This is a genomic window from Kinneretia sp. DJ1R-11, assembly GCF_025717595.1.
GTDB lineage: Bacteria > Pseudomonadota > Gammaproteobacteria > Burkholderiales > Burkholderiaceae_C > Paucibacter_A.
This window is the reverse complement of the sequence record NZ_JAJIRR010000004.1, coordinates 284,897-341,803: the sequence shown is the minus strand read 5'-3', so window position 1 is coordinate 341,803 and position 56,907 is coordinate 284,897. Positions and strand designations below refer to the sequence as shown.

48 protein-coding genes and 1 tRNA gene (2 of these 49 only partly in view) are annotated in these 56,907 nt (G+C 64.2%); 19 read left to right on the top strand and 30 right to left on the bottom strand.

The window, feature by feature from the left end:
• The 10 genes from LNV23_RS10300 to LNV23_RS10255 form a co-directional block, all read right to left on the bottom strand.
• Positions 1–193 carry the 5' end (the start) of a hypothetical protein gene (locus tag LNV23_RS10300; protein ID WP_263562892.1) on the bottom strand. 626 nt of this gene lie to the left of the window's left edge, so 193 of the gene's 819 nt are visible here — the first part of the coding sequence; the start codon lies at positions 191–193; its stop codon lies beyond the left edge, outside the window.
• 34 nt (positions 194–227) lie between these two features.
• Positions 228–908 (bottom strand): hypothetical protein, encoded by a 681-nt coding sequence (locus tag LNV23_RS10295; protein WP_263562891.1) that lies wholly within the window; start codon positions 906–908, stop codon positions 228–230.
• A complete protein-coding gene (locus tag LNV23_RS10290; RefSeq protein ID WP_263562890.1) occupies positions 905–1,141 on the bottom strand; it encodes a helix-turn-helix domain-containing protein in 237 nt (78 codons plus the stop codon). Before LNV23_RS10290 ends, LNV23_RS10295 begins: the two co-directional genes overlap by 4 nt.
• On the bottom strand, positions 1,141–1,740 hold the full coding sequence (locus LNV23_RS10285) for a DUF2975 domain-containing protein (RefSeq protein ID WP_263562889.1): 600 nt from the start codon (positions 1,738–1,740) through the stop codon (positions 1,141–1,143). The genes LNV23_RS10290 and LNV23_RS10285 overlap by 1 nt, the downstream gene beginning before the upstream one ends.
• 213 nt (positions 1,741–1,953) lie before the next feature.
• Positions 1,954–2,745: a histidine kinase gene (locus LNV23_RS10280; RefSeq protein WP_263562888.1), complete on the bottom strand. Its 792-nt coding sequence runs from the start codon at positions 2,743–2,745 to the stop codon at positions 1,954–1,956.
• 20 nt (positions 2,746–2,765) lie between these two features.
• The gene (locus LNV23_RS10275; protein WP_263562887.1) at positions 2,766–3,017 is read right to left on the bottom strand and encodes a hypothetical protein; all 252 of its coding nucleotides are present in this window, start codon (positions 3,015–3,017) and stop codon (positions 2,766–2,768) included.
• A 49-nt stretch (positions 3,018–3,066) separates the two neighbouring features.
• Positions 3,067–3,924 (bottom strand): M13-type metalloendopeptidase, encoded by an 858-nt coding sequence (locus LNV23_RS10270; RefSeq protein WP_263562886.1) that lies wholly within the window; start codon positions 3,922–3,924, stop codon positions 3,067–3,069.
• 9 nt (positions 3,925–3,933) lie between these two features.
• The gene (locus LNV23_RS10265; protein ID WP_263562885.1) at positions 3,934–5,103 is read right to left on the bottom strand and encodes a M13 family metallopeptidase; all 1,170 of its coding nucleotides are present in this window, start codon (positions 5,101–5,103) and stop codon (positions 3,934–3,936) included.
• 184 nt (positions 5,104–5,287) lie between these two features.
• A complete protein-coding gene (locus LNV23_RS10260; protein WP_263562884.1) occupies positions 5,288–5,884 on the bottom strand; it encodes a GNAT family N-acetyltransferase in 597 nt (198 codons plus the stop codon).
• Complete coding sequence (locus LNV23_RS10255) at positions 5,881–6,765, bottom strand: dienelactone hydrolase family protein (protein WP_263562883.1); 885 nt, start codon at positions 6,763–6,765, stop codon at positions 5,881–5,883. Before LNV23_RS10255 ends, LNV23_RS10260 begins: the two co-directional genes overlap by 4 nt.
• A gap of 227 nt (positions 6,766–6,992) precedes the next feature.
• Here LNV23_RS10255 and LNV23_RS10250 point away from each other — a divergent pair, with 227 nt between their 5' ends.
• The 4 genes from LNV23_RS10250 (at position 6,993) to LNV23_RS10235 (ending at position 10,437) form a co-directional block, all read left to right on the top strand.
• On the top strand, positions 6,993–7,574 hold the full coding sequence (locus tag LNV23_RS10250; RefSeq protein ID WP_263562882.1) for a GbsR/MarR family transcriptional regulator: 582 nt from the start codon (positions 6,993–6,995) through the stop codon (positions 7,572–7,574).
• Between the two features lie 4 nt (positions 7,575–7,578).
• Complete coding sequence (locus tag LNV23_RS10245; RefSeq protein WP_263562881.1) at positions 7,579–8,952, top strand: cytochrome ubiquinol oxidase subunit I; 1,374 nt, start codon at positions 7,579–7,581, stop codon at positions 8,950–8,952.
• Positions 8,952–9,983, top strand: a complete 1,032-nt coding sequence (locus LNV23_RS10240; RefSeq protein ID WP_411910563.1) for a cytochrome d ubiquinol oxidase subunit II — start codon at positions 8,952–8,954, stop codon at positions 9,981–9,983. The genes LNV23_RS10245 and LNV23_RS10240 overlap by 1 nt, the downstream gene beginning before the upstream one ends.
• A gap of 172 nt (positions 9,984–10,155) precedes the next feature.
• Positions 10,156–10,437, top strand: coding sequence for a hypothetical protein (locus LNV23_RS10235; protein WP_263519457.1), 282 nt, complete (start codon positions 10,156–10,158; stop codon positions 10,435–10,437).
• A gap of 95 nt (positions 10,438–10,532) precedes the next feature.
• On the opposite strand, the gene LNV23_RS10230 is transcribed toward LNV23_RS10235, so the two are convergent.
• Both LNV23_RS10230 and LNV23_RS10225 read right to left on the bottom strand, forming a co-directional pair.
• The gene (locus LNV23_RS10230; protein WP_263562880.1) at positions 10,533–11,057 is read right to left on the bottom strand and encodes a GNAT family N-acetyltransferase; all 525 of its coding nucleotides are present in this window, start codon (positions 11,055–11,057) and stop codon (positions 10,533–10,535) included.
• A 93-nt stretch (positions 11,058–11,150) separates the two neighbouring features.
• Positions 11,151–11,306 (bottom strand): hypothetical protein, encoded by a 156-nt coding sequence (locus LNV23_RS10225; protein ID WP_263562879.1) that lies wholly within the window; start codon positions 11,304–11,306, stop codon positions 11,151–11,153.
• 93 nt (positions 11,307–11,399) lie between these two features.
• Between LNV23_RS10225 and LNV23_RS10220 the strand changes: the two genes are divergently transcribed.
• Complete coding sequence (locus LNV23_RS10220; RefSeq protein ID WP_263562878.1) at positions 11,400–11,891, top strand: SET domain-containing protein; 492 nt, start codon at positions 11,400–11,402, stop codon at positions 11,889–11,891.
• A 55-nt stretch (positions 11,892–11,946) separates the two neighbouring features.
• On the opposite strand, the gene LNV23_RS10215 is transcribed toward LNV23_RS10220, so the two are convergent.
• Together LNV23_RS10215 and alaS are read right to left on the bottom strand one after the other, a co-directional pair.
• Positions 11,947–12,666 carry a UPF0149 family protein gene (locus LNV23_RS10215; RefSeq protein WP_263562877.1) on the bottom strand — a complete coding sequence of 240 codons (720 nt, stop codon included), beginning with the start codon at positions 12,664–12,666 and terminating at the stop codon, positions 11,947–11,949.
• Positions 12,667–12,748: 82 nt separating this feature from the next.
• Positions 12,749–15,391, bottom strand: a complete 2,643-nt coding sequence (gene alaS, locus LNV23_RS10210) for an alanine--tRNA ligase (RefSeq protein WP_263562876.1) — start codon at positions 15,389–15,391, stop codon at positions 12,749–12,751.
• Between the two features lie 172 nt (positions 15,392–15,563).
• On the opposite strand from alaS, the gene LNV23_RS10205 reads away from it, so the two are divergent.
• Positions 15,564–17,054, top strand: coding sequence for an NAD-dependent succinate-semialdehyde dehydrogenase (locus LNV23_RS10205; RefSeq protein WP_263562875.1), 1,491 nt, complete (start codon positions 15,564–15,566; stop codon positions 17,052–17,054).
• 96 nt (positions 17,055–17,150) lie between these two features.
• On the opposite strand, the gene LNV23_RS10200 is transcribed toward LNV23_RS10205, so the two are convergent.
• Positions 17,151–20,522, bottom strand: a complete 3,372-nt coding sequence (locus tag LNV23_RS10200) for a TonB-dependent receptor (protein ID WP_263562874.1) — start codon at positions 20,520–20,522, stop codon at positions 17,151–17,153.
• A 609-nt stretch (positions 20,523–21,131) separates the two neighbouring features.
• On the opposite strand from LNV23_RS10200, the gene LNV23_RS10195 reads away from it, so the two are divergent.
• Positions 21,132–22,892, top strand: a complete 1,761-nt coding sequence (locus LNV23_RS10195; protein WP_263562873.1) for a bifunctional metallophosphatase/5'-nucleotidase — start codon at positions 21,132–21,134, stop codon at positions 22,890–22,892.
• A 35-nt stretch (positions 22,893–22,927) separates the two neighbouring features.
• Here the strand turns inward: LNV23_RS10195 and LNV23_RS10190 are convergent, their stop codons facing one another.
• The 3 genes from LNV23_RS10190 to LNV23_RS10180 form a co-directional block, all read right to left on the bottom strand.
• Positions 22,928–23,140, bottom strand: coding sequence for a hypothetical protein (locus tag LNV23_RS10190; protein ID WP_263562872.1), 213 nt, complete (start codon positions 23,138–23,140; stop codon positions 22,928–22,930).
• 144 nt (positions 23,141–23,284) lie between these two features.
• Positions 23,285–23,358, bottom strand: a tRNA-Gly gene (locus LNV23_RS10185).
• A 37-nt stretch (positions 23,359–23,395) separates the two neighbouring features.
• Positions 23,396–24,259, bottom strand: coding sequence for a DODA-type extradiol aromatic ring-opening family dioxygenase (locus LNV23_RS10180; RefSeq protein WP_263562871.1), 864 nt, complete (start codon positions 24,257–24,259; stop codon positions 23,396–23,398).
• Between the two features lie 153 nt (positions 24,260–24,412).
• On the opposite strand from LNV23_RS10180, the gene LNV23_RS10175 reads away from it, so the two are divergent.
• Positions 24,413–27,037, top strand: coding sequence for an ABC transporter permease (locus LNV23_RS10175; RefSeq protein WP_263562870.1), 2,625 nt, complete (start codon positions 24,413–24,415; stop codon positions 27,035–27,037).
• A gap of 97 nt (positions 27,038–27,134) precedes the next feature.
• On the opposite strand, the gene LNV23_RS23970 is transcribed toward LNV23_RS10175, so the two are convergent.
• From LNV23_RS23970 to LNV23_RS10135, 7 genes are all read right to left on the bottom strand, one after another.
• The gene (locus tag LNV23_RS23970) at positions 27,135–29,168 is read right to left on the bottom strand and encodes a methyl-accepting chemotaxis protein (protein ID WP_318023227.1); all 2,034 of its coding nucleotides are present in this window, start codon (positions 29,166–29,168) and stop codon (positions 27,135–27,137) included.
• Positions 29,169–29,231: 63 nt separating this feature from the next.
• Entirely contained in the window at positions 29,232–31,403 is a 2,172-nt protein-coding gene (locus LNV23_RS10160) for a methyl-accepting chemotaxis protein (protein ID WP_263562869.1), read from the bottom strand.
• A 95-nt stretch (positions 31,404–31,498) separates the two neighbouring features.
• Positions 31,499–32,029: a chemotaxis protein CheW gene (locus tag LNV23_RS10155; protein WP_263519478.1), complete on the bottom strand. Its 531-nt coding sequence runs from the start codon at positions 32,027–32,029 to the stop codon at positions 31,499–31,501.
• Between the two features lie 65 nt (positions 32,030–32,094).
• The gene (locus LNV23_RS10150) at positions 32,095–33,906 is read right to left on the bottom strand and encodes a methyl-accepting chemotaxis protein (RefSeq protein ID WP_263562868.1); all 1,812 of its coding nucleotides are present in this window, start codon (positions 33,904–33,906) and stop codon (positions 32,095–32,097) included.
• A gap of 45 nt (positions 33,907–33,951) precedes the next feature.
• Positions 33,952–36,072, bottom strand: a complete 2,121-nt coding sequence (locus LNV23_RS10145; RefSeq protein ID WP_263562867.1) for a chemotaxis protein CheA — start codon at positions 36,070–36,072, stop codon at positions 33,952–33,954.
• Between the two features lie 25 nt (positions 36,073–36,097).
• Positions 36,098–36,460: a response regulator gene (locus tag LNV23_RS10140; protein ID WP_102767284.1), complete on the bottom strand. Its 363-nt coding sequence runs from the start codon at positions 36,458–36,460 to the stop codon at positions 36,098–36,100.
• 49 nt (positions 36,461–36,509) lie between these two features.
• Positions 36,510–36,965 (bottom strand): hypothetical protein, encoded by a 456-nt coding sequence (locus LNV23_RS10135; RefSeq protein WP_318023226.1) that lies wholly within the window; start codon positions 36,963–36,965, stop codon positions 36,510–36,512.
• 292 nt (positions 36,966–37,257) lie between these two features.
• Between LNV23_RS10135 and LNV23_RS10130 the strand changes: the two genes are divergently transcribed.
• From LNV23_RS10130 to LNV23_RS10110, 5 genes are all read left to right on the top strand, one after another.
• Positions 37,258–38,403, top strand: coding sequence for a hybrid sensor histidine kinase/response regulator (locus tag LNV23_RS10130; RefSeq protein WP_263562865.1), 1,146 nt, complete (start codon positions 37,258–37,260; stop codon positions 38,401–38,403).
• Positions 38,400–39,047 (top strand): response regulator, encoded by a 648-nt coding sequence (locus tag LNV23_RS10125; protein ID WP_263519486.1) that lies wholly within the window; start codon positions 38,400–38,402, stop codon positions 39,045–39,047. The genes LNV23_RS10130 and LNV23_RS10125 overlap by 4 nt, the downstream gene beginning before the upstream one ends.
• A gap of 313 nt (positions 39,048–39,360) precedes the next feature.
• Entirely contained in the window at positions 39,361–40,611 is a 1,251-nt protein-coding gene (locus LNV23_RS10120) for a sensor domain-containing diguanylate cyclase (RefSeq protein WP_263562913.1), read from the top strand.
• 139 nt (positions 40,612–40,750) lie between these two features.
• The gene (locus tag LNV23_RS10115) at positions 40,751–42,658 is read left to right on the top strand and encodes a TonB-dependent receptor plug domain-containing protein (protein WP_263562864.1); all 1,908 of its coding nucleotides are present in this window, start codon (positions 40,751–40,753) and stop codon (positions 42,656–42,658) included.
• Positions 42,655–43,188: a YfiR family protein gene (locus LNV23_RS10110; protein WP_263562863.1), complete on the top strand. Its 534-nt coding sequence runs from the start codon at positions 42,655–42,657 to the stop codon at positions 43,186–43,188. The genes LNV23_RS10115 and LNV23_RS10110 overlap by 4 nt, the downstream gene beginning before the upstream one ends.
• A 46-nt stretch (positions 43,189–43,234) precedes the next feature.
• Here the strand turns inward: LNV23_RS10110 and murI are convergent, their stop codons facing one another.
• Positions 43,235–44,080: a glutamate racemase gene (murI, locus tag LNV23_RS10105; protein WP_263562862.1), complete on the bottom strand. Its 846-nt coding sequence runs from the start codon at positions 44,078–44,080 to the stop codon at positions 43,235–43,237.
• Positions 44,081–44,257: 177 nt separating this feature from the next.
• Here murI and LNV23_RS10100 point away from each other — a divergent pair, with 177 nt between their 5' ends.
• The 4 genes from LNV23_RS10100 (at position 44,258) to LNV23_RS10085 (ending at position 48,840) form a co-directional block, all read left to right on the top strand.
• Complete coding sequence (locus tag LNV23_RS10100; protein WP_263519495.1) at positions 44,258–45,010, top strand: electron transfer flavoprotein subunit beta/FixA family protein; 753 nt, start codon at positions 44,258–44,260, stop codon at positions 45,008–45,010.
• Positions 45,011–45,041: 31 nt separating this feature from the next.
• Positions 45,042–45,974, top strand: coding sequence for an electron transfer flavoprotein subunit alpha/FixB family protein (locus LNV23_RS10095; protein WP_263562861.1), 933 nt, complete (start codon positions 45,042–45,044; stop codon positions 45,972–45,974).
• 101 nt (positions 45,975–46,075) lie between these two features.
• Positions 46,076–47,869, top strand: a complete 1,794-nt coding sequence (locus LNV23_RS10090; protein WP_263562860.1) for an acyl-CoA dehydrogenase — start codon at positions 46,076–46,078, stop codon at positions 47,867–47,869.
• 14 nt (positions 47,870–47,883) lie between these two features.
• On the top strand, positions 47,884–48,840 hold the full coding sequence (locus tag LNV23_RS10085) for an NAD(P)H-dependent flavin oxidoreductase (RefSeq protein ID WP_263562859.1): 957 nt from the start codon (positions 47,884–47,886) through the stop codon (positions 48,838–48,840).
• Positions 48,841–48,934: 94 nt separating this feature from the next.
• Here LNV23_RS10085 and LNV23_RS10080 read toward each other — a convergent pair whose 3' ends face one another.
• The 4 genes from LNV23_RS10080 to LNV23_RS10065 all read right to left on the bottom strand — a co-directional run bounded on the left by LNV23_RS10080 (position 48,935) and on the right by LNV23_RS10065 (position 53,364).
• The gene (locus LNV23_RS10080) at positions 48,935–50,260 is read right to left on the bottom strand and encodes a dicarboxylate/amino acid:cation symporter (RefSeq protein ID WP_411910562.1); all 1,326 of its coding nucleotides are present in this window, start codon (positions 50,258–50,260) and stop codon (positions 48,935–48,937) included.
• 152 nt (positions 50,261–50,412) lie between these two features.
• Complete coding sequence (locus LNV23_RS10075) at positions 50,413–51,945, bottom strand: ABC transporter substrate-binding protein (protein WP_263562911.1); 1,533 nt, start codon at positions 51,943–51,945, stop codon at positions 50,413–50,415.
• A gap of 161 nt (positions 51,946–52,106) precedes the next feature.
• Positions 52,107–52,496, bottom strand: a complete 390-nt coding sequence (locus LNV23_RS10070) for a hypothetical protein (RefSeq protein WP_263562858.1) — start codon at positions 52,494–52,496, stop codon at positions 52,107–52,109.
• Between the two features lie 25 nt (positions 52,497–52,521).
• Positions 52,522–53,364, bottom strand: coding sequence for a 2OG-Fe(II) oxygenase family protein (locus LNV23_RS10065; RefSeq protein ID WP_263562857.1), 843 nt, complete (start codon positions 53,362–53,364; stop codon positions 52,522–52,524).
• Positions 53,365–53,820: 456 nt separating this feature from the next.
• On the opposite strand from LNV23_RS10065, the gene LNV23_RS10060 reads away from it, so the two are divergent.
• Together LNV23_RS10060 and odhB are read left to right on the top strand one after the other, a co-directional pair.
• Positions 53,821–56,676, top strand: a complete 2,856-nt coding sequence (locus LNV23_RS10060; RefSeq protein ID WP_263562856.1) for a 2-oxoglutarate dehydrogenase E1 component — start codon at positions 53,821–53,823, stop codon at positions 56,674–56,676.
• A 119-nt stretch (positions 56,677–56,795) separates the two neighbouring features.
• Positions 56,796–56,907, top strand: the 5' end (the start) of a protein-coding gene (odhB, locus tag LNV23_RS10055; protein WP_263562855.1) for a 2-oxoglutarate dehydrogenase complex dihydrolipoyllysine-residue succinyltransferase. Its footprint extends 1,148 nt past the window's final position; 112 of the gene's 1,260 nt are visible here — the first part of the coding sequence; its start codon is at positions 56,796–56,798; the stop codon falls past the right edge of the window.

The window sequence follows — 56,907 nt, the reverse complement described above, 5'->3', positions numbered from 1 at the left end:
TGAGCGAGCCGTCGCGCTGCAGCGTCATGGATACCGTCTCCAATTGCACCGGGCTGTCTGTGCCTGCACTGGCGGCTGCGGCGGCGGGCGTGGGCTGAGCTTGCGCGCTGTGGCCGAGTGCCGCCGCTGCCAGCAGCAGCAAGGACAAGGACCGCGAGTAGCGCAGATTCTGGCGAGGTGTGGTGTTGGGCATGGTGTCAGAGGGCTTGGATGGTGGCGTTCAAGGGCTACTTCTTGCAGGCAGACACCAGCTTGGGTGCGCCGCGCGCGACCGCATCGAAGGCGAAGAGCTCGCTGACGCGGGCCTCCTGCACATCGATACAGCTGCTGCCCTGGCGGAAACGGGTGTGGCCGGGTTTGATGGACTCTTCGCTTATCTCGGCATTGCCGAGGGCCGATGCAATGCGCGCTTCCACGGTGAGCCGCTGGGTGTTGGCCCGGGGATCGCGACGCACCATCTCGGCCAGTCCGGGCAGAGCGCCCGAGGCCGCGCGGCCCGGCAGGCCCAGCTGCAGGGGCGCAGGCGAGGCCAGGGTGCTGGGATTGGGCGGAGCGGGCGCGGCCGGCGGCGCCACCCAGGTGATGGCATTCGGGCCAGGCTCGGCCGACACGGTCCTAGGGCTGTGCGGTGTCGTGGTCATGCCTTGCTCCGCCCGTGGGCGTGCCGCGCCAGGCAGCCCGGCTTGGCGCGCCTTCTCGGTCTTGGCCTGGGTGGGCAGCAGCGAGGGGCGGCTGAGCAAACGCATACTCACCCATTGGCCCTGTGCGGGAGGCTTGGGCACACCGACCAGGCTGGATTGGCGCGCGTGGAAGAACATGGCCAGCAGGACGATGTGCAAGAGCAGCACGATCGCCCAGCCCCCGAGGTTGTTGTGGCGCGGGGCGAAGAAGGCAGCGGGGGCGCTCATGGGGATGCCTCGGGTTCGGCTGGCTCGGGGCCGGGTTCATAACGCAGCAAATCACCGGGCTGGCATTCCAGGATGGCGCAGATGCGGCTCAGGGTGTCGAAGCGCACGCCGCGCACCTTGCCCGATTTCAGCAGCGAGAGGTTGGCCTCGGTGATGCCCACCCGCTCGGCCAGCTCGCGCGAGCGCATCTTGCGCCGCGCCAGCATCACATCCAGGGTCAGAACGATGGGCATCAGATGAACTCCGCGTTCTCCGCTGCCACTGCCTGCGCTTCCTGCATGACCTGGGCAATGCCCCAAATCACCAGGCCGACGAAGAAACTGAGGAAATGGTCAAAACCCAGGCCCAGCACCAGCTGGCGCTGGCCGACCGGATTGTTGAAGGTCAGTGCGAGGATGGACAAGGTGTGCCCCAGCGGCTGGGCCAGGGCGTGAACCATCAGGCTCAGCGCCAGGCGACGCAGGCGCAGCACCGGCTCGCGGGTGAAGACCTGACCGCGCCGGTAGGCGCCAAACAAGCACCAGACCTGCCAGAGCGCGAACAGCAAGACGGCGCTGGGCAGGCAGCTGGCTGCCCAGCCCCAGGCCCGCGAGGCAGCGTCCAGCTGCAGGGGAATGTCGGCGTCGGTGACCCAGTAGTTGCGGGTGACTTTTTCCAGCCATTCGGCCCGGCTCCAGAGTTGCGCGGGGACGATCAGGACGATGGCGGCGCCGGCGATGCACAGCAGCTGCACCCAGCGCGCGAGGCGGCGGACGCGGTCCAGGGCGGCTGAGGGGTGGCCAGTCGCGGCGCTGGGCGGGCGCGTGTCGGGCGAGTCGGAATGGGAGCGCATGGGCGCCATTCTCGCGAAGAAATTTCTGTAAAACAATAATTTATAGAAATAAATCAATATTTCGAAGGGCATCGAATGGCGATCCCTGGAGGGGCGTCGAACGCCCCGCAGCCGGGGCAGACAAGAGCTGTTTGACCGTCGCGCAGCGCGCGAAGGCTTTGTCCGCTGCCAAGGTTCGCAGGGCTCGGCTCTGCCGGCTGGCCTCCGGTCGCCTCAAAGACTCAGCAGATCTTTCAGCTCGGCCGCAGGGCGGCGCGAGATCTCCAGTCGCTTGCCGTCGCTCATGGTGATCTCGAAGCCCTCGCGTATCGAGGCGGCAATGCTGGTGATTGCCTGCAGATTGACCAGATGCTGTCGGCTGGCCGTGGCGGCCTTCATGGGGCGTTCATTGCCGACGATCAAACGCAGGCGAGCACCCTCATCGCGCGCCTCGACACGGAGCAGGCCGCCTTGGGGCAAGTGATCGAGGCCATGCTTGACGGCGTTCTCGACCAGGAGCTGCAGGACCAAGGGCGGCAGCAGGCAGTTCCTCAGCTCGGGTGCAACGTTGAGCTGGAAATCCAAGCGCGCTTCCATTTGCGTGCGCATGATGGACAGGAATGCTTCGGTGATGGCGAGTTCCTGGCTCAGGCGGGTCTTGCTTTTCTGGCTGCTTTCCAGCGAGTAGCGCAGCAGCTCGGACAAGGCCACGATCATGGCGTCTGCACGCTCAGGGTCTTCATGGATCATGAAGCGGACATTGTTCAGCGCGTTGAACAGGAAATGCGGCTTGAGTTGATCGGTCAAACTGCTCAACTGAGCGGCCTTCAAGCTCATCTGCAGGCGCAGGTTCTGAAGCTCGCCCTCGCGGGCCCTTTGTGCCGCAGCAGCGCTGATGTAGACGAAGGCCCAGGCGCAAATGAAGAGCTGGGCCTGCAAGCCATTGCTGAGAATATTGCGGACCAGAAAACTCAGGGCATGGAAGTCCTTTTGCCCGGCGCTGATCTGGACCCAGAAAGAAGGCATCACCAGGGCGGCCACGCTGCTCAGCCTGCCGTAGCCGAGACGATGGGAATCAGCTGCCCCATGGCCAGCCGGTCCCAGCCGCGCCGCACATACAGCCAGCGAAAGCCCAGCACCACCAAGGTGTAGGGCGGCATCCAGGCCAGGGTGGACGCCAGGTTCTGGGCGTCCAAACGGCAGAACAAGAGGATGCTGAGCAGGGTCACCGCCGCGATGAAGCCCATGGCGGCGCCGTGATAGAGCCAGAACCGACGCTCTGCGGGGATGAACTTCATGGCAGCGACGCGGGTCGGCTGGGTGCTTGTTGCCTGCAGTATGTCGCGTTCACCACAGGCGCACACGCTCATGGACGGGTTTGAACATGGCGTCGCCGGCTTGGGTACCGAAGGCGTTGTGGAATCCGTCGACATTGCGCGCCGCCCCGTTGGCACGGAACTCGTGCGGCGAATGGGGGTCGGAGCTCAGCAGCTGCAGCGTGCGTTCATCGCGGCGCTTGACGCGCCAGCTTTGTGCGAAGTTCAAGAAGAATCGCTGCGCGCCGCTGTAGCCGTCGATCACCGGCGCCGCTTGTCCGCCCAGGCTGCGCTGGTAGGCCATATAGGCAATTTGCAAGCCCACCAGGTCGGCGATGTTCTCCGGCAGCGTCAGGGTGCCATCGATCGACCTGCCCGGCAGCGCCTCCATCGCATTGAACTGCGCCACCAACTGGGCGCTGAGCGCTTCAAAGGCCTTGCGGTCGGCCTCGCTCCACCAGGGGCGCATCTTCCCGTCGCCGTCGAACTGGGTGCCCATATTGTCGAAGCCGTGGCTGATCTCATGGCCGATGGTGGCGCCGATGCCGCCGTAGTTGGCTGCATCATCGGCCTGCATATCGAACAGCGGGGCTTGCAAGATGCCGGCCATCAGATGGATCTCGTTGCCCATGGGGTCGTAGAAGGCGTTCACTTCCAGCGGTGACATGGGCCAGGCCTTGCGATCCATGGGCTTGCCGGCCGCGGCGGCCTTGTGCTCCCAGGCGAAGCGCCTGGCGCGCTGGTGGTTGCCGAAAGCATCTCCGGCACGCACCTCAAGTGCGGTGTAGTCGAGCCAGCTGTCCGGGTGGCCGATCTTGGCCCGGTACTTGGCCAGCTTTTCCAATGCGGCCGCCTTGGTGCTGGGTTCCATCCAGCGGTTCTCTGCCATCAGCGCTTGCTAAGCCGCCAGCGCGTTCTGATAGATGGTCACCACCCTTTGCTTGTGCGAGGCTGGAAAGTGGCGTGCCACATAGTGCTGAGCCAGGGCTTCGTTCAAGGCTTGCTTGACCTGGTCCAGCGCAAGGTCCTGGCGCGGCTGCTCGAACTTCGCTCCCGTGCTCGCCTTGCCGTGGAAGGCAAAGTGGGCCGCCCGAAAGCCTTGGGGCAGGACTTGCGCGGCAGCATCCAGGCTGCGCAGCGCAAAGTAGGCCAGCCAATCAGCCAGGGGCAATTCGCTGAAGAGCCGGGCCGTGGCGACGGCCGTGTCCCATTGCGTGACAGTGACCTTGTCCTCGGCGGAGATCTTGGCGGCGGCCAAGAAGGCCTGCCAGTCAAACCCAGGGGCTGTGGCCATCAACTCGCTCGCAGTCTTGGGCGTGTACATCTTGGCGGGGTTTCGCGCCTCGCTCAAAGGCGTGTGGGCTTGCGCGAGGCGCGTCTCCAGCGCCAGCACGCGTGCGGCCAGTTCGGCTGGTTTGGGCAGGCCGGCGAGGCGGACCAGCTGGCCCAGATAGCTCAAGTAGGCGGCGCGCGTTTGAGCGAACTGGGCGTCTTCAAGCTTGAGGTAGTCGTCGCGGTCGGGCAGGCCCAGGCCGCCTTGCCAGGCCATCACGCGGTTCAGCTCAGGGTTCATGAAGTCGGCAAAGCCGCCCCAGAGCCAGATCGGGGTTTCGATCTGCCCTTGGGCGCGGCCGGCCCAGGCCGCGAGCTGCTGCGGCGTCTTGATCGCGGCAATCTCGGCCAGCCGCGCTTGGATCGGCGCCAGTCCGGCTTTGTCGATGGCGGTGGTGTCGAGAAAGGCCGTGTAGAAGTCGCCGATCTTTCTCGCGTTGGAGCCCTTGGGCTGGGGGCGCGAGGACAGCTCTTGCAGGATGCTGCGGAGGCGCTGGTCCACCACGGCCGGCATGTCGGCGCCGCTGACCTCGGCCTTGTCCTCAGGAATGCGGGTCGTCCGCAGCCAGCCGCCGTTGCTGTGACGGTAGAGATCGTCTTGAGCGCGCACGGCGGTGTCGAAGCCGGGCAGGTCCAGTCCGGAACTTGGCGGTGCAGCCGAGGTCGGGCTGACGCAGGCGGCCAGTTGAATCAGCAGGGCGAGGCTGCGGCCTTGGAGCAAGCGAATCGTAGTCATGGGGAGCGGGCTTTCATGGCGAGTGCCGCGGCGCTGTCCATGGTTGTGAACATTGACCCGGCGCTGCCAGTGTCTCGACCCGCGACTCACCTTGGGAGAAAAGGTGCCGAGCGGCGATAGACGGGGATGAGCGGGGATGAGCGGTGTCGCGCCTGCGCTCCAAGAGCTCCGCGTGCCGTCTGCCTCAGGGCGGAAGACCGTCGGGCCAGCCCGGGTTGATCAGGTCGAAGAGCTCGTGGTCGCGCCAGGCGCCGTTGATGAAGAGGTAGCGTCGGCTCAGGCCGATGGGGCTGAAGCCCAGGCGCTGCAGCACAGCACGGCTGCGCTGGTTCTCGGGCCGCACGGCGGCTTGCAGACGATGCAGGTGCACGCGCGGGCCGAACAGCTCGGCGATGACGGCTTGCAGGGCTTCGTGCATCAAGCCCTGGCTCTGGGCCTGCTCATCCAGGCTGTAGCCCAGGCTGGCGTTCTGGAAGGGGCCGCGCGCCAATTGCGAGACACCGACCTGGCCGATCAACAGGGCAGGCTCCTCCCGGCGTGCGAACCAGTAGCGCAGCGCCGTGCCGGCAGCGAATTCATCGGCGCCTTGCTGCAGGCGAGCGCGCACGAACTCGGGCTCGAGAAAGTCGGCGGGCTGCGGCGGGTCCCAGGGCGCCAGATGTTCGCGGTTGCGCGCCTGAAAGGCGATCACGGCCTCCAGCAAGGCGGGTGAGGGCGCACGCAGCAGCAAGCGCTGGCTGTGCAGTTCGGGGAGTGCCGCTGCCGTGGTTTTGCCGCTCATTTCAGTTGCTCCCGCAAAAAACCCAGCAGGGCTTCGCGCGAGGCTGCCCAGGCCTGGGCATTGCCGCCCACATGGACGCCCGCGCCCGGGTTCACGCCGTTGGGCACCTCGCGGCGCAGGCGCATGGGCGCGGCGGAATCGAAGCCGTGGTAGGCGCCGGCATAACTCTGAAATTGAATGGCGGCACTGCCGAGCTGCTTCGGCACGGCCGCGGCCAGCTGTTCGCAGGGCTTGGCGGGTGTCCAGTCGTCGGCCGCGCCCAGCAGCATCAGCAAGGGTGCTTGCGCCCGATAGCCGCGCTTGAGCTCGGCCTCGCAGCCGGGGTAGAAGGCGACGGCCGCGCGGGGTTTGGCCGGGTTGGCTTGCACCTCCTCATGGTCGGCCGCCGTGCTGGCCAGCACGGTGCTGCCGCCATTGGACCAGCCCAGCAAGGCCAGCCGGGCCGGATCCACCTCGGCGCGGGCGGCCAGCCATTGCAGGGCGCCCAAGGTGTCGCGCCGGCGCTCGCGCATGGTGACCTGGCGGCTGCCGATGCGTTGGGTGCAGAGCTCGCGCTCGCCGCGCGGGCTCAGGGAATCGAGCACCAGCACATGCCAGCCTTCCTGGTTCAGCAGCGTGCGGTAGCTGTGCATGCGCTCGGACAGCTGGTCCGCCTGTCGACCCAGGGCTCCGCCGCAGCCGTGCAGCAGCAGCACGGCCGGTCGCGCCTTGGCCTCGGCGCCGTTTGCGGCCGGAAACCAGTAGCCGCTCAGGGCCAGGGGCTTGCCGTCTTGCTGGGGCAGGCTGGCGATTTGGACGCGGTGGGCGGCATCGCTGGCAAGTGCGCCGGCGCTCAGGGCCAGCAGCCAGCTCATCAGAAGAAGTCGGGGGCGGGTCAGCATGGAGGGAAGAGCTAAGAAAGGGCGGGCTTCGCGGCGCCGCGGTGTTGGAGGGGCGCGCCATTATTGGCCGGCGCTTGGCGCAGCAACCTCGCTGCTCGCACGGTCTTGGACTTGTGGACTTGCTGAATTTTCAGGAATTCTTGAAAATTCAGCAAAATCTTGAAGCAGATCAAATTCCTCCACCCTCAGAAGTCGCCGGCTTTGCGCTGGCGCAAGGACAAACCGCCATGCAAGCCATGAGTCCCCTGGTTCGTAGTTTTGTGGCCCATTTCGGTGAAATGGGCAGCCGCTGGGGCATCAATCGCACCGTCGGGCAGATTTATGCCTTGATTTTTGTCTCGCCCCAGGCCATCAACGCCGACGACATCGCCGAGAACCTGGAGTTCAGCCGTTCCAATGTCTCCATGGGCCTGAAGGAGCTGCAGGCCTGGCGCCTGGTGCGCCTGCGCCATCTGCCGGGCGACCGGCGCGAGTATTTCGAGGCGCCGTCTGATGCCTGGGAGATCTTTCGCACCCTGGCCGAAGAGCGCCGCCGCCGCGAGATCGAACCGACCTTGTCCATGCTGCGCAATGCCTTGCTGGAGGCGCCGACCTGCGAAGAGGACCGCGTGGCGCAGGAGCGCATGCGCGGCATGCACGACCTGATCGAACTGATGACGACCTGGTTCGACGATGTGCAGAAGATGGACTCGCAGACCCTGGGTCAGCTGATGAAGATGGGCTCCAAGGTGCAGAAGATGCTGGAGTTGCCCGGCCGCATCGGCCGCGCCGTCAGCGGTGTTGCGGCTAAGCCGGCTTCGGAGGTGTGAAGCCATGGATGCCCTTCATGCCCTCGATCCCGTGGTGCTGGCCCGCATGCAGTTCGCCGCCAACATCACCTTCCACATCCTCTTTCCCACCATCAACATCGCCCTGGCCTGGGTGCTGCTGTTCTTCCGCTGGCGCTGGTTGAGCACCCACCAGGAGGCCTGGCTCCATGCCTACCGTTTCTGGACCAAGGTCTTCGCGCTGAGTTTTGCGTTGGGCGTGGTCAGCGGCATCACCATGAGCTTCCAGTTCGGCACCAACTGGCCCGGCTTCATGGAGCGGGCCGGCAATATCGCCGGGCCGCTGCTGGGCTACGAGGTGCTGACGGCTTTCTTCTTGGAGGCGAGTTTCCTCGGCGTGATGCTGTTCGGTCATGGCCGGGTCAGCGAGCGGGTGCATCTGGCCGCCACCTTCCTGGTGGCCTTTGGCACCAGCTTGAGCGCCTTCTGGATCTTGAGCCTGAACTCCTGGATGCAGACGCCCCAGGGCTTCGAGATCATCAAGGGCGAGTTCCATGTGCTGAGCTGGGCCGAGGTGATCTTCAACCCCAGCTTCCCCTACCGCCTGACCCACAAGCTGCTGGCTTCGGGCCTGACCGTGGCCTTTCTGCTGGCCGGCCTGAGCGCTTGGCAGCTGCTCAAGCGCAAGAGCCAGCCCAGCACCGCCCGCGTGCTGCGGGTGGGCCTGACGCTGGGCGCGGTGCTGATCCCGCTGCAAATCCTGGTGGGCGATATGCACGGGCTCAATACCCTCAAGCACCAACCGGCCAAGGTGGCGGCGATGGAAGGCGTCTGGCAGACCGAGCGCGGCGCGCCCTTGCTGTTGTTCGCCTGGCCGAACGAGAAGACTCGCAGCAATGATTTCGCGCTGGGCATCCCGAAGCTGGCCAGCCTGATCCTGACCCATGAAGCCGAGGGTGAGATCCGCGGCCTGGACGAGTTCAAGGGCGCGCATCCGCCGGTGGCACCGCTGTTCTTCGGTTTTCGCATCATGGTCGGCACGGGGCTCTTGATGCTGGCCTTCAGCTGGGCGGGCCTGTGGCTGTACCGCCGCCGTGCCTGGGTGGCCGAGCAGCTGCCGCGGCCGCTGCTCTGGGGCCTGACCGGCATGGCGTTCTCGGGCTGGCTGGCCACCGTGTCCGGCTGGTATGTCACCGAGATCGGCCGTCAACCCTTCATCGTCTATGGCCTGCTGCGCACCAGCGAGGTGGCCTCGACCACACCGGCGCCCTATATCGCCCTGACTTTGGCGGGCTATGTGACGCTGTACCTGTTCCTGATCGTGGCCTATATCGGCGCGCTCAAGTACATGGCGGAGAAGCCACTTGAACATGGCCCGAGCACGTCCGTGCGCCTGACCCAGAGTCGGAGTTTTGCCTGATGGACGCATTGATGAACCTCTCGAACCCCGACCTGAGCACCCCCGCCGGCTGGATGCCCTTGGTGTTCCTGGGCCTGATGGGCCTGTCGCTGCTGATCTATGTGGTCCTGGACGGCTACGACTTGGGCGTCGGCCTGCTGATGCTGGGCGCCAGCGACGCCCACAAGGACCAGATGGTGGCCTCGATCGGCCCTTTCTGGGACGCCAACGAAACCTGGCTGGTGCTGGGGGTGGGGATCTTGCTGGTGGCGTTTCCCAAAGCCCATGGCCTGATCTTGCAAGCGCTCTACCTGCCGGTGGCGCTGATGCTGCTGGGTCTGATGCTGCGCGGTGTGGCCTTTGACTTCCGCGTCAAGGCGCCGGCTGACTGGAAACCGTTCTGGAACGGTGCTTTTATCGCCGGCTCTGCTCTAGCGGCCCTGTCCCAGGGCTGGATGCTGGCGCGCTACATCACGGGCTTCGCCGAGGGGCCGGGCTACACCGCTTTTGCCTTGCTGATTGCCCTGGCCCTGGCCGCGGCCTACGCCATGCTGGGCGCCGGCTGGTTGATCATGAAGATGGACGGCGCGGTGCAAACCCTGGCCGTGCAGCGGGCCAAGCTGGCCTGGCCGGCCGTGGTCTTGGGTCTGGCCGGCGTATCCCTGATGACGCCCTGGGTCAGCGCCACGGTCAGCGAGCGCTGGTTTCGCATGCCCGAGCTGATCGCCTTGCTGCCCATCCCGCTGATGACGGGTCTGTCCTTGCTGGCCTTGCGCGCCTTGCTGAACTCGCACCGGGTGCGCGGCAAGCTCTGCTGGCTGCCCTTCGCCCTGATGGTCGCCATCATGTTGCTCGGCGCCCTGGGCCTGGCCTACAGCCTCTATCCCTATGTGCTGATCGACCGTCTGACAGTCTGGCAGGCGGCGGCCGCGCCCAAGTCTCTGGCCGTCATTCTTTGGGGGGTCTTGGTCACACTGCCGGCCATCCTGATCTACACGTGGTTCGCCTACCGGGTATTCTGGGGAAAGTCGAGTGAGCTTCGGTATGCTTGAGGCAGATCAAAACAAGATGGCAGTGGCTTGAAGGGAAATTCAGGCGCTTGCAGCGCTGCCTCATCGCCCAAAACTGCAGTTCGTCGCTTTTTGCTGGAGCCGAGTGCGTGGCTTGGTGATACTCCGCTCCATTGAATACACATCGCCCAAAGCAGGCGGGGGAGATTTGGAAATGCAGCAGAGAACCACACGGGCCCGTCCCTTTTCTCGCGCCTGGGCCGCACCTCTGGCCTTGAGTGCCGCTTTTCTGGGGCTGGCCTTTCCGCCAGCGCCGGTTCAGGCCAGTGAAGTGGTCAAGCTGGCTCGCTTGGTGGTGACCGGCAAGCGCCTGAGCTCTGCACCTGTCGTGCGAGCCCCCGCCAAGCAACTGCCCAAGGTCGTGGTCGAAGGCCAGGCCACACCGGAAGAAATGCGCATGGCCGACCTGCGCCGCGCCCAGTTCCGCCCGATCTGAGGCCCACCCGCGCCGCGAGGCGCGGTCTATTTCCCCCACCATATGCAAAAAGGCCGCGTTCGCGGCCTTTTGCTTTTGATGCAGCCCCGAGGGCCTCAATCCCAGCGCGGCGGCTTCGGGTGCAGCCTGGCCATGGCCAGGGTGTCGACAAATGCGCCATTGCGCAGGGCGTAGGCGCGCATCAGACCCTCGCGTTGGAAGCCGAAGTGCTCATAGAGCCGGATCGCGCGCGCGTTGTCGGCGTAGACCGTCAGCTCGGTGCGCAAGACCTGGCCCCAGTTGTCGGCGTAGTCGAGCAGGGCGGCCATCAGGGCGCGGCCGACGCCCTGGCCTTGGGCTTCGGCCGCGACCGAGATGCCCATGCCCATGGCGTGCCGGCGGCGCAGTGAAGCTCCGGCCGGATGCAGACCGGCGCTGCCGACCACGGCGCCCTGGACCTCGGCCACCAGCGACAGATCGGTTTTGCCCGGCGCGGCGTTGTCCTGCAGGCGGGCGCGCCAGAGTTCCTCGCTGGGGTAGGGCAGTTGCAGCAGACCGGAGAAGACCTCGGGGTGGGACATCAGCCGGGCCATGGCGGCGGCGTCTGAAACCTGGCTGCGTCGGATCGTGATCTTCTCCATCGATGGGCTCCTGGTGCTTGAGGGTGGTGGGGCAATGAAAAAAGCCCGCTGGGGGCAGCGGGCTTGGAGGGATTCGGGGGGGCGTCTATGAGTTCAGTGGGAGAGCTGGGGCCGCTGCAGCCTGCTCGTCTCCGCGTGCTGGACCTGCGCCAGCAGCACAGGCATGTGCGCCAGCGCGATCAGCACCACCAGCGGCTGATGGCAGCTGCGGCTGGCTAGGCTGTGAATTTGAATGGCGGCGGAGCTCATGCGGGCCAGTATGTCGGCCGGCCCTCGGTGGGGTCAAGTAGCAGGCGAGGGTGGCTGTGCGGACTGCGGCGCCGCAGCGACAATCGCAGCACCATGCCTCGAATTTCCACCTTGCCCATCGAATCCGCCCCTGCCGCGCCTCAGACCGAGCCCGCCGCAGTCGGCAAACGCCCCCCCTTGCCGGCCGAGCGCTTTGCGCTGCGTGTGGGCGAGAGCGCCATCGATGGCATGGGGGTGTTTGCCGCCGAGCCGATTACGCAGCGGCGCAAGATTGGCGAGCTGCGCGGCGAGGCGATCTCGGTGCGCGAGGCGCGTCGCCGGGCCAAGGGCCGCGAGCGCATCCACATCGTCGAGGTCTCGGAAACCCGCGCGGTGGACGCCACCCTGTCCACCGATGCGCTGCGCTACATCAACCACAGCTGTGCTGCGAACGCGGTGCTGCGCATCAGCCAAGGCCGGGTGGAGTTTTATGCCTTGCGCGATATCGCGGCCGGCGAGGAGCTGAGTTGCGACTACGGCGAGAGCCACCATGAAGGGCGGCTGCGCTGCCGCTGCGGCGCGCCCAACTGCGCCGGGCGCTTGTGAGCGTCGGAGCGAGCGGGCGAGGGCCCGCTCAGGCTCGCCGGCTGCGAATCAGGTCTCAGGCGTCCGGGCCTGCTTCGTCGTTGGCGGCTTCGTCGTCCGACTGCTGAATCCAGAACAGGCGCAGGTCCTGGGCCGAGAACAGGGCGTCGTCCAGCAGCACATCTTGGTCGACTTCTTCGCCTTCGTCATAGGCTTCGGCGATGTAGGCCTCGCGTTGCTCGCCCGGAGCCATGGCCACGGCAGCGACTGACATCAGCATGGCGTCCAGCATCTGCGCTTCTTCGCTTTCGCTGTCGAAGATGTACCAGGCTTCTTCGAAGTCATCGACGGCTTGCATAAAGCCTTCCACCCACATCAGGCCGTTGGGCGGCAGTTGCTCCAACTGTTCGGCCGTCAGCACGCCCTGGCTCAGCAGGTCGGCCTTGGTGGCTTCGTCGAACTCGGTGATCAGCGGCGTCAGCTGCATGGCTTCCGGATTGGCGGCCAGGGCCTCGGGTTCGAGGCTGTCGGCGATCTCGTTCCAGCGCTCGTGCAGCACGCTCATGAACTCTTCGGTCGCGTCCTGCTCGTCCAGGGCATCGGCCCAGTCTTCGCCGAACAGCGCGTCCATGGCCTGGATGGGCGTGACCACCACCGGGCCGCAGATCAGCGCGGTCAGGTAGCCGTCCAGCATGTCGATGGGCACGGCGGTTTCGTCTTCGGGGGTGGCGGCCACGAGGATCTGCAGGAGAGCGGCCAGGCGCTCGGCGTTTTGGTGGTCAATGGTGTCGCTCATGCGGACTCCTGGTGGGGTGTAGCTGAAAAGAACAAGGGCCCATTCGCTTGGGCCCTTGCGTATGGAGAGGATGGTAGGGGGTTTAGAGGCGTTCGGCCACCCAGGCATGGACCGAGGCCAGCGCGGCCGGCACAGCCGCCGGCTGCGTGCCGCCGGCCATGGCCAGATCGGGCTTGCCGCCGCCCTTGCCGCCGCATTGCTGGGCGACAAAGCTGACCAGCTCGCCGGCCTTCAGGCCACGGTCGATGTAGTCGGCGGTGACGCCGGCCGACAGATGCACCTTCTCGCCTTCGACGGCGGCCAGCACGATCACGGCCGAGTGCATCTTGTCGCGCAGCTTGTCGATGGTTTCGCGCAGGGTCTTGGCATCGGCGCCGTCGAGCGTGACGGCCAGCACCTTGGCACCCTTCACATCGACAGCCTGGGTCAACAGCTCATTGCTCTGCGCTGCAGCCAGGCGGCTCTTGGCCGTGGCCAGGTCTTTCTCCAGGGCCTTGACCTGGTCCAGCACAGCTTGCAGGCGCGGCTCCAGATCAGCCGGCGCGGTCTTCAGGGTCTGGGCGGCGCGGCTGACCGTACTTTCCAGCTGCTGCAAATAGGCCAGGGCGTTGTCGCCGGTGACGGCTTCGATGCGGCGCACGCCTGCGGCCACGCCGCCCTCAGACACGATCTTGAACAGGCCGATGTCGCCCGTGGCCTTGACGTGGGTGCCGCCGCAGAGTTCCTTGGAGGAGCCGATGCTCAGCACGCGCACGGTCTCGCCGTACTTCTCGCCGAACAGCATCATGGCGCCGCTCTTCTGCGCATCATCGAGAGCCATAACTTCGGCCTTGGCGCCGGCGTTGGCCAGGATCTCGGCGTTGACGATAGCCTCGACCTTGGCGATCTGTTCGGCCGTGACCGGGGCATTGTGGGCAAAGTCAAAACGGGTGCGTTCGGCGTTGACCAGTGAACCCTTTTGCTGCACGTGGGCGCCCAGCACTTCGCGCAAGGCCTTGTGCATCAGGTGGGTGGCGCTGTGGTTGCGCACGGTCTTGGCGCGGGCTTCGGCGTTGACCTTGGCGACAAAGCTGTCGCCAGCCTTGATGGCGCCTTCCAGCACCCGGCCGTGGTGGCCGAAGACATCGGCCTGGATCTTCAGTGTGTCTTCCACGGCGAAGCGGCTGCTGTTGTTGCGCAGTTCGCCGGCATCACCGGCCTGGCCGCCGCTCTCAGCGTAGAAGGGCGTGTGGTCCAGCACGATGACGGCGTCGTCGCCGGCATTCGCCTGCTCGACCAGGGCGCCGTCCACGTAAACAGCGGTGACCTTGGAGGTCTCGCAGCTCAGGTGCTCGTAGCCGTGGAAGGCGGTGGGGGCACCGCTGTACTCCAGGCCGGCGGCCATCTTGAACTTGCCAGCGGCGCGGGCTTGCTCACGCTGGCGCGCCATCGCGGCGTCAAAGCCAGCCTGGTCGACCGTCACGCCGCGCTCGCGGCAGACGTCGGCTGTCAAGTCGACCGGGAAGCCGTAAGTGTCGTGCAGCTTGAAAGCCGTTTCACCGTCGAACACAGTGCTGCCGCTCTTGCCCATCTCGACCAGGGCGGCTTCCAGGATTTCCATGCCGTTGGCGATGGTCTGGAAGAAGCGCTCTTCTTCTTGCTTGAGCACCTCGGTCACGCGGGCTTGGGCTTGGCGCAGCTCGGGGTAGGCCTCGCCCATCTGGTTCACCAGCTCGGCCACGATCTTGTGGAAGAAGGGGGTGCGGGCGCCCAGCTTGTAGCCGTGGCGGATGGCGCGGCGGGCGATGCGGCGCAGCACATAACCGCGACCTTCATTGCCCGGGATCACACCGTCGACGATGGTGAAGCTGCAGGCGCGGATGTGGTCGGCGATGACCTTGAGTGAGGCGCTGTCCTTGTTGCAATCTTGAGCGCCGGAGCTGTCGACCGCTGCCTTGGCCGAAGCTAGCAAGGCCACGAAGGTGTCGATCTCGTAGTTCGAGTGCACATGCTGCAGCACGGCCGCCAGGCGCTCCAGGCCCATGCCGGTGTCGACGCTGGGCTTGGGCAGGCGGTGCATCACGCCGTCTTCAGTGCGGTTGAACTGCATGAAGACGTTGTTCCAGATCTCGATATAGCGGTCGCCGTCTTCGTTGGGGCTGCCCGGAGGGCCGCCGGCCACATCGGGGCCGTGGTCGTAGAAGATTTCGGTGCAGGGGCCGCAAGGGCCGGTGTCGCCCATCATCCAGAAGTTGTCGGACATGTAGCGGCCGCCCTTGTTGTCGCCGATGCGCACGATGCGCTCGGCGGGCACGCCCACCACCTTGTTCCAGATCTCGTAAGCCTCGTCGTCTTCGGCGTAGACGGTGACCCACAGCTTCTCGGCCGGCAGCATGAACTTGGTCGTCAGCAGCTCCCAGGCGTAGGAGATGGCGTCATGCTTGAAATAGTCACCGAAGCTGAAGTTGCCCAGCATTTCGAAGAAGGTGTGGTGGCGCGCGGTGTAGCCGACGTTGTCCAGGTCGTTGTGCTTGCCGCCGGCGCGGATGCACTTCTGGCTGGTGGTGGCGCGGGTGTAGGCGCGCTTGTCGAAGCCCAGGAACACGTCCTTGAACTGGTTCATGCCCGCGTTGGTGAACAGCAGCGTCGGGTCGTCGCCAGGCACCACGGGGCTGGACGCCACGATCTGGTGACCTTTGGATTCAAAAAACTTCAGAAAAGTCTGGCGAATTTCAGCTGCTTTCATTCCGTGGCTTTCTGCGGGCAGCCCTGTCTTTCGAACAGGGTAAATGCTTGATTTTTGGGGACTTTTGATTATAGGTTGCGGGCCGCACCGGAAGGCCGGGTGTGGCGGGCGAAGCGGGTAGAGTGTGGCCTCAAGAACCCATCAAACCCCCAAGACACGTGGAGCTTTTGCAATGGACCATGCCCTGCCTTCCCCGCTGACCGCCCTCGAGGACGCCAGCCTCCTGCGCACGCAAGCACTCATCAACGGCGAATGGGTGGCCGGCACGGACCGCTTTGCCGTCTGCGACCCCGCCACCGGCCAGCAACTGGCTGAAGTTGCCAACCTGGGCACGGTCGAGGCTGAGGCGGCCATTGCCGCCGCGCACAACGCCTTCGGCCCGTGGCGCAGCAAGACCGCCAAGGAGCGCGCGGCCATCCTGATGCGCTGGTCGCAGTTGCTCAACAAGCATGCCGATGATCTGGCCCGCATCATGACGGCCGAGCAAGGCAAGCCCCTGGCCGAGGCGCGCGGCGAGGTGGCCTATGGCGCCAGCTTCATCGACTGGTTTGCCGAAGAAGGCAAGCGTGTCTATGGCGAGACCATTCCGACCACCGACAACAACAAGCGCTACTTGGTCATCAAGCAGGCCATGGGCGTCTGTGCGGCCATCACGCCTTGGAACTTTCCGATCGCCATGATCACGCGCAAGGTGGCGCCGGCCCTGGCGGCCGGTTGCACCGTGGTCATCAAACCCGCTGAGGCGACGCCTCTGTCGGCCTTGGCCGTGGCTGAGTTGGCGCAGCGCGCCGGCATGCCGGCCGGTGTGCTCAATGTGCTGACGGCGGACGCCAGCAATTCCATCGCCATCGGCCATGTGCTGTGCGACAGCGATGTGGTGCGCCATCTGTCCTTCACCGGCTCGACCGAGGTGGGGCGCATACTGATGCGGCAATGTGCGCAGACCGTCAAGAAGCTGTCCCTGGAGTTGGGTGGTAACGCGCCCTTCATCGTCTTCGACGATGCCGATCTCGACAGCGCGGTGGAGGGTGCCATCGCCAGCAAATACCGCAATGCCGGTCAGACCTGTGTCTGTGCCAACCGCCTCTATGTCCAGGCCGGTGTCTACGAGACCTTCCTGGAGAAGCTGGCCGCCAAGGTCAGCGCGCTGAAGCTGGGCAATGGTTTCGAGTCGGGTGTGCAGATCGGGCCGCTGATCGACGAGCAGGCGCTGGAGAAGGTGGAACGGCATGTCAACGACGCACTGGCTCTTGGTGCGCGCCTGCTGGCGGGCGGCAAGCGCGTCGAGGGCCCGAATGGCTATTTCTTCGAGCCGACCCTGTTGGCCGATGCCAGCGCACAGATGTTGTGTTCGCGGGAAGAGACTTTTGGCCCTGTGGCGCCGGTGTTCAAGTTCCAGACCGAGTCTGAAGCCATTGCCTTGGCCAACAACACCGAGTTCGGCCTAGCCAGCTATTTCTACAGCCGCGACGTCGGTCGCATCTTCCGCGTGGGCGAAGCCTTGGAGTACGGCATGGTCGGCATCAATACCGGCCTGATCGCGACCGCCGAAGTGCCCTTTGGCGGCGTCAAACAGTCCGGCCTCGGCCGCGAAGGCGCGCACCAGGGCATGGACGACTATGTGGAGATCAAGTACCTCTGCCTGGGCGACATCCAGAAGTAGTCAGCACCAAGGCGTAGGACGAAAAAAAGGCAGCGTGAGCTGCCTTTTTTGTGGGCCCTCTGCAGCCGCGTGGCCGAAGAGGGTGCTTGCGCTGGCTTAGAACTCGTACTTCAGGGTCACTTGAGCGGCCCAGGCGGATTCGCCACGGGTCTGTTTGGTCGTGTAGCCCGTCGGATCGGTGACCGAGTAGATCATCTTGCCAGTGGCGGGGTCGATACCCGCGAAGTTCACGAACTTGCGCACATTGCCGCCAGTATCGAAACCGATCTCATCGATACGGCCCCAGCGCTTGTTCAGCAGATTGGTGAAGTTCAGGATGTCCAAAGTGACCACACCCTTGTTCTTGCCGAACAGGCCCGGCAGTTCCTGGCTCAGGCGCACGTCCATGCTGTTGGTGAACTTCGAGAAGGCCTTGTTACGAGCCGTCACGCTGCCCTTGGCGTCGCGCAGGCCGGACTCGCTTTCGACGATGGTCCAGAACTTGGCTTCAGCCGCGGAAGCGGTGCTCTTCTGGTAAGCGTCCAAAGCAGCCTGAGTCGTGATGTTGCCCGTCGTCGGCAGACGGAACAGCACTTCGCCCGAACCCGGACCCTTGGGGATGTACAGCAGGTCGTTGCCGGCCACGCCGTCACCGTTCATGTCGTTGTTGAAGGTCCAGCTGTAGGGGCGGCCCTCACGACCTTCGTAGACCAGGCCGATGGTGGTCTTGTAGCTGCCGATGAAGGCCTTGGACCAGCTGGCTTGAGCATTGAAGCGGTTGCGCACCAGGGTGGCCGAATTCGCAGCCACTTCCTCGTTCGGGTTGAAGACAGCCCGGTTGATGAAGTTGGAGTTGGCGGTCGACGAGGTCAGGGGGCTGACTTCGGTCGCGCTGCTGCGGGTGTAGGCCACGCCCCAGCCGAAGCCGGTCGTGTTGGGCAGGGACAGGCTCAGGGTCAAGGCATTGCCACCACCCTTGTTGGTCTTCTCCACCACGGTCACATTGGTGTAAGCGCTGTTGTTGAGCGCGCGAGTCAGGCGACCGCAAGCGGTGGCGCTGGAATCATTGCCGTTGGCGTAGCACAGCGGCGAGCGACCTGCCGCGTTGTAGTACATCTCGCGGCCATCCAGCGGCGAGGTCGACATGATGGGGCCGAAGTTCAGGAACTTGTAGTACAGGCCGTTGTCGACACGGGTGTTCAGCAATTCAGCACCAGCGACCAGACCGTGCCAAGGCAGCTCGGTGTCGAAGGCCAGGTTGGTCTTCCAGACCGAAGGCTGGCTCACGCCCGGAGCCACGAAGTCGACCAGGGCGGCCGGCGGGGTACCTGCCACGCTCGGCTGCGAACCGGTGTTCGGGGTGAACTGAATGGCCGAGCAGGGGGTCGCGCCGCTGCCGCAGTTGAAGTTGGCCGTGGCTGCGCCGTTGTTCTGGAAGGGGTTGGTCAGCCAAACCGAAGCTGCCGAGCCCATGAACAGACCGATGCCGCCGCGAACCTGCGCCTTGCGCTTGTCCACCGGGTCCAGGGCGTAGTTGAAGCCCAGGCGCGGCTGGATCAGTTTTTCGCCGTCCAGGGTGTTGGTGTTGTCGTAACCAAAACCGCCGGTCTGGCGAGTGTTGGTGGCGACGTTGCCTTCCACCACGGGACCGGATGCCTTGGCATTGGTCTTCGGGCGGTCGCTGGTGCTCATGGTGTCGATGCGCACACCACCGGTCAGTGTCAGCTGCTTGCTGACATTCCAGGTGTCTTGCAGGAACAAGCCGACATTGGTCAGCTTCCAGTCGGCTGCGCCGTCTTGCAGCACGCTGCCGGCCAGAGGGAGCTGGACGGTGTAGGCGCTGACCTTGCTGGCCTTCCAGTCTGCAACCGGATCGTTGCTGGAGAAGGTGTAGGTGCCTCGGGTGTTCTGCAGGAAGGCGTTGAAGATCTCGTTCCGCTGCAGGTCGGCGCCGGCCTTGATTTCGTGCTTGTCCAGGACCAGAGTGCCGGCGAAGAAGGCATCAAAGGTCTTGGTTTGCAGGCTGTTGAAGTGGCGGCTGGCTTCCGTGCCGAAACGCAGAGTGCGGTTGCCGGACTGCGTGCCGGCCGGTGCCGGTGTGGTCCAGGTCAGGCTGATCTGGGGCAGATCGCTGGCGTTCTTCGGGTCGCTCTTGTAGTCGCGTTGCGACAGCTTCAGTTCGGTGGAGAAGTTGTCGGTCCAGTCGGCGAACCATTGGCCCACCACGGTTTCCAGAGTCTTGTCCTGGCTGTACCAATGCGAAGACAGCGACAGGGTGCCGGCGTTCAGGTTCGGGAAAATCGGGTTGCTTTCCTCTGACTTGGTGTAACGCAGGTTGGCCTTGTGGTTCTCGCTGATGTTCCAGTCCAGCTTCAACAAGGTGTCCTTGGCCACCAGCTTGATGCCGCTGGGTACGGTCAGGCTGCCGATGTCGATCTTGTAGACATCCTTGGCCACAGCTTGCGCGGCTGCGATCTGCTCGTTGGTGATGCCGACATTGGCCTGGCTGCTGCCCACGGGGCCGAAGCTAGGCGCGGTCCGGCTGCTTTGCAACTCTTCGTAGCTGGCGAAGAAGAACAGCTTGTCCTTGATGATCGGGCCACCCAAGGTGAAGCCCTTCAGGTTTTCATCGAAGGGGGCCGGGCGGTTGTAGGTTTGGTTGGTCAGGTTGAAGCGGTCACCCGAGGTCTTGTCATTGCGGAAGACGTAGTAGACGCTGCCCTTGAACTCATTGGTGCCCGACTTGGTCACGGCGTTGATATTGGCGCCGGTGTAACCCTGTTGGGTGACGTCGTAGTTAGAAATGTTGACCTGCACCGCCTGGATGGCGTCGACCGAGATCGGCTGCTTCAGAGTAGGCAAGCCGTTGGCTTCCAGGCCGAAGGTGTCATTGACGCGCACGCCGTCGACGGTGATCGAGTTGAAGCGGGCGTTCTGGCCTGCGGCGGAGATTTCACCACTGCCCTTGTCGGTTTGCGACAGGCGCGGATCATTTCGGGCGTAATCAGACAGGCTGCGGCTGATCGAGGCGAATGCATCCAGCTCCTTGCGGCCCATGCTGGTGCCCGAACCCATGGTGGAGTTCGTGAACTTGGTGTTGGCCGCGCTGCTGCCACTCACCACCACGGTGCTCAGGACATTGCCACCGAGCGTGAAGTCCAGTGACAGGCTTTCGGCCAGGGCCAGATACACGCCTTCGCGCATCTCCTTGTCCGCGCCCTTGGCGATATTGATCGTGTAGGGGCCGCCGACGCGCAGGCCGCGAGCCGAGTAACGACCCTCGCTGTCCGTCACGAGGTTGTTGACCGACCCCGACTCTTCGTGACGGATGCTCACGGTCGCACCGGCAACAGCCTTGCCGTCAGCGCTGACCACGCGGCCGGCGATGGCCGAGGTGGTGTTCTGGGCCATGGCGGGCGCTGCCGCCACGATGGCGACCGCGACGCTCAGCGCCGTCCGGGAAAAATCTGTCCAATGCCTGCTGCTCATCGTGATCACTCCAATAAAAGCGCTGAAATACGCGTAAAAAATCTGTCACAAAAATGTACATCGAAGGCGGCCGCAAACGTTTACTTGCGCCTGTTTTCCGCATTGAAGCCACATGCCTGCGACTTCGCGGAAATTCCTTCTTGTCAAAATTCGGGCCTTGTGCCTGTCACATTTCGCAACTTTCCGCCTTCAGCGTTTTCATTCGAAAACGTTTGCGCGTAGAGTCAAAAAAAAGCGGCAGAGCGGGCAGAATGTTCAATTGTCGACCCAGGGTCTGACCGGTGACGGTGAGAAACTAGATCACAGGGCCCAATTTTCCAGCGCTTGCCCACTTGGGCGATATCCGGGTGCACCCGGAAGTCGGGGGTGGCGAGCACTGGCTTGCTGGGCATATCTGGCTCCGGTCCGCACTGTGCCCAGTCCATATTGAAGTTCCGTGACAGTGGCGAAGCTTCGTGTCATGCGTTGCGAATTTGCCACGTTCACCGCCGTTCCGAGACAGCATGGCCCGTGTGCGCTGTCATTCCATGTCCATAGCATGTCCGCGTCCGGCTTCCAGGCGCGCCCTTGCGCTGTTTGCCTTCTGATGTTTTGGAGTCTGCCTTGCTCATGTCAGCCATTGCCATTGCCAAGCCCGGGTCACGCGTCATGCGGCAGGCCTCGCCAACTGTTCGCCTGCGCCTTATGGGCAGCTTCGGCCTTGTCGCAGCCTTGCTGAGTGCCTGTGCCAGTCCCGAGCGCATGCCCGATGCTTCCGCACCGCCGGCTGCCGCCGCTGCATCGCGGGAACTCAGCATCTTCTCTATCAACGACTTCCATGGGCACATCCAGCCCAAGTCGCCGACCCCCTTGATGCCGCGTCTGCCCGACCCGCAGACCGGCGAGATCAAGCCGCAGCCGGCGGGTGGCGTCGCCTACTTGGCCGATGCCATGCAAAAGCTGCGTGCGCCGCGCCAGCATTCGGTGTTCGTCGCCGCAGGGGATCTGATTGGTGCGTCGCCCCAGCTCTCATCCTTGCTCAAGGACGAGCCGACTCTGACTGCTTTGGGTGAGCTAGGGCTGGTGGCCACTGCGCTCGGCAATCATGAGCTTGATGCTGGTCTGCCGGAGTTGATGCGCAAAGCGCGCGGCGAGTGCCCGAGCAGCGGTTGCGCCTGGCCCGAGTTCAAAGGACCCGGATTCCCCTATCTGGCGGCCAATCTCTTGGATGCGGCCACCGGCAAGGCGATGTTGCCTAGCCATGTGATCAAGGACGTGGGCGGTTACAAAGTGGCTTTTGTGGGCGCCGTCACGCGCGACACACCCTTGGTCGTCGTGCCTCGGGCCATCACCGGTCTGCGCTTTGCCGACGAAGCCGATACCCTGAACGCCTTGGTGCCTCAGCTGCGAGCCGAAGGCGCGCAGATCCTGGTGGCGGTGATGCATGAAGGCGCCACACAGACGGGCGGTGCCAACGACCCGAGCTATGTCTGCCCCGGTATCCAGGGACGTGGCGTCGACATTGCCCAGCGTCTGGACCCGGCCTATGCCTTGATCATCAGCGGGCACACCCACCAAGCCTACACCTGCAAGATCAATGGCCGCCTGCTGGTGCAAGCAGGCAGCTACGGCGGCTGGGTGACGGAAAGTCGCCTGACCCTCGACACCCAGGGCAAGGTGCTGGATGCGCAGGCCGTCAATCACCCGGTGCTGCAGTCGGCTTACCAGCCCAATCCAGCTTTTGTTGCCCTGGTGCAGCGGGCTGCCGCCTTGACTGCCGCCGTGCGTACCAAGCCGGTGGCGACGCTGAGCCAGGGTGCTCAGCGCAGCGCCCGTGCGCCGTTTGGTGACGGGCCGCTGGGCAATCTGGTGGCCGATTCCCAGCTTGCCTACGCCAAGAAGCGCGGCAGCGCCGATATCGCCTTGATGAACCCGGGTGGCATTCGGGCCGATTTGACGGTCGAATCCGGCCGGCCGGTGACCATGAGCGATCTGTTTGCCATCCAACCCTTTGCCAATGAGCTGGTCGTGATGAGCATCAGCGGCGCGCAGCTGCAGGAGCTGCTGCTGCGTCAGTTGCCGAAGGGAGATGCCCCGGCGCGCTTGCTGCAGATCTCGAGCAGCCTGCGTTACCAATGGACCCATGGCAGTGACGGCCAGCCTCTCCTGCTGGACGTACAGGTCGACGGCAAGGCACTGGACCCGCAGCGCAACTACCGTGTGGTCGTCAACAACTTCATGGCCGACGGCGGCGATGGCCTGAGCGTGCTGCGGCAGGGCAAAGACCGCGTGCCGCTGGGTGTGGACATCGACGCCATGGTGGAGTGGCTGTCGGAGAATCCGGTAGCAGCCATGGCTCAGATCGAGTCGGGTCGCATTCGCAAGCAATGACGGCCGGTCTTGTGGAGGCCGGCCTGGCCTGAGGCTCAGCGCCGGCCTGTTGCGCCGTCCAATTCGGCCAAAACAGCGGCCCAGTCGTCGAAGCTGGATTCGCTGACCTCGAGCCCGTCGAGCCGGGCCGGTGCGTCGTCGCTGAGCGACCAGAGCCGGCTTGCTTGGGCGGGCGCGGTGTTGTGGCCGAGTCCTTGCGTGCCAACTGCGGCGGCCGCGGGCTGCATGTGGAGCTGATTGGATTTCATGCCGTCAGCATCGGGCTTTGCGCGCCGTACGGCCATCCTTCCTGGTGGGGAGAGCACTGTTTGACGCTTGCCCGACTCCTCCTCTTGGGGGGAGTGCCTGAACTTGCCTTAGGAATCAGGCAAGACCTGACCCTACTAGAGAAGTGGAGCGGGCGAAGGGAATCGAACCCTCGTCTTAAGCTTGGGAAGCTTCAGCTCTGCCATTGAGCTACGCCCGCCTGCGCGGCAGTATAGCGAGCGATCTCTCCGCGACGCTCACGGTGGCGCAAGGCGCTCAGCCAGCGCTTCCGCCTGCGGGCCGAAGGCATAGGCATCCATGGCCAGGCAACCGTAGCTGAGGGCGCTGTGGATGCGCTGCGGGACGTGCTCGCTGCCGCCTGCGCCTGCGGCCACATACCAGGGCAGCAGGTGCTCGTCACTGGGGTGCATGGCCACGGCGTGTGGCGCCTGCCGGCGATAGTCGAGGAGGGTGGGCCAATCGAGCGCCGCGCTGCGCTGTGCCCACCATGTCCTGAATTCGGCCGAGGCCGGCAGTTCCCTGGCGTCATAGGCAGGCATCTGGCCGGAAGTGAACAAGAGGCTCAGATTGTGTGTCAGGCTGCCGCTGCCGATGATGAGCACACCCTGCTCGCTGAGTGAGCGCAAGGCCGCGCCGAGCGCAAACTGTTGAGCAGGCGACTGGCTTGCCACAAAGGCCAGGGGCAGCACAGGAATGTCCGCCTCAGGGTAGAGCGAGCGCAAGGGCACCCAGATGCCGTGATCCAAACCGCCCTGGGGCAGGACTTGCAGATTCAGGCCGGCCGCGGCGGCAAGGCCATGGATTTCTTGCGCCAAGGCTGGTGCGCCGGGCGCGTCGTAGCGCAGCTCGTACAAGCGCGGGTCGAAACCGCCGAAATCGTAGATGGCTTCATGCCGGGCCGCAGCCAGCAGCAAGGGCTGGCGCGCCGACGTATGCGCCGAAACGACGACGATGGCGCGCGGCCGGCCGTAGTTTGCATCCAGACTTGCGCCCAGCTGGCGCCAGAACTGGCCGGTCTCATGACCCTCCAGCGCGGTCATGGGCGAACCATGGGACAGGAAGAGACTGGGCAGCGGGCTAGGGTGATTGGAGGTGTCCATATCGCTATTGGGCGCCTGCGGCCGGGCATTTGGGCTGCGACTGCCTGAATGCAGCGTTCAGCCTGCCTGCACGGTGCTGCGCCTGAGGACTCCAGTGACGGGGCTTGGCCTGACGAACGGCAAGTTTGGCGGGGACTCGCTACAGTGCGCAGCATGAATTCAAGCACCGCACCCGCTTTGTCCTCCCAGCCTTTGCTTGCCAGCCACCAGCCGCCTCAGGTCTGGCTCTTGGCTTGGCGCCAGCTCTGGCGCGACTGGCGAGCCGGTGAATTGCGCTTGCTGATGTTGGCGGTTTGCCTGGCGGTGGCAGCTTTGTGCGCGGTCAGCTTCTTGTCGGATCGTCTGGAGCAAGGACTGCGGCGCGATGCTGCTCAGCTGATCGGCGGCGACGCGGTCTTGCTGGCCGACCAGCCAATCCCGGGCGCCTTGCAGGACCTGGCGCGGGCGCAGGGTTTGACCAGCACGCTGAGCAGCAATTTCCCCAGCATGGCCCGAGCTTCCGAGACCCAGGGCGGACGCAGCCGATTGGTGGCGGTGAAGTCCGTCGGAACGGCCTACCCCCTGCGTGGCAGCTTGCTGCTGGCGGACGGCCGCCGAGTGGGCGCACCGGCGGCGGGAACGGTCTGGGTGGACGCTGCCGTCATCGATGCCTTGCAAATCCGTGTGGGCGACTCGCTTTTGTTGGGCGAGAGTACGCTGACCGTCGCCGGCGTGATCGCCACCGAGCCCGATCGAGGCGCCGGTTTCATGAATTTCGCGCCACGCCTGATGTTGGCCGAGTCGGATCTGGCAGCGACGGCCCTGGTGCAGCCGGCCAGTCGCGTCACCTATCGCCTGGCGGTGGCGGCACCCGATGCGTCCGGCCAGGCTGCTGTAGCCGGGGATGCGGTGAAGCAGTTTGTCACGCGTGCCCAGGCCTTGATCGAGCGCTCGGGCTGGCGCGGCGTGCGCCTGGATTCGCTCGAAAGCGGCCGCCCAGAGATGCGCCAGACCCTGGACCGGGCGAGCAAGTTCCTGAAGCTTGTGGCCATGCTGTCGGCGCTGTTGGCGGCCGTTGCTGTGGCCTTGGCCGCACGTGATTTTGCGGCTCGCCATCTCGACGATTGCGCGCTGCTGCGCGTGCTCGGCCAGGCTCAAAAGCGCATCGCCTGGGCCTACAGCATCGAGTTCGGCTTGGCCGGCCTGACGGCCAGTCTGCTCGGCATCTTGCTCGGCTGGGGGCTGCATTTCGCCTTTGTCAGCCTGCTCGCAGGCCTCTTGAATGTCAGCTTGCCCGCGCCCTCGCTCTGGCCCGCGCTGCTGGGCCTGGGTCTGGGCTTGAGCTTGCTGCTGGGCTTCGGCTTGCCGCCGGTGCTGCAGCTGGCAGCCGTGCCGGCTTTGCGGGTGATCCGGCGAGATCTGGGCGGCCTCAAGGCGGGTTCCAGCCTGGTGTTGGTAGCGGGCGTGCTGGGCTTTGCCGGCATCCTGATGGTGCTGGCCGGTGAGCTGACCCTGGGCCTGATTGCGGCCCTGGGTTTCGCCCTGGCCCTGGCTTTGTTCGCGGCCATGGCTTGGTTGGCGGTCTGGCTGCTCAAGCGCTGGGTGCCCCTGGGCGCGAGCGCTGCCCAGGGTGACGGCACTGGCACCGGGCCGACGCTGCCACGTTGGCTGGTGCTGGCGACCCGGCAGGTGGCGGCGCGACCGGGCTTCGCCGTGGTCCAGGTGTCTTCGCTGGCCGTGGGCTTGCTGGCCCTGGCCTTGCTGGTGCTGCTGCGTACCGATTTGATCGACAGCTGGCTCAAGTCCACGCCGGCCAACGCGCCCGATCGTTTCGTCATCAATTTGCAGACCGATCAGGTGCCGGCTTTCCGCACGCAGATCGAAGCGGCCGGTGTGCACAGCTATGACCTGTTTCCCATGATCCGGGGTCGCTTGCTGGCCATCAACGGCCAGCCGGTGCGGCCGCAGCAGTACAGCGACGATCGCGCCCAGCGTCTGGTCGAGCGCGAGTTCAACCTCAGCCACAGCGCCCAGCTGCTCCAGCACAACGCGGTCGTTCAGGGGCAATGGGTCGAGGATGAAGAGGACGGGCTCAGCGTCGAGCAAGGCTTGGCGGAGACCTTGGGCTTGAAGCTCGGTGACCGCCTGCGCTTTGATGTCGCCGGCGTGCCGGTGGAGGGGCGCATCAGTTCCTTGCGCAAAGTGGACTGGTCGTCCATGCGGGTCAATTTCTTCGTGCTGTTCCCGCGCGAGCACATGCCCGACCTGCCCAGCACCTGGGTCTCGGCCTTTCATGCGCCCACAGGAGGCGGTTTGGACCGAGCCTTGAGTAGCGCCATGCCCAATTTGACCGTGGTCGATGTTTCGGCTCAGTTGACCCAGGTGCAGACCGTGCTCAATCAAGTGATCCAGGCGGTACAGCTGCTGTTCGGTTTCACCCTGGCCACGGGCCTGGTGGTGCTGCTGGCCTCGGTGGGCAGCACCCGTGAGGCGCGCACGCGCGAGTTCGCCTTGATGCGGGCTTTGGGTGCCAGCTCGCGGCTGCTGGCCCAGGTGCAACGGGCCGAACTGCTCGGCGTCGGTGCTCTGGCGGGCTTTCTGGCCGGTGCTGTGGCTGTTCTGCTTGGGGCCTTGCTGGCGCGCTTCGCTTTCGGCTTTGCCTGGAACCTCAACCTCTGGGTGCCGCTGTTCAGCTTGGTGGCTGGCGCTTTGCTGGCCCAGCTCGCCGGTTGGTGGAGCTTGCGCGGCGTGCTCCGCCGTCCGGTGATGCAAACCTTGCGCGAGGCCGATACGCAATAAGCGGTTCTTGAGGGCGCCGAAGAGGCAGCAAAAACTAAGGCGCGCTGCCTTGCGGGAGCGCGCCTTGAGCTCGTAAGGCGGGCCGCAGCCCACGCTTTCAGAACGATTGCCAGTCTTCGTCGCTGGTGTCAGCCTTGCTGGCTGCGGGGGCCGGTGCCGGGCTGCTTGAAGCTGTCGCAGGGCGGGCCGCAGCGGTCTTGGCCACCGGTTTGGGGCTGGGGCTCGGGCTGCTGTGAGTGGCAGGCTTTTTGAACTGTGCGGAGCCACTCATGCCGGAGCTGCGTGGGGCTGGGCTGCGCGCAGCCGAACGGCCAGCTTGGCCTTCGTCAGCACCCAGGCGGAACACCGACACCACTTCGGTCAGGCGCTGAGCCTGGTCGCGCAGGCTCTCGGCGGCGGCCGCCGACTCCTCCACCAGCGCCGCATTCTGCTGGGTCATCTGATCGAGCTGCACGACCGCGCCGTTGACTTGCCCGATGCCGTCGCTCTGCTCGCTGGAGGCCGCCGTGATCTCGCCGATGATGTCGGTGACTCGTTGGACACTGGACACGATGTCGTTCATCGAGGCCCCGGCGGCTTCCACCAGCTTGGAGCCGACTTCAACTCGGTCGACACTGGCGCCGATCAGGCCCTTGATCTCTTTGGCTGCCTCGGCGCTGCGCTGCGCCAGGCTGCGCACTTCGCTGGCCACGACGGCAAAGCCCCGGCCTTGCTCGCCGGCCCGTGCGGCTTCGACCGCTGCATTCAGAGCCAGGATATTGGTCTGGAAAGCGATGCCGTCGATCACGCCGATGATGTCGCTGATCTTCTTGGAACTGTTGTTGATTTCGTCCATGGTGGTGACCACCTGGCTGACCACCTCACCGCCCTTGGCCGCGGCCGAGGACGCCGAGGACGCCAGCTGGTTGGCCGTCTGCGCGGCGTCAGCGGTCTGGCGCACGGTGCCGGTCAACTGTTCCATGGAGGAGGCGGCCTGCTGCAGATTGGACGCCGTCTGTTCGGTGCGCTGTGACAAGTCCTGCGCCCCCAAAGCGATCTCGCTTGAGGCCGTGGTGATGGAGTTGCTGGCCGAACGCACATCCAGCAGGATGCGCTGGATCTTCTCGGCAAACATATTGAAGGATGCGGCGATTCGGGAGATCTCATCCCGGCCGCGTTCAGGCAAGCGCTGGGTCAAATCGCCACCGCCGGCGCTGATCTCGTCCAGCGCCGCGCGCACACGTTCAAGGCCGCTCAGCATGGTGGAAATCACGGTGGTCATCAGCGCGCCGGCCAACACCATCACCACCACCAGCACCATGGCGGCGGTCCGCAGCAGCGAGCTCAAGGAGGCCAGCGCCTCACTGCGATCGGCGGCGACGACCAGCACCCAGTCGGTGTTGGCGATGGCCACGCCGCGCAGCAGGAAGTCGCTGCCACCGATGGTGGCATCCACCCAAGGGGCGCCCGTCTCCTGCAATTGTTTCAAGGCTTTGGCATCGAGCTGAGGCGAGAGTTCGCTGACTGGCTTGAGCGCCAACTCGGCATTGGGGTGGGCGACGATGCTGCCCTTGCTGGACATCAGAAAGGCGAAACCATTTGGCGTCGGTTTGATGGCCTTGACCGTGGTGGAGACCTCGTTCAGGAACACGTCGGTGGCAGCCACGGCCTTGGTCGTTCCGCCTTCTTTGACCGCCACGGCAAAAGTTACCACCAGCAGCTTGCGTGCCGCGTCCATATAGGGGTCGGTGATGACCGGGCCGTTGGCATTGGAGGCCAGGGTGTACCAGGGGCGGCCGGTCGGGTCATAGCCCGGCGGTAAATCCTGCGGCGTGTTGAACAACATGCGTTTGTCGGCATGGCCGATATAGGACGCTTCCAATCGGCCCGACTTGGCGGCCTGCACCAAGTAGGGCTTGGGGTCAGCCTCGGCCGCCGCCGGCACCATGGAGTTGACGATGTCACGCTGGGTGCTCACCCATTGATTGATCGTGGCTGCGCGGCCGGCTGCCAGGGCATCGAGGCTGGCCAGTGCGCTGCTGTAGGTGTGGCTCCGCACGATCACATAGTTAGCGATTGTGGCCAAGCTCAGGGTGAGCACCACCACCACAATGCTGAGCGTGATCAGGCGGGTTTTGATGGAATCGAACATGAGGGATCCTCTGCGATGGTCGGAGCGAGGCGGGTAGGGCAGGGGTGCGCAGGTGGCTGCGCGTCAGAAGCTCTCCCAGTCACCCTCTTGCTGGGGCGGACTGGCCGGGCTGCTGGAACGTGCCGGTGCGGGTGTCCGGCTCGGTGGGCTGCTTGCTTCGCCGGCATTCGGAGCAGCTGCAGGCGCCGCGGCCGTTTTCACCGCGGTCTTGGGCTTGCTGGTGGATGTGCTGGCTGGACGGGGGGAAGGCGATGCGGACACCGTCTTGCTTGGGCTGGCCGGCTTGGATCGAGCGGGGCTTTGACTCACCATGCTGGACTTGGCCAAATGGAAGACCGAGACAGCCTCAATCAAGCGCTGCGCCTGATCGCGCAGGCTTTCGGCCGCGGCCGCAGATTCTTCAACCAGGGCGGCATTCTGCTGTGTCATCTGATCAAGCTGCACCACCGACTGGTTGACCTGGCCGATGCCGTCACTCTGCTCACTGGCTGCGGCCGTGATCTCGCCGATGATGTCCTGCACCCGCTGCACGCTGGAGACGATGTCGGTCATGGAGTTGCCGGCTTCGTTGACCAGGCGGGATCCCACCTCGACGCGCTCGACACTGGCGCCGATCAGGGTTTTGATTTCCTTGGCCGCTTCGGCACTGCGCTGTGCCAATGAGCGAACTTCGCTGGCGACGACTGCAAAGCCTCGCCCTTGCTCTCCGGCACGAGCGGCCTCGACAGCCGCATTCAAGGCCAGGATGTTGGTCTGGAAAGCGATGCCGTCGATCACACCGATGATGTCGTTGATCTTGCGCGAGCTGGCATTGATCTCGTCCATGGTGGCGACCACCTGGCCGACCACTTGGCCCCCCTTGGCTGCGGCCGTGGCAGCCGACGACACCAGCTGATTGGCGGTCTGGGCCGAATCGGCTGTTTGCTTGACGGTGCCGGTCAGCTCGGTCATCGAAGAAGCGGCCAGCTGAAGATTGGAGGCCGTCTGCTCCGTGCGCTGGCTGAGGTCTTGATTGCCGGAGGCAATTTCTGCGCTGGCCGTGCCGATCGAATCGGAGGACTGCCGGACTGTGCCGATCGTTTCGGCCAGACGCTCGCGCATGGATTCGGTTTGCTGAATCAGCAGGCCGATTTCGTCATTGCGCTGGCTGATCACCGATTGCGACAGGTCACCCTGGGCGATTGAGCTGATGGCGTCGGTCAAGTCGCCCAGGGGCTTGGTGATCCAGTTGCGCATCATCCAAAACAGGCCGAAGCCCAAGCCGGCCGTGGTCAAACTCAGCATGATCCAGAACGGCACCATGGTGGCCCAGTGCGAAGCCATGGATTCGCTGGGCGAGACCTGGGCGATGATCCAGAAGCCGCCTTGCGGATTGCGCCGGCCGACGGCGAAATAGCTGCCGCCTTTGCCGTTGAGAATATCTGGCGCATCTGCGACGTAGCCGTCCTTGGATGCCATCAGCGCGGTCATGAATTTGTCGAACTCCGGCGACACCTCACTGGCCAGCTTGTTCTTCGCCGTAGGGTGAGACACCAACCGGGCGTTCTTGCCATCGGCGTCCGCTGCAATCGCATAGGTGCCTCCGGACTCGAAGAACTTGGCGTCGGCGGCCATCTTGTCCATGGCTTTCTGGAAGCCCTCCATGTCCAGCGCAATCGCCAGCAGACCGATGATCTTGCCGGCCTCGCTCTTGATCGGGTCGTAGTAAGCCATGAAGACCTTGCCCTCAAGCACCACGCGACCCGCAAATGGCTTGCCCTGCATCAGGCTGGCATAGCCAGGGTGGTTCTTACCCAGCGGGGCGGTGTTGCGCTCGCCAGCGGCATTCTTGAGCGAGGAAGTGATGCGGACGAAGTCGTCGCCCTTGAGCGCGAAGATGGAGGCGGCGCCACCGGTGGTGCCGGCAAACTTGTCCACCTGGGTGGTGTTGCCATTGAGTTTGGGCCCCCAGTCACGCAAATCGCCGGTGGCCTCATCAAGCTGGAACACAGGCCCGAATTCCTGGCGGAAGGTGCCGTAGCTCTGCTGCACCATGGTCTTGGCCACATCGTCCATGGCCGTCATGGAATCGACAAGGGACTGCGTCTTGTCACCCACCCAACTGGTGACCCGCTCGTGTGCCACCCGGGTCAAGAGAAAGCTGACGGCGCCGCTGACGGTCAGCAGTGATCCTGCCAGGGCGATCACGCCCACCATCGAGACGCGCCTTGCGATCGAGGTCACACCTGATGCCATAGTGGCTGCTCCAACGAATGCTTCGAAGACTGTTCCTCCACCGGCGAAGCCGGCAGGGCATGGCATCCCGTCGCCAGTGCTGGCGTGGGCGAAACTTACATGGCCAGAGAGTCCATCAGCCCCATGTCGGCGCTGCTCATCAATCCTTCGATGTCCATCAGAATCAACATGCGGTCACTGACCGTACCGATGCCGGTGATGAAGCTGGTGTCGACCGAGGCAGAACTCAATTCCGGAGCCGGGCGGATCGCGTCGCGGTTCAGTTCCAGCACATCGGAGACCGAGTCCACGACAGCGCCGACCACGCGGTTGCGCACGTTGAGCACGATCACCACGGTAAAGCTGTTGTACTCGGCGCTGGGGCAGCCCAGCTTCAGGCGCAGGTCGACGATGGGGACGATGACACCGCGCAGATTGACCACCCCCTTGATGAAATCGGGCGCGTTGGCAATGCGGGTCGGCGGCTCGTAGGAACGGATCTCCTGGACTTTCAGGATGTCAATGCCGTACTCCTCGGCTCCCAAGCGGAAGGTCAGGTACTCGCCGCTCGCCGGGCCGTGTGCCTTCAGGGCAAGGTTTCCATTGTCCTGGCGCAGCGCCGGCACATTGTCTCGGGTGGTTTCCATGGCTTACCTCGTTGGAAGTTCGGGTTTGACGTGTTGCGAAGGAGGAGGAGGAAGACGACGGGTGATCAGAACGATTCCCAGTCGCCCTCGGCTTGTGCCGGAGCAGGCGCCGGCGAACGAGCTGGGGCGCTGGGGCGCGCGGCCGGTGCCGGTGCGTGCGAGGCCTGGCTTGCTGTCGGGCGTGGGCTGGCAGCAGCAGGCTTCACCATCTTGCTGGCGGCCGGGCGGGGCGCTGCGGCGTGCTGGCTGGCCGATGCAAGTGGGCGAGACTTGCCTGCGCCGAATCCTGCGCCATGTGCGGGCTTGGCTTCGGCCGTGACGCGGAAGCGGTCCACGGCTTCGGCCAGCCGCTCGGCCTGGTCTTTCAGGCTTTCGGCTGCCGCGGCGGATTCCTCCACCAGGGCTGCGTTCTGCTGGGTCATTTGGTCCAGCTGCACCACGGACTGATTGACCTGTCCAATGCCGTCGCTTTGTTCGCTGGCGGCGGCCGAGATTTCGCCAATGATGTCGCTGACGCGCTGCACGCTGGTAACGATCTCGGTCATCGAGGTGCCGGCGTCCTGCACCAAACGCGAGCCGGTTTCGACCCGCTCTACGCTGGCACCGATCAGGGTCTTGATTTCACGCGCAGCCTCGGCGCTGCGTTGGGCAAGCGAGCGAACTTCGCTGGCCACCACGGCAAAACCACGGCCTTGTTCGCCGGCGCGGGCCGCTTCGACGGCTGCATTCAGGGCGAGGATATTGGTTTGGAAGGCGATGCCATCGATCACGCCGATGATGTCGCTGATCTTCTTGGAACTGGTGTTGATTTCGTCCATGGTCGCGACGACTTGGCCCACCACATCACCGCCCTTGGCTGCCGCGGTGGAGGCCGAATTGGCCAACTGGTTGGCGGTACGCGCCGAATCCGCCGTTTGCTTGACCGTGCCGGTCAGTTGCACCATGGAGGAAGCCGCCTGCTGGAGGTTGGATGCGGTCTGCTCGGTGCGGCCCGACAGGTCTTGGTTGCCAGTGGCAATCTCAACCGAGGCCGTGCGAATGCTGTCCGCCGAGACGCGCAGATGACCGACCAGGCTTTGCAGGGCCTGCTGCATGTTCTGCAGCGAGTTCATCAGATGCGAGGCTTCATCTTGTCCGACCACCTCCTTGGCCGTCATGGTCAGGTCACCTTTGGCAATGGCGTCGGCCAAGGCGCCGGCTTCCGCCAGTGGTGTGCAGATGCTCTGCATATTGAGCAAGGTCAGGGGCACCACGATCACCGAGCTGAGAACCAGCACGGCGATGAAAACGGTGAACACCGTGCCTTGCGTGGCCTGGCTGGCCTTCATGGCCTTGTCTGATTCCTGGGCCAGTGATTTGCGCAGTTCAGCCAACAGCTTCTCAGCCTCTTGCGCGTGTTCCTTGGCTGCCTTCAGCGCGGCATTGGCATCGCTGGCGCTGGCCATGCTCCCGGATTCCAACTGCCCGAGGACGGGTTGAGCCTTGGCCACGTAGTCGTTCATCAGGGGCAGGATCTGGCCCAGCACCTTGTTGTTGGCGTCCTCGTGGCCGTGCATCAGCTCCTTGACGTTGTCTTCCAGCGCCTTGCGGGCCTCATCCCATTTCTGATGGTAGGCCTTGACCTGATCGGCTTGGGCATGATTGATCACCATGTCCTTTTCATAGCGCCGCAAATTGCCCATGGCCTCGATCATCAAGGTCATGTGATGGGCATCGCCGACCGACTTGTCCGCGAATTGCTGGCTCTGGCCGCGCAGTGAATTCATGCCGTACAGACCGACACCACCCACGATCAGCAGCAAGGCCAGAACCATGGCAATGGCGCCGATCATGCGGATGCGGATGCTGAACATTCGGAGCATGGCGCTCAAATTCATCGAATACCTCTGTATCTCTTGGGTAAGGAAGCGGCCGAAGCCGGATCAATGGCGCGAACGGCGAACCAGGCTGCCGACGTCCAGGATCAGCGCGACCCGGCCATCGCCCATGATGGTGGCGCCGGAGACATCGGTGACCTTGCGGTAGTTCGCTTCCAAGTTCTTCACCACCACCTGCTGCTGGCCGAGCAGTTCGTCCACCAGCAGCGCGACACGGCCACCTTCGGCCTCGACGACCACCATGATGGAAGAGACATGTTCAAAGTCGAAGCGCGGCACATTGAAGATGGTTTCCAGGCCGATGACAGGCATGTACTCGTCACGCACCTCCACCACGCGGCCCGAGCCGGCCACTGTCTTGATGGTGTCTGCCTGCACTTGGAAGGACTCGACCACAGAGGACAGCGGCAGGATGTAGACCTCCTCGCCGACGCCCACGCTCATGCCGTCCATGATGGCCAGGGTCAGCGGCAGGCGCACCGAGACCTTCATGCCGTAGCCTTCGGCGGAATCGATCTCTACCGTGCCGCCGAGCGACGTGATGTTTCGTTTCACCACGTCCATGCCGACGCCGCGGCCGGAGACGTCGGTGACCTGGTCGGCCGTGGAGAAGCCAGGCGCGAAGATCAAACCCCAGACTTCAGAGTCCGTCATGGTGTCCGGCGCGTCGATGCCCTTTTCACGGGCCTTCTTGATCAGCTTCTCGCGATTCAGGCCGCGACCATCGTCACGCACTTCGATCACGATCGAGCCGCCCTGGTGCGAGGCGACGAGGGTGATGGTGCCTTGCTCAGGCTTGCCCTTGGCGACGCGGTCGGCCGGTTGCTCGATGCCGTGGTCGCAGCTGTTGCGCACCAGATGGGTCAGTGGGTCGGTGATTTTCTCGACCAGACTCTTGTCCAGTTCGGTGGCTTCACCTTGGGTGACCAGCTCGACCTTCTTGCCCAGCTTGGCCGCGAGGTCGCGCAACATGCGCGGGAAACGGTTGAAGACGACCGACATGGGAATCATGCGGATCGACATCACCGACTCTTGCAGATCGCGGGTATTGCGTTCCAGATCGGCCAAGCCGGAAGCCAGTTGCTGGTACAGGCCAGGCGCCAAATCGCGGCTGTTCTGCGCCAGCATGGCTTGGGTGATCACGAGTTCGCCGACCAGATTGATCAGCTGGTCCACCTTCTCGATGGACACCCGCAGTGTGGACTGTTCCATGCCCGCGGCAGCAGGGCGGGCTTCGGCCTTGACGGCTGGGGCCGCGGCCACCACCGGCTTGGCAACTTCAGCCTGCACCTTGAGTTCGGTGCCGGCTTCGGCGCTGTCGGGCACCCCCGGCGCATTGTCGAAGAAGCCGTAGCCGGGGTCGTTGTCTTTCTCTTCCGCAGCTGGAGCTCCCGGAGCGTCGGCATGGAAGCCGAAACCGGGTCCGAAGGGCGTCAGCTTGACCTGTTCTCGGGCCACATGGAAGGTGAACAGATCCAGCAGATCGTTGTCCGAGCTGCCAGTCAGAACTTTGAATCGGCGCACGCCGTCAGCCGCCACCCCACCGTCCAGTGGTTCGATGGTGCCTAGGTCGGTGATTTCTTTGAACAGCTCGACCAAGTTGTCGGCCAGGCTCAGGTCGCTCAGCGGGCCGACTTGCAGTTCCAGTTCGCGGGCGGTTGGCTTGGCCGGCGCTGCTGCACGAGGCGCTGGCGCCGGCGCGGCTGCTGCGGCCTTGGGCGCAGGGGCCGGCGCTGCGGCCTGCTCGCCTTCGACAAAGCTGCGGATGCTGACCAGCAGATCGCTGGTGTCCACGGCGGCGGCACCGGAGCCTTGGTGGCGGCCCAGCTGGGCACGCAAGGCATCACCGGACTGCAAGAGCACGTCGACCATGGGCGACGTGGCGTTGAGCTCATGGCGGCGCAGCTTGTCGAGCAGCGTCTCCATCTGGTGAGTCAGCTCAGCCACATCGCTGAAGCCGAAGGTCGCGGCACCGCCCTTGATGGAGTGGGCGCAGCGGAAAATCGCGTTGAGCTCTTCGTCGTCGGCGGTTTCGACATTCAGGTTCAGCAGCAGCTGCTCCATGGTGTCGAGATTCTCGGCCGCCTCTTCGAAGAAGACTTGGTAAAACTGGCTCAGGTCGATGCCGGCGCTCAGGCTGGCGCCCTCGGAGGTCATATCACCCATGCTTTGCTCCAGTGTGGTGAGGGCATCAACGGATGACTTTGCCGATGACTTCGATCAGCTTGGCCGGGTCAAAGGGCTTCACCAACCAACCCGTGGCACCGGCGGCGCGGCCGGCCTGCTTCATCTGGTCGCTGGACTCGGTGGTCAGGATCAGGATCGGCGTGGTCTTGAACTTCGGGTTGTCGCGCAGCTTCTTGGTCAGGCTGATGCCATCCATGCGCGGCATGTTCTGGTCGGTCAGCACCAAGTCAAAGTCACGCGTGCCGGACTTTTCCAGGGCGTCCTGGCCATCCACGGCCTCGACCACATTGAAGCCTGCGTTCTTCAGTGTGAAGGAGACCATCTGGCGCATCGAGGCCGAATCGTCCACAGCAAGAATTGAGTGCATTGTTGTTTCTCCGGGTATCAAGCTGGTTTCGGAAAATTACTGGGGTTCTTTAGAACAATTCGACTGAACCGGCGTCCATCTCATCTTGCGTGACCGGATTCGGCCGCAGCGGAGCGATTTCCACCACGGCAGCACCGTCTTCGTCATCGCCAAAGGTATCGCGCGCCAGCTGGTCCGCGCAGTTGCGCAAGCGCTGGCTGGTGTGGGCGATCAGCTGGGTGGCCATGTCCTGGAACTGCAGCGCGGTGATTGCGCCGGCAATGTCCAGCATGACCTTCTGTAGTACCGGGGCGTGGCCATCACCAGGGGATTCGGCCCCGTTCAACAGGCCATGTACATGCCCGGATGCACTGTAGAAGTGGGTGGACAAGGCTTCACCTGCGTCATCGAGCAGGCGTTGCAGGCGCTCCAGGTCATTGGTGACCGTCATCAGGTGATCCTGGAGCTCGGCCGCAGCCAGCAGCGGCGTCATCCCCTGTTCGGGTGGGTCAGGCGTTTCATTCATCAGCATCTTTGCTCCACGCTTATGGACCTGCCAAGCGCAAGACCTGACCCCGTTTCGGGGCAGTGTCTTGGCCCAGCGGGGCGACCGGTTCTTGCGAGCATCTTCGGCAATTCCTGCAGAACTGTCGACAGGACAATGGACGCATAACCGGCCTATTTGTGTGATTCGACAACGGCGACGAAGTAAATATAAGGGTAAACCCTTTGTTGGCGTCGCTTCCTCGTTGATTCGTGCCAATGCCGCACCTGTCACGGACCGAGTAGTTCATCCATTCCCGGCATACTCGCCCCCCATGACGATCTCTACCGCTGATCGCCGGCTGCGCGTGTTGCATATAGAAGACTCTGAGCTCGATCACCAATTGATCATGGCTCAGCTGCGCCGTGCCGGTTTGAATTTGGAATTGCACCGTGTGGACACTTTGGCCGAGGTGCGACAGGCGCTCGATGAGCCCTGGGATGCCGTGATCTCTGACTACAACCTGCCCGGCTTCTCCGGCTTGTTGGTTCTGGACATGCTGAAGGAGAGCAAGCGCCTGCTGCCCTTTGTGTTGGTGTCCGGCGAAATTGGTGAAGACACGGCGGTGGCGGCGATGCGTACGGGCGCCTCTGACTATTTGCTCAAGAAAGATCTGGCGCGGCTGGCGCCGGCTTTGCTGCACGCCATTGAAGCCTGCGAGTCGGAGCGAGCGCGCATCGAGGCCGACCGTGAGTTGCTCAAGTCGAAGCAACGTCTGCACGAGCTTGCGGGTCATTTGCAGACCAGTGTTGAGATGGAGCGTGCAGCGATCGCGCGAGAGATTCACGACGATGTCGGCGGCTCCTTGACGGCACTGAAGTTCGACCTGGCGTGGATCAATCGCCACGCCCAGGATCCGGCCGTTCTGCAGCGGGTGCAATCGGCGCTGGAGACCGTGACCTCAGCCATCGAGGCCAGCCAGCGCATCATGCACAACCTGAGGCCGGCCATTCTGGAGCAGGGCTTGGTGGCCGCCGTGCAATGGATGGCGGCGCGCTTCGAGCGCCGCACCGGCATCGTCACGACCATGCGCACCAGCCATGATCAGATGCAGCTGCCGGCGGGCGTGCCCTTGGTGGCCTATCGCACGGCCCAAGAGGCTTTGACCAATGTCTCCAAGCATGCTCAGGCCACGCGGGTTCATATCGAGCTGAGCGTGGACTCCGGCGTGCTAACGCTGGAGCTCAGCGACAATGGGGTCGGCATCGCTGCGGGCGCCTTGGCCAAGGCGCGCAGTTTTGGCATTCGCGGCTTGCACGAGCGCGCCGCAACGGTAGGAGGTTGGGTGGACTTGAGCAGCAACAGCAAGGGCACGAGCCTGATTCTTTCGGTGCCACTGATGGCTGACGCCATGGATCAGTTGGGCGGCGATGAGGGCGCGGCGGTCGCGCATGATCCGTCGGCATGGGGTGGCGCATGATCAAGGTGATTCTCTGCGACGACCATGCCTTGATTCGCCGCGGCATTCGCGACACCTTGTCCGACGTGCCCGATATCGAGGTGATTGGCGAGGCCGGTGACTATGGCGAGTTGCGCAGCCTGCTGCGCGATCTCGGGCCCAATGCGGCGGTCGATGTGCTGGTGCTGGACATCAATATGCCGGGCCGCAGTGGGCTGGATGTCCTGCATGTGATGAAGGACGAAGGCACGGCGATCCGGACGCTGATTGTGTCCATGTACCCGGAGGACCAGTACGCGATCCGCGCTCTGCGGGCCGGGGCTTTCGGCTACGTCAACAAGGGCGGTGATCCGCAGGTGCTGGTGCAGGCCGTGCGCACGGTGGCCCAGGGGCGCAAATACGTGACTCCGGAGATTGCGCAGATGCTGGTCGAAAGCCTGACCGCGCCAGTCAGCGAACAGGCGCACCAGAAGTTGTCTGATCGCGAATTGCAAACCCTGGTCATGATCGCCTCTGGCAAACGCCTGTCGGACATCGCCGAAGAGCTCATGCTCAGTCCCAAGACCGTCAGCGTCTACCGAGCCCGTGTGCTGGAGAAGCTGGCCCTGGCCAACAACTCCGAGCTGACGGTCTACGCCATCCGAAACGGCCTGGTCGCCAGCTGAGACGCCTGCCAGCGAGGTGCGCATCCCACTCGCCGCTGTGTGGTGCTCCATACCTCGGCGAGCCGGGCTAAGGCGGCATATGACCGCGCTGTTTCCCCGATAGACCGGCCCGGCTGGATGGTAAAAAATGTCGCTTGTGACTGGCGCATGTTGCGCCGGGCCAGGTTGGGCATGATCGATGAGCGTCGCAAGAAGCAGCAAGAGTGCCCCTGCGCATACAGCGGGGCCGGAAATGCCATCTGTCAGTGGGGCCAAGGCTGGGGCTGCTGTTGCGGTCAGCTCACCCGTCCGGGGTGAGATTCAGTATTCCTTGGTGCGTCGCCTGACGCGCCTGAATCTGCAGGTCCTTTCCATTGCCATGGTGTTGAGCTTCGGCCTGATCGCCGCCATGCTCTGGCTGGGAGCCCGGGAAAGGCAGGCCCACAGCGCAGAGCTCAGCGCCCAGTTGCTGGCCAACAGTCTGGCGCCCATGCTGGTCTTCGAGGACCGAGCGGCTGCCAGCGCCGAACTGGCGGCCTTCGTCCGGCGTGGCGAAGTGTTGGAAGTGCGAGCTTTGAGCGCTGCCCGGACACCTTTTGTCCAGTGGTCGGCCGGCAGCCCTGCTGCGCAGCTGCACAGCATTCCGAGCGGGCTGGATCAGGCCCAGTCCATCCGCTTTATGCGCCTGGCTGAGGTGGAGGTTTGGGTGCCTGTGAAGCTCAAGGGTGAATGGGTCGGCAGCTTGGTCTTGCGCGAGAGCTTGCAGGAGCTGCAACGGCTGGTGCTGAAGATGGTCAGTGCGGCCGCCTTGTTGATCGCAGTTGCCATCGCCATCGCCTGGCGGGCTCTACGCCGTGTTCAGCGCCGAGCATTGGCGCCCATTGTGGAACTGTCGCGCTTGGCTGAGCAGGTGTCTGCGGATCAGGATTTCACCCGTCGCGCCATCGTCCACTGGCCCGATGAGGTCGGACGGCTGAGTGAACGTTTCAACCAGATGCTCCAGCGCGTCGAGACCACGCAGGCCGAACTGAATCTGCGCCTGCGCCAAGAGCAGGAGGCCGGCCAGCAATTCGAGCAGCTGGCCCACCGGGATGCCCTGACTCAGCTGCCCAATCGCTTGTATTTCCAGTCAGCGCTGGAGCGGCACATGGCCGCCAGCTGCCAGAACGTCGAGCTGATGGCCCTGATGTTCATCGATCTCGACAACTTCAAGACCGTCAATGACAAACATGGCCATGAGGCCGGTGACGAGGTGCTGCGCGAGGTGGCTCGACGCATGAGTCGTGTCCTGCGCGGCAACGATGTGCTGTGCCGCCTGGGCGGTGACGAGTTCGGCCTGATCCTGCCGGCATTGCCCAATGACACGGCCGCCGAGCAGTTGGCCGTGCGCCTGATCGCTGCGGTACGCGAGCCGCTCTACGTGGGCGAGCATCTCATGCCCATCGGTGCCACGGTCGGTTTGGCGTTTTGCCCGACCGATGAGGTCGATGCGGCTCATTTGTTGGTGGCAGCCGATGTGGCTATGTATGCCGCCAAGCGCGCGGGCAAGAACACCTTCCGGCGCGCCAGCCATGCAAGCAGCTGAGCACCCTGCAGGGTGGCCTCAACGCGCTGCTCGCGCTGTCGCCCAGGCCGGTGTGGCTACGGCTTTGTGTGGAGGGCTGCTCTCAGCGAATGCGCATGCCGCAGACCCGCAGCCCGAGGTTTTGGAGGCCAATGTCGGCTTGGATCTGGGTTTGGAAGACCTGTTGCGCCAGGGGCTCAAGGCTGTACCGCAGGCGGTGCAGGTGTCCACCGCCTCGCGCTTTGCACAAAGCACTCAGCAAGCCCCGGCGCAGACCTATGTGCTCACCGATGCCGAGATTCGCGCCTACGGCCTGCGCAGCATGGCCGACATCCTCAATTGCCTGCCGGGCCTGTTCACCACCAGCAATGGCAATTTCGTTTACGTGGCTGCGCGCGGCCTGGGCCGGCCCGGTGATTTCAATGCCCGCCTGCTCTTGATGATCGACGGGGTGCGCGTCAACGAGAACATCTTCGACGCCGCCCTGATCGGGCCGGAGTTCTACGTCGATGTGGATTTGATCGACCGGGTCGAGTTCACGCCCGGGCCGGGTTCGGCCTTGTATGGCAATAACGCATTCTTTGGTGTGATCCAGGTGCAGACCAAGCGGGCCGACAAGCTGGCCGGCCTGCGCGCCCGCCTGGCGCTCAATTCGCAGCGTGGCGGCAGCTGGCAAGCCAGTGCCGGTCAGCGCCTGGACAGCGGTGCCGAGGGCTGGATCTCGATCTCGGGCTTTCAGCAGGACCGTATACCTTTGAGCAGCCCGGCGCCTGCCGAATGGGTCGATCGTCTGCGCGATCACAACTGGGACCATGGCACCCGTCTGCTCGCCCGCGCCAGCATGTCGGGCTGGAGCTTCCGTGCCGGCCACAGCGAGCGCGTGCGCGGGAATGCCTCGCCGCTGGACCCGACGCGCCCGGGCTCGGGCATCGGCCAAGGTCGCTCGATCTACTTCAACCAGTTCGCAGCTCTGGGCTACGAGGGCGCGCTGGGCGCCGATTGGGATTTGACCGTCGAGGCCTCCAGCAAGGTCTTGCAATCCCGTCGCCGCGATCCCCTGGAGCAGCCGGAGCGGCCGCCTCTGGAGTTGGAGACCTTGTCCGAGGGGCAGTGGGATGAATTCGCCCTGCGTCTGGGTAGCTCTGCCTGGCGCGGGCACTATGTGCTTGGCGGCCTGGAGTGGCAGCGTGACCGGCTGCAGCGCATCGCTCTCGGGGCGAGAGGCCTGCCGCCTGATTTGAATTTCACCTCGGCGTCCGAGCGCCTTGGCGTGTTTGTGCAAGACGAGTGGCAGCTTCACGCCCAGCATCGCTTGGTGCTGGGCCTGCGTTGGGACCACGACCGCCGGGCCGACGGTGCACGCCTCAATCCGCGATGGGCCTGGGTCTGGCAGCTGAGCCCGGAGGCCAATCTCAAGCTGATGCAGGGCAGTGCCTACCGTGCCCCCAATTTCTACGAATTCCGCAGCAACCAGGCGCCGGGCTTGCCCGCGCTGGAAGCTGAGCGCACGCGCAGCTTGGAGCTAGCGCTGGAGCACCGCCTGACGCCACAGTTGCAGTACCGCGCCTCTGTCTACCGCGCACGTATGACGGGCTTGATCAGCCAGGTGTTGAATCCAGACACGGGGCTCAGCTTCATCAACAGCGAGGGTGTGCGCAGCCGGGGCCTGGAACTGGGCTTGGAAAAGCGTTGGGATGGCGGTGCGCGCTTGCAGATGGGCTTGTCGCTGCAGTACAGCCGCGAGCTGGGCAGCGAAGTCGAGCTCGACAATTCGCCGCGCCGCCTGTTCAAGCTGGCCTACAGCCAGCCGCTCTGGCGTGATGACCTGCAGCTGGGCTGGCAGACCCAGGCCATGAGTCGCCGCAAAGTGCCGGCCGGCAGTCTGCCGGGCCATGCCTTGCACCATCTGCACCTGCTTTGGCGCCAAAGCGCTGACAGCGAATGGTCGCTGGGCCTGCGCAACCTCACGGGCCTGCGCTATGCCGACCAGCCCGATGTGGGCGCACCACCGCTTTGGCAGGAAGGCCGCGTGCTGCGCCTGCAGTTCAACCATCGGTTGGGATCATGAAGCGCTGGCGGAGTTCATGGCGCGGGCTGTGCCTGCTCTTGCCCTTGCTGTGGGCTGCCGGGGAGGCTCGTGCGCATCCCGGCCAGGAGGAGGCGCAGCTCAAGGCCGCTTTCATCTACCGCTTTGCACAGTTCACGCAGTGGCCACCGCCACCGCCGGGCCGCGAGTTCAATTACTGCGTGGCGGGCGACCGCGAGCTGCAAGACGCCATGCGGGTGGTGGCGCAAAAGCCCATGGGCCAGGCCGCGGGGCGGGTCTTGGTGCTGGGCTCGCCGGCCGAGGCGGGGCCCTGCCATGTGCTGGTGTTGGGCTTTGCCGGGCGCCAGGAGCTGCAGCTCTGGCTGGACGCTTTGGCCGACAGCCCCTTGCTGGTGGTCGGCGCCAGCGCCGAGGCCTTTCGGGCCGGCGCCATCATCGCCCTGGTGCTGGAGCCCAATGGCATGGCCTTTCGCATCAACCACAGCGAGGCCAAGCGGCGCGGCCTGATGCTCAGCTCGCAGATGCTGAAGCTGGCGCGCGAGGTGAAGTAGGGGGCCCTAGCCCTGGACCGCCCTGGCGTGCTGCAAGAGGCCGCCCTCAAGCCTGCACGCGGGCGGCTTGCGCGGTTGGCCAGGCCAGGACCTCGCGCACAAAATCCTGCAGCCGGGCGGCCTCGCCGGTGGTTTCCAGCCGCAGAACGGGCTGGCTGCTGCGCGCCTCTGCCTGCCTGCCCCACAAGGCTGCCGCGCGCTGGGCCACGGCGGTTTCGATATTGAGCAGCTGCACCTGTGGCCCGAGGGCGCGCTGCAGGGCTGGCTGCACCAGCGGGTAGTGGGTGCAGCCCATCAGTACCGTGTCCACGCCGGCCTCGCGCAGGGGCTGGCAAAGCCGGTCCAGCAGGGCGTGAAGCTCGGGCGTGTCCAGCTGTCCCCGTTCGATCAGGTCGACCAGGCCGGGGCAGGGCTGGCTGAACACCTCAATGCCCTCGGCATGACGGCTGATCAAGTCCTGGTAGCGCGCGCTGGCGATGGTGGCCACGGTGGCAAGCACGCCGATCCGTGAGCCTCGCTGGCTGTTTGTGCGTGCCAGGCTGGCCGCAACCGCCGGCTTGATGCCGGGCTCAGTGCCGACGATGGGCAGTTCGGGCCAGCGTTGGCGTAACGTGGCGATGGCGTGCGCCGTGGCGGTGTTGCAGGCGACCACCAGCATGCCTGCGCCCTGGCTCACCAGGTAGTCGGCCAGGCGCTGGCTGCGCTCGCGGATGAAGTCAGGGCTGCGCGGGCCGTAGGGCGCGTGGGCGGCGTCGGCCACATAGTGCAGAGCCGCCTGGGGCAGCGCTTGCTGCAGGGCACGCAGCACGGTCAGGCCGCCGACGCCGGAATCGAAAACGCCGATGGTGGCCGCGGGCGAACGTGCCGCGGCGAGGGGAGGGGTGCTGCTCATGCTCATTGGGGGCTGCAGTCTAGCGGCAGCCTGACGCGACTCTGGCTTCATGCTTAGAATGGAACGATCGTGCTTTTTTGGCTGCATCCCCGATGTTGGCAAAGATGCCCCAACCGCCTTCGGGTGGCCCCCTTAGAATCTGATTAACGTTAACGTCAATTAGCCTTGGAGTAATCGATGAAGGTCTTGGTCCCAGTCAAACGCGTGGTCGACTACAACGTCAAGGTGCGCGTCAAGAGCGACGGCAGCGGTGTGGACACCGCCAACGTCAAGATGTCGATGAACCCCTTCGACGAGATCGCCATCGAAGAAGCCGTGCGCCTGAAGGAAAAGGGCGTGGTCACCGAGGTGATCGCGGTGTCCTGCGGTGTCACCCAGTGCCAGGAAACCCTGCGCACCGCCATGGCCATCGGCGCGGACCGCGCCATCCTGGTCGAGACCGACGCGGAACTGCAGCCCCTGGCCGTGGCCAAGATCCTCAAAGCCCTGGTCGACAAGGAGCAACCCCAGCTGGTCATCCTGGGCAAGCAGGCGATTGACGACGACTGCAACCAGACCGGCCAGATGCTGGCGGCCCTGACCGGCCTGCCGCAAGGCACGTTCGCCAGCAAGGTGGAAGTGGCCGATGGCGCTGTGTCCGTGACCCGTGAAGTCGACGGTGGCCTGGAAACCGTGAAGCTGAGCCTGCCGGCCGTCATCACCACCGACCTGCGCCTGAACGAGCCGCGCTACGTCACCCTGCCCAACATCATGAAGGCCAAGAAGAAGCAGCTGGACATCGTCAAACCGGCCGATCTGGGCGTGGACGTGAGCCCGCGCATCAAGACCCTCAAGGTCGAAGAGCCGCCCAAGCGCAGCGCCGGCATCAAGGTGGCCGATGTGGCCGCCCTGGTTGACAAGCTGAAGAACGAAGCCAAGGTCATTGGCTGAACCCAGATCAGAAGAATTCGGAGAAAACACAATGACTGCTCTCGTGATTGCTGAACACGACAACGCCTCCATCAAGGGCGCGACGCTGAACACCGTGACCGCGGCATTGGCTGCTGGTGGCGACGTCCATGTGCTGGTGGCTGGTTTCAATGCCGGCGCCGCTGCCGCTGCTGCGGCCCAGATCGCTGGTGTGAGCAAGGTGCTGCACGCCGACTCCGCCGCGCTGGAAAACGGCCTGGCCGAAAACCTGGCCGCCCAGGTGCTGGCGATGGCCGGCGGCTACAGCCACATCCTGTTCCCGGCCACCGCTTCGGGCAAGAACGTCGCGCCGCGCGTGGCCGCCTTGCTGGACGTGGCCCAGCTGAGCGATGTCACCAAGGTCATCAGCGCCGACACCTTCGAGCGCCCCATCTACGCCGGCAACGCGATTGCCACCGTGCAAAGCAGCGATGCCACCAAGGTGCTGACCGTGCGCACCACCGGTTTTGACGCCGCAGCCGCTCAAGGTGGCAGCGCCGCCGTGGAAACCGTGGCTGCCGCTGCCGACAGCGGCAAGAGCAGCTTCGCCGGCCGTGAAGTGACCAAGAGCGACCGCCCCGAGCTGACCGCTGCCAAGATCATCGTTTCCGGTGGCCGTGCCCTGGGTTCCAACGACAAGTTCATGGAAGTGCTGACCCCGCTGGCCGACAAGCTGGGTGCAGCCTTGGGCGCCTCGCGTGCCGCCGTGGATGCCGGTTATGCCCCGAACGACTGGCAGGTCGGCCAGACCGGCAAGATCGTTGCGCCCCAACTCTACATCGCCTGCGGCATCAGCGGTGCGATCCAGCATCTGGCCGGCATGAAGGATTCCAAGGTGATCGTCGCGATCAACAAGGACGCCGAAGCGCCGATCTTCTCGGTGGCCGACTACGGCCTGGAAGCCGATCTGTTCGCCGCCGTGCCGGAGCTGGTCAACAGCCTCTGAGCCCGCGCCTCGCCCCCACTATCGAGTGAGCCCCAGGGCGCCCGACTCACGGTCGCGGCGCCCTTGTTGTATCTGAATCTGAGATCGCTGGAGACAAAACCATGACCTACCGCGCCCCTGTTAAGGACATGCTGTTCAATATGCAGGAGCTCGCCGGCCTGCAAGCCCTGACCGAGCAAATCCCTGCATTCGCCGATTTCGGCATCGACACTGCCCAGGCCGTGCTGGAAGAGTGCGCCAAGTTCAACGAGGACGTGGTCGCACCGCTGAACTGGGAGGGCGACAAGGCCCCGTCCTACTGGAAGGACGGCGAAGTCTTCACCACCACCGGCTTCAAGCAGGCCTTCAAGCAGTTCGCCGAAGGCGGCTGGCAAGGTCTGCAACACCCCGCTGATTTTGGCGGCCAGGGCCTGCCCAAGACCATCGGTGCCGCCTGCGGCGAGATGATCAACAGCGCCAATCTGAGCTTTGCGCTCTGCCCGCTGCTGACCGATGGCGCCATCGAAGCCCTGCTGACAGCAGGCTCCGACGCACAAAAGAACACCTTCATTCCCAAGCTGATCGACGGCAGCTGGACCGGCACCATGAACCTGACCGAGCCCCAAGCCGGCTCGGACCTGGCCCAGGTGCGCACCCGCGCCGAGCCCCAAGGCGACGGCACGTACAAGATCTTCGGCACCAAGATCTTCATCACCTACGGTGAGCACGACATGGCCGAGAACATCGTCCATCTGGTGCTGGCCCGTGTGGTCGGCGCGCCAGAAGGCGTGAAGGGCATCAGCCTGTTCCTGGTGCCCAAATTCCTGGTCAATGCCGACGGCTCCCTGGGTGCGCGCAACGACGCCCACTGCGTGTCCATCGAGCACAAGATGGGCATCAAGGCCAGCCCGACCTGCGTGCTGCAGTTCGGTGACCATGGCGGCGCGATCGGCACGCTGATCGGCGAAGAGAACCGTGGCCTCGAGTACATGTTCATCATGATGAATGCAGCCCGCTTCGGCGTCGGCGTGCAGGGCATCGCCGTGGCCGAGCGCGCCTACCAAAAGGCCGCCAGCTTCGCCCGCGATCGCGTGCAGTCGCGCCCGGTGGACGGCTCGCTGCCGGGTGCCGGCGCCATCATTCATCACCCCGATGTGCGCCGCATGCTGATGACCATGCGCGCCCTGACCGAGGGTTGCCGCGCCATGTCCAGCGTGGCTGCCGCGGCCTACGACGCGGCGCACCACCATGCCGATGCTGAGATCCGCAAGCAAAGCCAAGCCTTCTACGAATTCCTCGTGCCCCTGGTCAAGGGCTACAGCACCGAGATGAGCCTGGAGGTTACCGACCTGGGCGTGCAGGTGCACGGCGGCATGGGTTTCATCGAGGAAACCGGCGCCGCCCAGCATTACCGCGATGCCAAGATCCTGACGATTTACGAAGGCACGACCGCCATCCAGGCCAATGACCTGGTCGGCCGCAAGACCGCACGCGACGGCGGCGCCTTTGCCCGCTCCATCGCGGCCATGGTCGAGGCCACCGAAGCGCAGCTGCTCACAAGCGACAGCGCCGCCGCCCGCGCGGTGCAAAAGCGCCTGACCGCGGCCCGCCTGGCCTTTGTCGATGTGGTGAACTTCATCGCTGCCAATGCCCGCAGCAACCCGAATGCGACCTATGCCGGCTCCGTGCCCTATCTGATGCTGGCCGGCAATCTGGTCGCCGGCTGGCAGCTGGCGCGCTCGCTGCTGGTGGCCGAGGACAAGCTGGCCGACGGTGAAGACGCCGCTTTCATGTCGGCCAAGATCGCCACCGCGCGCTTCTATGCGGAGCACATCCTGAGCCGTGCCGGTGGCACGCGCGATGCCATCGTCGAGGGCGCCGACAGCGTCACCGCCCTGGCCCTGGACGCCTTCTGATCGGGCGCGGCACGATGGCACTCCCTGAGATCCTGAAGCAGCTGCCGCTGCCCATCATCGGCTCGCCTCTGTTCATCATCAGCAACCCCAAGCTGGTGATCGCGCAGTGCAAGGCCGGCATCGTCGGCTCCATGCCGGCGCTCAATGCCCGGCCGGCCGAGCTGCTCGATGAATGGCTGAACGAAATCACCACTGAACTGGCGGCCTACAACCGCGCCAACCCGGACAAGCCGGCGGCGCCTTTCGCCATCAACCAGATCGTGCACAAGAGCAATGAACGGCTCGAGCACGATATGGCGGTGTGCGCCAAGTACAAGGTGCCCATCATCATCACCTCGCTGGGCGCGCGCGAGGATGTCAACCAGGCCGTGCACGCCTGGGGCGGCATCGTGCTGCACGACGTCATCAACAACAAATTCGCCAAGAAGGCGATCGAGAAGGGCGCCGACGGCCTGATCGCCGTCGCGGCCGGTGCTGGCGGCCATGCGGGCGTCAAGAGCCCCTTCGCGCTGATCCAGGAAATCCGGGAGTGGTTCCAGGGTCCGGTGGCACTGTCTGGCTCCATCGCCAGCGGCGACGCGGTGCTGGCCGCCCAGGCCATGGGTGCGGATCTGGCCTATATCGGCTCGGCCTTCATCGCCACCGAAGAGGCCCGCGCCGCCGAGGACTACAAGCAGATGATTGTCGACAGCAACAGCGACGACATCGTCTACAGCAACCTCTTCACCGGCGTACACGGCAACTACCTGCGCGGCTCCATCGTCAAGGCCGGCATGGACCCGGATCACCTGCCCGAAAGCGACCCCAGTGCGATGAACTTCGGTGGCAGCGCCGGCGGCAAGGCCTGGAAAGACATCTGGGGCTGTGGCCAGGGCATCGGTGCCATCCGCGCCGTGGTGCCTGCGGCCGAGCTGGTGGCCCGATTGGCGAGCGAGTACCAGGCGGCACGCAAGCGCTTGAGCTTGAGCTGAGCGTCGTCGAGGCGGGCTTTGCAGGCCGCTGACCGCTAGAAAAAACAGCCTCGGTCGCGCAAGCGCCGGGGCTGTTCTCATTTCAGCATCGCCTTCAGGTCTTGAGTTGGCTGTTGACTCGGTCCAGCACCTGTTCAGGTGCTTCGGCTTCGAGATCGGTTTCGTTGTTGAGGTGGCGCTGCATGCGCTCCACATCGAGGTCGCCGGTCCATTTGGCGACCACCAGGGTGGCGACGCCGTTGCCGATCAAGTTGGTCAGCGCGCGGGCTTCGCTCATGAAACGGTCGATGCCGAGTATCAGGGCCAGGCCTGCCACGGGCACGCCGCCCACGGCGCTCAAGGTGGCCGCCAGCACGATGAAGCCCGAGCCGGTCACGCCGGCCGCGCCTTTGGAGGTCAACAGCAGCACGGCCAGCAAGGTCAGCTGCTGGGTCAGCGACATCGGCGTGTTGGTGGCTTGGGCGATGAAGACGGCGGCCATGGTCAGGTAGATGGAGGTGCCGTCGAGGTTGAAGGAGTAGCCAGTCGGGATGACCAGGCCGACGGTGGACTTCTTGGCGCCCAGGTTTTCCATCTTGGCCATCATGCGCGGCAGCACCGATTCCGACGAGGAGGTGCCCAGCACGATCAGCAACTCTTCCTTGATGTACTTGATGAACTTCAGGATGGAAAAGCCGTGGAAGCGGGCGATGGCGCCCAGCACCACAAAGATGAAGAGCAGGCAGGTCAGGTAGAAGCTGCCCATCAGCTTGGCCAGTTGCAGCAGAGAGCCCAGGCCGTATTTGCCAATGGTGAAGGACATGGCTCCGAAGGCACCGATCGGGGCCAGCTTCATGATGTAGCCAACGATCACGAACAGCACATGCGAGGTCTTCTCGATCAGATCGAAGACCAGGGTGCCGCGGCCGCCGAAACGGTGCAGGGCAAAGCCGAATAGCAGGGCAATCAGCAGCACTTGCAGCATCTCGCCCTTGGCGAAGGCATCGACCACGGTGCTGGGGATGATGGCGAGCAGGAACTCGGTGGTGGTCTGCATCTTGCCCGGACCGGTGTAGGCGGCGATGCCCTTGGTGTCCAGATGGGCCGGGTCGACATTCATGCCCACGCCCGGTTGTAGCAGGTTGACGACCACCAGTCCGATGACCAGCGCCAAGCTCGAGACGATTTCGAAGTAGAGCAGGGCCAGGCCGCCGGTCTTGCCGACCTTCTTCATGTCTTCCATGCCGGCGATGCCCACCACCACGGTGCAGAAGATGATGGGCGCGATGATCATCTTGATCAGCTTGATGAAGCCGTCGCCCAGAGGCTTCATGGCCGCGCCGCTCTCTGGGTAGAAATGGCCGAGCAAGACGCCGATGACGATGGCAGTGATGACTTGGGCGTAAAGCGACTTGTAGATCGGGGTGGGACTCTTGTGCACGATGGACTCCGAAATTGTGCGAATGACGAGATCTTGCGCCTGGATTCCAGCCTTCCATATGAGGGGAATTGCAGACCTCGCCACAGATCGGTCCGGCCAAAAAAAAGCCACCGCGAAGGGTGGCTGGTTTGAGATGGCGGTGCGCTTGCGCTTTACTTCAGCGTCGTGAAGCGCGCTTCGGGTTTGTCGTCCGCACGGTGCAAGGTGTCGACATTGCTGCGCATGGCCCAGGGGCGGACCTGGTGGTGGATGGGGATGAAGAGGTACTCATCGCGCACCCGCAGCAGCGCTTCGCGGATCATGCCGTTGCGCTTGGCCACATCGTTTTCGGTCTTCATGGCCTGGACCAGCTGGTCGATCTTGGCATCGCTGACCCGGGAGTAGTTGCCTTTGCCGTCCACGCCCGAGGTCTTGGTGTGGACGATGTCCTGCAGGGTGTACTGGCCGTCAAAGGTCGGCACGCCCCAGCCGTAAAGGTAGAAGGGCGATTCGTATTTCTGCAGCAGCACCGAGTGCTGCGACATGGGTTGGGCACTGAGCTTGGCCTTGACGCCGATCTTGGCCCACATGGCCACCGCAGCCTGGCAGATCTCTTCGTCGTTGACGTAGCGATCATTCGGGCAGTTCAGCGGCACCTCGAAGCCATCGGCATAGCCGGCTTCGGCCAGCAGCTTCTTGGCCTTTTCAATATCCGCCTTGAGCGGCTGGTCGATATCGGGCGTGTGGCCGTTGACGCCGGGCGCCACCATGATGGCGGCCGGCACCGACAGGCCGCGCATCAGGCTGCGGCGGATCGCTTCGCGGTCGATGGCCAGGTTCAGCGCCTCGCGCACGCGGCGGTCCTTGAAGGGGTTCTTGCCCTTGATGTTGGAACCGCGCAGCTCGTCGCTGCTCTCGTCCATGGCGAAGAAGATGGTGCGATTCTCGGGGCCGTCCAGGACCTTGAGCTTGGGGTCGGCCTTGAGCTTGGCGACGTCTTGGGTGGGCAGGTCGGTCAGCAGGTCCACATCGCCGGAGAGCAGGGCGGCCACGCGGGTGGCATCGCTCTTGATCGGCAGATAGCTGATCTCGGTGACATTGCCCTTGTTCGTGTCCCACCAGTCCTTGTTGGCCACCATGCTGATGCGTTGGTCGGGCTGCCACGCCGTGATGCGGTAGGGGCCGGTGCCCATGGCATTGCGCGAGGCAAAGGTGTCTTCCTTGGCCTTGTAGTCCTGCGGGTTGACCGACTTGTTCTTCTCCGCCCAAGCCTTGCTCATGATTCGGAAGTTGGTCAGGTTGCGCAGCAGCACCGGGTTGGGGCCGTCGAGCATCAGGTCGACGGTGTGGTCGTCGATCTTCTTCGCCTCTTTGATGCCGCTGACGAAGATCTGCATATTGGCCTGAGGTTGGCGAATGCGAGCCAGCGAGAAGACCACATCGTCCGCCGTGAAAGGCGTGCCGTCATGGAACTTGACGCCGCGGCGCAATTCAAAGCGGATCTGTGTCGGGCTGATCTGCGTCCACTTGCTGGCCAGGGAGGGCTCGGGCTGGAACTTTTCGTTGTAGCGGGTCAAGCCTTCGTAGGCATAACCGGTGATGTTGGTGGTGGTCGAGTGGTTCTGCGAGTGCGGGTCCAGGGTCTGGATGTCATTCTGGGCAGCCCAGCGGAGCGGTGCGGCCTGGATTGCGCTATGCAGACTCATCAGGCCGCTGAAGGTCAGGGCCAAGGTCAGGGCGGAACTGCCGAACAGCGCCGAGGTGCTGCGCTGGCTCAGGGGCTTGCGTGCATGCTTCAAGGAATACTCCTGTCGAGTTTCGAGCACGGCCCACACGGGATGGTGGTGGGCCGGTTTCAGCGCGCATGCTAGCCCTGCTGTTCCGACTCGTTCGTAGTGGCTTGCCCGGATGTCGGCGCGGCCTCGGCTTCAAGATCGGCATCGCACCCGACGCCTGCGGCGATCCAGCGCCGGCACAGCCGGGCCAGCAGGCGATTGCGGCGGCGCGCAGCATCATTGGCCCAGGGGCGAGTAGCGCCCAGATGTCGCCAAGGCGTGCTCAGCATGCCGCAAACATAGCGGCGCTCTTCAGCGGACCAGCGCAGGGCATTGCAGCGCCCTTGGCGCTTTCGGCTGACCAACACACCGATCGGGCAGGGCTCGCTCAAGCAGCACAGGCCGCAGCCATTGCAGGGCAGCCCTCGCGCCGGCTTGGGCGGCGCTTCGGGGTGGATCTCGATGATGGCGGGGCCGGGCATGGCGCGATTGTGGCGCCGCCCGGTCTCAGGCCTTGACGCCCAGTTCGCGCAGGCGCTCCTGCAGATAGCTGTGGGCGGTGTAGCGCTCGCTCAGCACCACCTCGTTGCGCGGGTGCAGGAACAGGGGCAGGGAGATGCGGCTCTTCTTGGCGCCGTCGCCCGTGGGGTTGACCACCCGGTGCTGGGTCGAGGGGTAGTAGCCGCGCGAGGCTTCCTGCAGCATGTCGCCGATATTGATGATCAGCATGCCGAAGTCGCAGGGCACATCGATCCAGTTGCCGTTCATGTCTTGCACCTGCAGGCCCGGCTCGTTGGCTGCGGGCAGGATGGTCAGCAGATTGATATCGCCATGGGCCGCGGCGCGGATCGAGCCAGCCGGTTCTTGGCCGGTCAGGGGCGGGTAGCGCAGCACACGCAGCAGGGTTTGCTGGCTGTCCTGGATCATGTGCGAGAGCGGCTCGCTGTAATGTTGAGCAATCTCGTGCGGCGTATAGCGTTCCACCCAGCCCAAAAGCTCCTGCGCCAAGGTGTTGGCCTTCACGTAGTAGCTGTCCGCATCCGCCTTCAGCGAAGCGGGCACACGACCCCAAGGGTAGACATGGAAATACTCCTTGATGTCCTTCTGGCTCGCGCCCTTGGCCGTCTCGGAGATTTCGGTGGAGAAGTAACCGTCCTGCTTTTCCTTGGAAAAGGTGAATTGGTGTTTTTCTTCGGTGTTGAAGAAGGCCAGCCAATCGGTGTAAATCTTCTCGACCAACTCTTGCTGAATGGGGTGGTTGACCAGCACGCCGAAGCCGGTTTCGTGCAGGGAACGGGTGAAGGCTTCGGCCGCATCGGCCGCCCGGTAGTCAACGACGCGAACTTGCATGGGATCTCCTGATCTTTGTCCCGACGCCGTGCCATTCAATCGCGGGGCCGCGGCGCGCAGCGTTGAGTCTAGCGCCAATCGAGAACGATTCGCAAACGTTTGCTTGGCGTGCTTGGCCTTGTTTTGGCCACCGGTAGCTCAGTTTCGTGTGAAAGAAGAGCAGGCAAGCCGACGCGGCGGGCGATCGACATCCGTGCGCAAAGCCTCAATTTCTGCGTGGGGAAGCCGATACAGCCGAAGGTCTGCGAGCTTGGCGGTTGCGGTAACTCCCGCGTAATTCGGGGGTGGAAGGAAACCAAGGGTGTTAAAGTCGCGCCCTTGAGACTTCAGGTCCTTCCCGTCCCTTTTCCTGGCAACAGCGAAGGTGGGTCGCAATCCGCCAACCGGTCGAGCCGTGTCGCGGAAGGTTTATCAACCAGCCAAATCCCTGGAAGCCGGGGCTAGAGGTGAGCGAAGATGATGCAGCAATACAGGTCCAATTCATACCTGTTCGGGGGCAATGCGCCCTATGTCGAAGAGATGTACGAGGCTTACCTCGACAACCCGGGCTCCGTGCCCGACAACTGGCGTGCGTACTTTGACGCGCTTCAGCATGTGCCCGCCACCGATGGCGGCGAAGGACGCGATGTCCCGCATGCGCCGGTGATCGAATCTTTCGCTCAACGCGCCAAGGCCAATGCCTTTGCCGCCAAGGCTTCGAGCGCCGACCTGGCCGTTGCGCACAAGCAGGTGCATGTGCAGAGCCTGATCGCCGCTTACCGCTTCCTCGGCAACCGCTGGGCCGAGCTTGACCCGCTCAAGCGCGCAGAGCGCCCCAAAATTCCCGAACTCGATCCGGCGTTTTACGATCTGACCGAGTCCGATATGGACATCAGCTTCTCGGCCTCCAACACCTACTTTGGTGGCGAGACGATGAGCCTGCGTCAAATCGTGCAAGCACTGCGCGAAACCTACTGCAGCTCGGTCGGTTCCGAATTCATGCACTGCACCGACCCCGGCGAAAAGCGCTGGTGGCAAGAGCGCCTGGAAAAGTCGCGCGGCAAGCCCACTTTCACCGCCGAAGAAAAACGCCACATCCTCGACCGCCTGACCGCCGCCGAAGGCCTGGAACGCTATCTGCACACCAAGTACGTTGGCCAGAAGCGCTTCTCGCTGGAAGGCGGCGAGAGTTTCATCGCCGCCATGGACGAACTGATCCAGCGCGCCGGCCAACGTGGCGTGCAGGAAATCGTGATCGGCATGGCCCACCGCGGCCGCCTGAACGTGCTGGTCAACACCCTGGGCAAGATGCCGGCCGACCTGTTCGCCGAGTTCGAACACAAGGCTGCCGAAGACCTGCCAGCGGGTGACGTGAAGTACCACCAAGGCTTCAGCTCCGATGTGAGCACCAAGGGTGGCCCGGTCCACCTGTCGCTGTCCTTCAACCCCTCGCACCTGGAAATCGTCAACCCGGTGGTCGAGGGCAGCGTGCGTGCCCGCCAGGAGCGTCGCGGTGACAAGAACGGCAGCCAAGTCTTGCCGGTGCTGGTGCACGGCGATGCGGCTTTCGGTGGTCAGGGCGTGGTCCAGGAAACCTTGTGCATGGCCCAGACCCGCGGCTACGGCACGGGCGGCACGGTGCACATCGTCATCAACAACCAGATCGGTTTCACCACCAGCGATCCGCGTGACCTGCGTTCCACGGCCTATTGCACCGACGTCGTCAAGATGATCGAAGCGCCGGTGCTGCATGTGAACGGCGACGATCCGGAAGCGGTGGTGTGGGCCATGCAACTGGCCATGGACTACCGCGCCGAGTTCCGCAAGGACGTGGTACTGGACATCGTCTGCTACCGCAAGTTGGGCCACAACGAGCAGGACACCCCCTCTCTGACCCAGCCCCTGATGTACAAGAAGATCGCGGTCCACCCGGGTACCCGCAAGGTCTACGCCGACAAGCTGGCCGCACAGAACGTGGTCGATGCTGCCGGTGCTGATCAAATGGTCAAGGCCTACCGTGCCGCCATGGACGAAGGCCGCCACACCGTGGATCCGGTGCTGACCAACTTCAAGAGCAAGTACGCCACCGACTGGTCGCCTTTCCTCGGCAAGAAGTGGACCGACAGCTGCGATACCGCGCTGCCGGTGTCCGAGTGGAAGCGCTTGGCTGACAAGTTGACCACGCTGCCCAAGGACCTGGTCGCTCACAACCTGGTGCAAAAGCTGTACGCCGATCGCGCGGCCATGGGCCGGGGTGAGATCAATGTGGACTGGGGCATGGGCGAGAGCATGGCCTTCGCCTCCCTGGTGGCCAGCGGCTACCCGATCCGCCTGTCGGGCGAAGACGCGGGTCGCGGCACCTTCACCCACCGCCACTCGGTCATTCACGACCAGAATCGCAGCAACTGGGATGAGGGTGCCTACATCCCGCTGCAGAACGTGGCCGAAGGACAAGCTCCCTTCGTGGTGATCGACTCCATCCTCAGCGAAGAAGCAGTCTTGGGTTTCGAGTACGGCTATGCCGCTGCCGAACCCAACTCGCTGACGATCTGGGAAGCTCAGTTTGGCGACTTCGTCAACGGCGCTCAAGTGGTGATCGACCAGTTCATCGCTTCCGGTGAAGTGAAGTGGGGTCGGGCCAATGGCTTGGTGATGATGCTGCCGCACGGCTATGAAGGCCAAGGCCCCGAGCACAGCTCTGCGCGCCTGGAACGCTTCATGCAGCTGGCCGCGGACAACAATATGCAGATCGTCCAGCCGACCACGGCCAGCCAGATCTTCCACGTCTTGCGTCGTCAGATGCTGCGCATGTTCCGCAAGCCTTTGGTGATCATGACGCCCAAGAGCCTGCTGCGCGCCAAGGATGCGACCTCGGCGTTGAGCGAATTCACCAAGGGTGAGTTCCGCACCGTGATCGGTGAGCAGGACGCTTCGATCAGCGCCGACAAGGTCAAGCGCGTGATCGTCTGCTCGGGCAAGGTCTATTACGACCTGGTGCGCAAGCGCGAAGAAAAGAAGTCCGCCGACGTGGCCATCATCCGCGTCGAGCAGCTCTACCCCTTCCCGCACAAAGCCTTTGCCGCCGAGATCAAGAAGTACCCCGGTGCGACCGAGCTGGTGTGGTGCCAGGACGAGCCCCAGAACCAAGGCGCTTGGTTCTTCGTGCAGCACTATGTGCACGAGAACATGGCTGACGGTCAGAAGCTGGGCTATGCGGGTCGCCCCGCTTCGGCTTCGCCGGCTTGTGGCTACGCGCATCTGCACCAGGAGCAACAGAAGTCGCTGCTGGATCAGGCCTTCGGCAAGCTCAAGGGTTTCATCCTCACCAAGTAAGAAGGGCCAAGCGGGCGTCTGCCAAGACAGCGCCCGCTTTTTGCCGCCCTTGAAGTTGTTGTTGATGCCGCCGCAAGACGGCGCCTCAGCTCCGCGAACACGTTGAAAGAACACAGATCATGGCAATCGTTGAAGTCAAAGTCCCCCAGCTGTCTGAATCCGTCGCCGAAGGCACGCTGCTGACCTGGAAGAAGAAGCCCGGCCAAGCTGTCGCCATCGATGAAATCCTGG

Coding starts and splice junctions, on each gene's coding strand:
- LNV23_RS10160 (WP_263562869.1), bottom strand. CDS start 31,403: ATGGCATCAGGTGTGACCTCGATCGCAAGGCGCGTCTCGATGGTGGGC.
- LNV23_RS10260 (WP_263562884.1), bottom strand. CDS start 5,884: ATGAGCGGCAAAACCACGGCAGCGGCACTCCCCGAACTGCACAGCCAG.
- LNV23_RS10235 (WP_263519457.1), top strand. CDS start 10,156: ATGCAGCAGAGAACCACACGGGCCCGTCCCTTTTCTCGCGCCTGGGCC.
- LNV23_RS10110 (WP_263562863.1), top strand. CDS start 42,655: ATGAAGCGCTGGCGGAGTTCATGGCGCGGGCTGTGCCTGCTCTTGCCC.
- LNV23_RS10100 (WP_263519495.1), top strand. CDS start 44,258: ATGAAGGTCTTGGTCCCAGTCAAACGCGTGGTCGACTACAACGTCAAG.
- LNV23_RS10090 (WP_263562860.1), top strand. CDS start 46,076: ATGACCTACCGCGCCCCTGTTAAGGACATGCTGTTCAATATGCAGGAG.
- LNV23_RS23970 (WP_318023227.1), bottom strand. CDS start 29,168: ATGTTCGATTCCATCAAAACCCGCCTGATCACGCTCAGCATTGTGGTG.
- LNV23_RS10255 (WP_263562883.1), bottom strand. CDS start 6,765: ATGCTGACCCGCCCCCGACTTCTTCTGATGAGCTGGCTGCTGGCCCTG.
- alaS (WP_263562876.1), bottom strand. CDS start 15,391: ATGAAAGCAGCTGAAATTCGCCAGACTTTTCTGAAGTTTTTTGAATCC.
- LNV23_RS10065 (WP_263562857.1), bottom strand. CDS start 53,364: ATGCAAGTTCGCGTCGTTGACTACCGGGCGGCCGATGCGGCCGAAGCC.
- LNV23_RS10125 (WP_263519486.1), top strand. CDS start 38,400: ATGATCAAGGTGATTCTCTGCGACGACCATGCCTTGATTCGCCGCGGC.
- LNV23_RS10245 (WP_263562881.1), top strand. CDS start 7,579: ATGGATGCCCTTCATGCCCTCGATCCCGTGGTGCTGGCCCGCATGCAG.
- LNV23_RS10150 (WP_263562868.1), bottom strand. CDS start 33,906: ATGAATTTGAGCGCCATGCTCCGAATGTTCAGCATCCGCATCCGCATG.
- murI (WP_263562862.1), bottom strand. CDS start 44,080: ATGAGCAGCACCCCTCCCCTCGCCGCGGCACGTTCGCCCGCGGCCACC.
- LNV23_RS10130 (WP_263562865.1), top strand. CDS start 37,258: ATGACGATCTCTACCGCTGATCGCCGGCTGCGCGTGTTGCATATAGAA.
- LNV23_RS10290 (WP_263562890.1), bottom strand. CDS start 1,141: ATGCCCATCGTTCTGACCCTGGATGTGATGCTGGCGCGGCGCAAGATG.
- LNV23_RS10250 (WP_263562882.1), top strand. CDS start 6,993: ATGCAAGCCATGAGTCCCCTGGTTCGTAGTTTTGTGGCCCATTTCGGT.
- LNV23_RS10205 (WP_263562875.1), top strand. CDS start 15,564: ATGGACCATGCCCTGCCTTCCCCGCTGACCGCCCTCGAGGACGCCAGC.
- LNV23_RS10140 (WP_102767284.1), bottom strand. CDS start 36,460: ATGCACTCAATTCTTGCTGTGGACGATTCGGCCTCGATGCGCCAGATG.
- LNV23_RS10240 (WP_411910563.1), top strand. CDS start 8,952: ATGGACGCATTGATGAACCTCTCGAACCCCGACCTGAGCACCCCCGCC.
- LNV23_RS10265 (WP_263562885.1), bottom strand. CDS start 5,103: ATGACTACGATTCGCTTGCTCCAAGGCCGCAGCCTCGCCCTGCTGATT.
- LNV23_RS10275 (WP_263562887.1), bottom strand. CDS start 3,017: ATGAAGTTCATCCCCGCAGAGCGTCGGTTCTGGCTCTATCACGGCGCC.
- LNV23_RS10230 (WP_263562880.1), bottom strand. CDS start 11,057: ATGGAGAAGATCACGATCCGACGCAGCCAGGTTTCAGACGCCGCCGCC.
- LNV23_RS10075 (WP_263562911.1), bottom strand. CDS start 51,945: ATGAGTCTGCATAGCGCAATCCAGGCCGCACCGCTCCGCTGGGCTGCC.
- LNV23_RS10220 (WP_263562878.1), top strand. CDS start 11,400: ATGCCTCGAATTTCCACCTTGCCCATCGAATCCGCCCCTGCCGCGCCT.
- LNV23_RS10270 (WP_263562886.1), bottom strand. CDS start 3,924: ATGGCAGAGAACCGCTGGATGGAACCCAGCACCAAGGCGGCCGCATTG.
- LNV23_RS10095 (WP_263562861.1), top strand. CDS start 45,042: ATGACTGCTCTCGTGATTGCTGAACACGACAACGCCTCCATCAAGGGC.
- LNV23_RS10175 (WP_263562870.1), top strand. CDS start 24,413: ATGAATTCAAGCACCGCACCCGCTTTGTCCTCCCAGCCTTTGCTTGCC.
- LNV23_RS10060 (WP_263562856.1), top strand. CDS start 53,821: ATGATGCAGCAATACAGGTCCAATTCATACCTGTTCGGGGGCAATGCG.
- LNV23_RS10145 (WP_263562867.1), bottom strand. CDS start 36,072: ATGGGTGATATGACCTCCGAGGGCGCCAGCCTGAGCGCCGGCATCGAC.
- LNV23_RS10215 (WP_263562877.1), bottom strand. CDS start 12,666: ATGAGCGACACCATTGACCACCAAAACGCCGAGCGCCTGGCCGCTCTC.
- LNV23_RS10190 (WP_263562872.1), bottom strand. CDS start 23,140: ATGAAATCCAATCAGCTCCACATGCAGCCCGCGGCCGCCGCAGTTGGC.
- LNV23_RS10285 (WP_263562889.1), bottom strand. CDS start 1,740: ATGCGCTCCCATTCCGACTCGCCCGACACGCGCCCGCCCAGCGCCGCG.
- LNV23_RS10195 (WP_263562873.1), top strand. CDS start 21,132: ATGTCAGCCATTGCCATTGCCAAGCCCGGGTCACGCGTCATGCGGCAG.
- LNV23_RS10280 (WP_263562888.1), bottom strand. CDS start 2,745: ATGCCTTCTTTCTGGGTCCAGATCAGCGCCGGGCAAAAGGACTTCCAT.
- LNV23_RS10180 (WP_263562871.1), bottom strand. CDS start 24,259: ATGGACACCTCCAATCACCCTAGCCCGCTGCCCAGTCTCTTCCTGTCC.
- LNV23_RS10225 (WP_263562879.1), bottom strand. CDS start 11,306: ATGAGCTCCGCCGCCATTCAAATTCACAGCCTAGCCAGCCGCAGCTGC.
- LNV23_RS10155 (WP_263519478.1), bottom strand. CDS start 32,029: ATGGAAACCACCCGAGACAATGTGCCGGCGCTGCGCCAGGACAATGGA.
- LNV23_RS10135 (WP_318023226.1), bottom strand. CDS start 36,965: ATGAATGAAACGCCTGACCCACCCGAACAGGGGATGACGCCGCTGCTG.
- LNV23_RS10200 (WP_263562874.1), bottom strand. CDS start 20,522: ATGAGCAGCAGGCATTGGACAGATTTTTCCCGGACGGCGCTGAGCGTC.
- LNV23_RS10085 (WP_263562859.1), top strand. CDS start 47,884: ATGGCACTCCCTGAGATCCTGAAGCAGCTGCCGCTGCCCATCATCGGC.
- LNV23_RS10295 (WP_263562891.1), bottom strand. CDS start 908: ATGAGCGCCCCCGCTGCCTTCTTCGCCCCGCGCCACAACAACCTCGGG.
- LNV23_RS10070 (WP_263562858.1), bottom strand. CDS start 52,496: ATGCCCGGCCCCGCCATCATCGAGATCCACCCCGAAGCGCCGCCCAAG.